Origin of the sequence: Flavobacterium silvaticum, from assembly GCF_012911565.1 — a bacterium.
GTDB classification, from domain to species: domain Bacteria; phylum Bacteroidota; class Bacteroidia; order Flavobacteriales; family Flavobacteriaceae; genus Flavobacterium; species Flavobacterium silvaticum.
On sequence record NZ_JAAMPU010000099.1, the window covers coordinates 1 to 57671 of the forward strand.

Genomic DNA, 57671 nt, shown 5'->3' on the forward strand with positions numbered 1-57671 from the left:
AACTTGAGCAAGCCGTTTCCGTGATTGTTTCGGAAGTCGGTTGGTTGATGGTCAGATTCAGTGTCGTCGTGTGGACACAACCCGCAGCGTTAGTAGATGTCTGTGTATATGTTCCGCTTGCCGTATATGTCTGTCCGCCGTAAGTATAACTTGAACAGGCCGTTTGGGTGATGGTTTCGGAAGTCGGTTGGTTGATCGTCAGGTTCAGCGTCGTCGTGTGGACACAACCCGCAGCGTTCGTCGAGGTCTGTGTGTACGTTCCGCTTGCCGTATATGTCTGTCCGCCGTAAGTATAACTTGAACAGGCCGTTTGGGTGATGGTTTCGGAAGTCGGTTGGTTTACCGTTATCGTCATTGTAGCCGTCGTTGCATTTTGTCCCGCAGCCGGTGTAAATGTATACGTTGTGGTAGCCGTATTGTTGATTGCAGGCGACCATGTTCCGGTAATATTGTTTCCGGATGTGGTAGGAAGTGCGGCCAATGTTTCTCCTGAGCAAATGGCAGCAACCTGAGTGAAAGTCGGCGTTGTAGCCGGAAGCATCGAATTGTTGCTGTATTTGAGGATGATTGAATTCTCCAGGTTTTTACCTGTGATATAAATCGAACTGAAATCCGGTGAAACGATCAAACCGGTCAGGACGTTGTTGTTGGCTGCTGTCGTCGGGTGATCTATATCGTGAAGTATATATCCGTTGTTACCGAAAGTGGTATCCAATTCTCCGGTCGCAAGATAACGGGCCAGGATCAGGTCCGGATAGCTGTTTGCCATTCCGTTGGTACACGTCATTCCGGCAAGTATGATTTTTCCGTCCGGCTGGACTGCGATTCTGTGGAAACTCGCTTTTTTTCCACCAAGGTCAAGCGTAATATATTTAGTGGCGTTCGACGGTGCAAACGTCAGGTCAAAATAGGCATTCGGCATATAGCGCGTCACCGTATTGACCGGGCTTGAAGATTCAGGGAACGTGTCATAGTCGCTTCCGGAAAGCAAATAAATTTTATCAGCTGGCCCAACAGAAGATTGCGCCTTGACGTCGCGGTAATAATTGGTATATGGGCTCACGGCCGTGAAAGCACCATTGTTCGGAGTGGCTTTGGCAATCACAATACCCGCCTTGTGGTCGTGTGTCGTGCTTCCGGTAAAGTTGGAATAGCTGGTAATTACTACATTGCCATTTGCCATCAGGTCTACGTCGTTATCATAATCATCCGAGCTTTCACCGCTGTAATTCAACTGGTTTATGCCATAGCTGCTCAAGGAGTAATTCCATGACGGATCTTCGACTCCGTCAAACGAAAATTTCTGCAGCAGGATGTTGTTCTTTGATCCATAAGCCGTGTCGCTGTTTCCGGCTATGAACAAAAAGTCGCCGTTGTGCGAAAGCGACGGTAGTATTCCCCGTTCTATGTCTTCAAGGTTCAGCCCGAGATAGCCAAGTCCGTTGGTTCCCATTGTAGTATCCGGCGTTCCGTCTGCATTATATCTGCCGAAGTAGTACACCTCGAACATATCATATTTGGTAAAAGCCATGATCTTGTTCTGGGACTCGATATCGACAAGGCCCTGATGGACTCCGGGTTGTGTTATGGTAATTTGTCCGCCTGCGCCAAAAGACGTATCGGCAATCCCGTTTGAAGTCAGGTGACGGATGACGTTGAGGTCGCGGTACAGGATACTGCCGTCCGAGCGGAGTTTGTTGTGAAAGGAAACGGTCGGGGTGTTGATCAGGACGCTCCCGTTTGTCCCGAATGTCGCATCGCTGACACCATCCTGGGCAGAAGCAAAACTGGCAATAAGGGCAAAAAATGCAATCGTAATTTTGTTCATTTGTTTGATTTTGATTTTATGGTATTTTAAGGTGAAGCCTGCTTTAAGATTTGCAGGAATTATCGCGCGCAAACCTAACGGAATACTTCTTTCTTTCCAATCGATTTTATTGAAATCAAGATTGTTTTTTTGTAAAGTTTGTTGTAATGACGGGAACGTCGGCGCGATAGGAAATCGGCGACATGATTCGTGAAAAGGCTTAAAAAATCTTTCATTGGGATACGGCTTTTTACAGATACGGAAATGTGGTATCTGAAGCGCGAATCTAAATCAAACAATTGAGTGTGTTCCTGCCGATGAATGTACGTGGGTTTTCAAGCTACTAACGAGCGGTTTGGAAGGATTTCCGTCTTGAAAAAACAAGTAGTGCAAATGGGTACGGTCGCAAAGTGATCGCCCTTACTGATAGGCCCGACGCTCCAATCCGGCCTTATCGCAAATCCGTATCTTTTTTCCCTCAAGCGCAACCAGCCTTTCGTTCTTGAACTCAGACAGTAAACGGATACAGCTTTCAAGCACAGTCCCAATCATCCCAGCCATTTCTTCGCGTGACAATTGAAGCGAGATGTAGCCGTCCGCATCTGTGCCAAAAGTCTTTTCAAGATTAAGAAGCACTTCTGCGAGGCGTTGTTTTGCTGTTTTTTGGGCCATCCCGACGAGTATATTGTCAGCATCTTTTAGGTCTTTGCTCAGCGTCTGCATCATCGATCTTGAGAATTGCGGATTTTGGTCGAGGAAAGCCGTGATGTCTTTTGAAGGAATAAAACACACTTCCATATCTTCCAAAGCAACGGCGCTGAGGTTTGCCGGTTCGCCACTTATAACCGAGCGCTGGCCGAGCAATTCGCCTTTCTTTGCGAGTTTCACAATCTGGCTGTTTCCGTTGGCGCTGAGTTTTGTGAGTTTGCACGCGCCGTCTTTGATACAGAAAATACCGTCAATGTGGTCGCCTTCTTCAAACAGGTTTTCCCCTTTGCGGACGGTGCTAGAGGTTTTGCAATCGGCCATACGCAGCAACTCTTCTTTGCCGAGAGCTTTGATTGCACTTAATTGCCGGACGATGCACTGTTCGCACTTTGACATGGATGCCACTTTGGTTCGTGCAAATTTACAACTTTGGGCACAAGCGCCAACCGTATTACACAAACCGCACGAAATTGACGATTCCCAAAACAATGCAGGTCAATTGACCGAGTAAAAGCAAATTAAAAACAGTCTTTGGCGGTTGGACGGAAATGATGGCGCCATTGACGGCAAGTGAAGAAGTGACAACCAAAAAAAGCTGTATCATCTGCGGCAATGAATTTCCATTGTGGAGTACGGCCATCGCGCTGATCCCACCTACGCAACTCTGGAGTAAGACGGTAAGCGCACAGCTTCCTAAAAATCCTTTTTCAAACTGACGGTAAACAATTTCATACATACTCATGATTCCTGGTCTTTTAGAATGATGAGGTAAAATTACCGCCCGGATTTTGGCAGAAATATGACAAATGTCATGGTTTGGAAATTCATTTTAATTCCGGATATCTTAAACGTGTATCTTTAATTCATGCAAAAAAGTAGTGCGTCCGATATTTTCAAAGGGATTGATTTTTCTCCGGGTCAATTGATTGCAGCCGAATCGAAATTCGATGAGATCGTAGTTAAAAAAGGTGATATGATTTTGAGCGCCGGCCAGCTCGTTCCGTACCAATATTACGTTGGCAGCGGTTGCCTCAGAACCTATTTCATTACCGAAGCCGGAAAAGACATCACGCTGCAATTCGCCATCTGCGATTGGTGGATCAGCGATTATACGGCTTTTTTCACCGGAGGCACTTCGATATTGAATATAGAATGTGTGCAGGATGCGGTCATCTATCGCATATCAAAGGAAAGCATGGAGCAGTTGTATGTAGAAATTCCTGCCATCGAGAGTTTCTTCAGGATTAAGATGGAGCGTTTTTTTGCGAGTTTCCAAAGGCGTATCTTGTCAGATCTGGCGATGTCTGCAAAAGATAAATACAAGACGTTTCTCAAGACCTATCCGAATATCGAATCGAGCATCAAGAATTATCACCTGGCTTCTTATTTAGGCATCACTCCGGAAAGTCTGAGCAGGGTCAGGGCAGAGCTCGCACACGAATAAATCACAATTGTTTTTTGGCAGATTATTGCTCCGACGAATGCATCGGAACGAATTTGTCATGTCTTTAAATCAGCTGTCGAAATTACCATACATCAATTTTTAAGAGTGAAATCCGACGGAGATTTGTCATGTACTAATCATCGAAATAAATACAACGAATCATGGAAAAAGAACTCATCGTAAAATGGAAAATCAAAGAATCTGGAACAGCCCGCGTCCTGGAACTGTTGCAGCAAATGGCAACCGAAACCAAAAAAGAAAAAGGAAATATCTTCTACAACATATATCAGTCGGAAGACAACCCGAACGAACTATTCCTTCACGAACGCTACACCAATCCGCAAGCGCTCGAAGACCATAAAAATTCAACCCATTACAACAAAATCGTGGCGGAACAAATCATCCCGCTTCTTGAAACCCGTGAAGTGGTCATGGTCAAACAATTATTCTAATTAACAATACTATTTAATACCCGGAAATCATGTCTAAAAAAATTCTAATCATCGTTTCAAACGCCAACACCATTGGCCCTAACAACAGAAGAACGGGAACATTCCTTCCTGAAGTAGCGCATCCGTATCACGAGTTTGCACAAGCGAATTACCAGATAGATTTTGCTAGCCTTAGCGGAGATACGCCATATCTCGATGCATTGAATCTGGCCGACGATCCGGCAAACCTGTCTTTCCTTACCGGAAAAGGCTGGGCCGACATGCAGAAAGCCGCGAAATTATCAACCGTCGACGTAAGCGGTTACGATGCCATTTTTGTTCCCGGCGGATTGGCCCCAATGGTCGATATGCCCGAAAATCCGGAACTAAAACAAGTGATCCGGGAAACCTATGAACGCAACGCCGTTGTGGGTGCTGTGTGTCATGGTCCGGTGTCTTTGCTCAATGTGAAACTGAGTGATGGAAGCTACATCGTCAATCAAAAAAACATCGCATCGTTCACGAATGAAGAAGAAGACCATTATGCAAAAGCCGATGTTCCTTTCGAGCTTGAAACCGCTCTGACCCAACAAGGAGCGATATTCCACGCAGCCGCACCGTGGATCGCCAACAGTATCGCAGACGGGAATCTCGTCACCGGACAGAATCCTGCATCGGCCAAAGGAGTTGCTAAAAAAATGATCGGGCTACTTGAAGCATAAATCTAAAAGACGGTAACAAAAGCCTCTGTGTTTGCAGGGGCTTTTTTATTTCAGAATTTCGTCAGTGCTTCCAAGACACCGCGTCGCTTCACGATGTTTTTATAATCCCATTGTATATCGCGTGCTTTTTTGATCCATCGTACAAGGTCGTCCGTATTGATTTGATCAGCAGTTGTATATCGGGCTTCGGCGGCTTTGAACTTGCCTTCGTTTTGCAGGTTTTCTTCATGGAAAGACTGTCCGCTCCAAAACAACAACCGCACGCAGTTTTTTAATTTTCCGTATCCGACTACAGGATTTCCATCGAGGAACCAAACCGGGCTTGCATGCCATATCTTGCTTTCGGCTTCAGGCAAATTTGCATCGATGATTCCAGAAAGCAAGTTGCAGATTTCCGAATCCGGATTCATCTGGGAATCGTTGTATAATTGAATGTCATTGTTCATTTTGCATGGTGTTTTTCATGTTCCCATTTCAGGAGCGAATAACATTGGGAGTCTTCGTTCTTCCCATCCACGACATAATCTTCGCGCATGGTTCCTTCAAAAGTAAAATTAAAATGGCCGAGTGTTCGTAAGGACGGAATATTCCAGTGAGCCGTAAGTGCTTCTATACGATGCAATCCCAATTGGTTGAAACCAAAATCGAGAATCGGTTTGAGTGCTTCTGTCATAAATCCGTTGCGTTTGTCCGAATCCTGTCGAAGGCTGTAGAATAATTCGGCCCGATGGTGTGATTTGTTCAAAGTGTGAAAGCCGCATTCGCCAATAATCCTGTCGGTATTTTTTTCATGCAACAAAAAATAGAACAGGGATAGCCGATGGGTTTCCATGCCTTTTTCATACATATTTTTCAAATGGTCGAATCCGTTTTGATCGACACCGAAAAAAGCTTTGATTTCATCCTGTGAATTATTTTCAAAACAGGTCGTGATGATTGAGGGCGTGACACTTTTTAGCAGCAGGCGAGGGGTTTGTATTTCTATTCTGTCAGACATTGGTTGAGCAATTTATCAAGGTATCTCACACTTTTCTCAGGTCATTTGCCTTTTGATTTCAGATATAAAGTGGTTAACGTTCTTGCCCAATATCGGGGTACATTATATTCCGATTGCAACAGCGAAACGGAGTCATTCGATTTTTTTTCGGCGGCATTGAATTCATCGAGAATTGTTATCCAGTGTGAGATAGCATTTCCTGTTTTTTCAATGACCTGAACATCATCGACATCCCAATATTCTTTTTTCATAGCTCGAATATTTAAAGCATTGAATCATTTCAGAAAACGCAATGTCTGGAATCAATTGCTGTATTTCTCCTGAATTTGCCTAAAGGAATTGCTGATCATTTGTGACAACACATCCAAATCTACATCGCTTAATTTCTTGATGTAGACACAAGCTTTTGCCGCCTTATGTTTCCCGAGTTTTGCCATAAGCTCGTCGCGGTTTTCATAGTCCCAGGAAAGGTATAGGGAAAAGGAATCGGCGCGTGGCGAAAAACCGGCCAGTGGTGCGTCGCCTTCATGTCCGCTGTCATATTTATAATGATAGGATCCAAACCCGACGATGCTCGGGCCCCACATTTTGGGTTCAAAACCCGTTTGTTTCTTGAATAATTCGACAAGGGCAAAACTGTCTTCGCGTTTCTGTCCCTGTGTTTTGGATTCGATGAATTCCGTCACCGATGCCGAGGTTTCAGCTGTTTTGTTCTGTGCCATAATTGTTATTTTGACGGAATGATGGAGTTGGTCCGAAGATCATATATGATTTCCTCCTGTTTATGTTCCGGAGCGAATTTACTGCCTTTAAAAGAAATCAGTACCAAGCGGCCAGTTACGTTATTGACAATCAGGTCTCTTCCGACTTCAGCGTCCAAAATGATGTTTTTTTCAAGCGTTCCATTTACCGAATAAACGCTTAACTGGCTTTGTCTTGTCCCTTTCACGATCACCGATTTGCCTTCGTTCTGGATGATGACGACGATTTTGTCAATGCCGAGCGATTCGATTTTCACGTGTTCGAGTCGGGCGACGTGATTGTCCTTTGGCAGTATGGCTTGCTTGATTTCTCCGGTTGCGGTATTTATGAACTTAATGCCGGATTCCGAATCGCCGGTTTTTTCCGTATCAAAATAGGGTATTGCAACGAATTCAGTTCCGGAGATTTCCACGGGTTCCAAACGCTGGGCATTAAGTAGAAGACCGTTGCATAAGATCAGCGATAAAATTATGTTTTTCATGGTTTCGTCCTTGATTTATTTGCGGCACATTTTCCCGTTCGGTACTTCGAAACCTTCCGGATGGAGCGAATTGAAAACCGTAAGTGAAAAGGTATAACACGAATCGTCGGTTTCCAGGATGGTCGCAACCATTTTGTCGCCAAGCTGAAACGGTGAATCATCTTTTAATCGCTTGGTACACACGAGTTCGTATTTACAATCGCTGAGCCATTTGACATTCCAGACCGCTTCGAGTTTGCCATCGTTGTAACTTTCCTGGGTCGTTTCTTTTCGCAGGCTTACTTTATTGGCGTTGTTCGGATATACGAATTCGCCGGTCTTGTAATCGGAGCAGCTTACTGTCTGGGCTGCTGAGAGCAATGGCAAAAGTGCCAGCAAAAAGAGCATGTTTTTCATAGCGTCCGGATATGATGAATAATCATAAAGAAATTACGGTTGTGGCTTAGGAAAAGAGCATCAGTTTTTCGAACCTTTTATCCATCTGTCAATCTTCGCCTCAAGCAAATTCAATGGCATCAATCCACTTTCGAGAATTTGTTTATGGAATTCCCTGATGTCGAATTTAGCTCCCATTTCCGTTTCGGCTTTATGGCGTAATTCGAGTATTTTCAATTGCCCGATTTTGTAAGATAATGCCTGGCCCGGAATAGCCATGTAGCGTTCGGTTTCCATCACAATACCATCGGCAGGTTCGGCCTCGTTGGCCATTTTGTATTCGATGACCTGTTCGCGCGTCCAGCCTTTCCAATGCAATCCGGTATCTACCACAAGTCTTGTAGCACGTAACATTTCACCGCTGAGCATTCCAAAATACTGATACGGATCTGTGTATAGCCCGAGTTCTTTTCCGAGGCTTTCGGTATACAATGCCCAACCTTCACCTTCGGCACCAAGCCAGTTGAACTTGCGGAAATCCGGCAATTCCTTGTTTTCCTGCTGGAGCGAAATCTGGAAATGATGGCCCGGGATCGCTTCGTGAAGGAACAAATCTTCGTCCGCGTAACAATTGTATTTTTTTACATCCGGAATAGGGACGTAGAAAATTCCCGGCCGTGTTCCGTCAGCGGAACCTTGCACGTATTCAGCGGATGCCGACGCTTCACGGAATGCTTCGGTACGACGGATTTCAAAAGGTGTCTTAGGTTGAAGCGAGAACAATTTATCGACGTTCGGCTTTATCGTAGCATGGATTTTCTTGAAATTGGCGATGACTTCTTCGGGTTTTTTAAACGGCTTGAGTTCCGGCTTATCACGGACATAATCACAGAAAGATTTGATGTCGCCTTTATAGCCAACCTGATCCATGACTTTTTGCATTTCGGCCCTCAGACGCGCGACTTCTTTAAGGCCGAGTTCGTGGATTTCGTCCGGAGTCATGTCGGTCGTTGTCCATTGTTTGACATAAGTCTCGTAGGCTTCTTTCCCAAAAGACAAAGCTCCGTAACCGCTTGTGGAACGTGAAGCCTTCAGGTAATCGCCCTTTAAGAATGCGATCATTTCGCGGAATTTTGGAACCAGTTTTTCAGCTATGGTCTTTGCATAACCATCTGCAAGTTCTTTCTTGTCTTTTTCCGGAAAATCCGCAGGCATTTTTTTGATTACAGTGTAAAAGAAATTATCCTGTGGTTTGTCTGAAATCCAGGCTTCGAACTGAGGCGTAATTTTTACCGTCAATGCCTTTGGCAGCGTGGCTTTTTGTTCAATCCCTTTCTTCATGTAAACCATAGCCGAATCGACCCAGGCCGAAAATTTATCCATGCGGGCCAGGAAATCCCGATAATCTTTTACCGTTTTGAATGGCTGTGCACTTTCACCGCTTGCGAATTGGCCAATTATTAAATGAGTGCTCGAAAACTGGTTGATCGGGATTAGATTGTTGGGGGATTTGAGCATCAAAAGGCCGGTTTTGGTTTCCCAGTTGATGATGCCGTACGAGATTTTTTCTTCTGCCGATAAAGCGGTAGTATCTATGTTTTTTAATTGCGATTGGTATTTGTCATAAAAGATACGCTGGGCCTTTCTGTGTGTATCGGTCATTTCAAAAGCCAGTTGGTCGTTATAGCCTTCCTGCCCATTGTATGTGGCATCAAGTGGGTTCAGCTTGTTCTTGTCGTCAAAATAAGCTTTTGTGATTTTGGCGAATTCGGCAGGCATGTCAATTGTTTTTTGTTCCGATTTTTTACACTGGACCAGTACCAGTGAAACGGCAGCGATTCCGGCTGCGAGAATTGATTTTTTCATATTGATTTATCCGTGATACACACGTGATGCTGTGATTTTTCCATTTTCCACTTCGAGGACTTCGGCGACGAGCAAATCGTCATCGCCTTCAAGTTCGCGCACATATTCCATGAACACACGATTTTCATTTGCCGTAAGCGATATGACTTTGTAGAACAAGGTCGGCATATTGTCGAACGCGCCCTGCCACCAGTTCCTCATGGCGGTTTTTCCTATGATGAGACCGTTGGTTTGCGGTTCTCGGACTTTGAGTTTTGGGCTGTAATGTTGTGCGTTATCGTCATATAAAGACAGCAATGCCTCGATGTCTTTCGCGTTGAAAGCTTCCATCCAGGCAATGGCGACAGGTTCTGTGGACATGGATTTGTTTTCCGATAAAAATAGCGAAAAATGTTGCTTCCACAGATGGATTTGTCATTGTTTCATCAACTCGTACACAATGCAGATTCGAAAATGGCATCGGTCACATCATTCATTTCACGCAAGTCCGGATTGCAGTTCATGATGTGCTGCCATTTCCATTTGCGGCGGCCGCGTCTGAATTGTTGCATGCGGAGTCGGGCCGAATCTGCATCACGCAACATTTCGAGATAGATAAGATGGTTGTGTTTTTTTGGAATTTTAGATGTCATTGCAGAATCGAGTTTATGCAAAGACGAACTCAAATCGGAAGTAAAACCAACATAGATTGAAGAGCGCAACGGATTGCTGAGAATGTAGACGAAAACGGACATGGCGTATAATTTATGCCCGAAAGTTACGTACGCTTATCGTTTGTCAGTTACAGAAAAAATGTAAAAAATGTTAAAAAAAAATCAGGAGTTTTTGAGGTTGATGATTTCCTGTTCGGTCAGGAAGCGGTAATTGCCGCGTGGCAGGTTCTTTTTGGTTAGACCGGCAAAAGAAACACGGTCGATTTTAGCCACGTCATATCCGAATTTCTCAAAAATCGCACGTACCACTTTTACGTTCGCTGTGCGTAATTTAAGCCCGACTTCAGATTTTGCCTCACCTTCTATGTAAGAGATTTCATCAACATACAAACGGTGTTCATCTAACGTTACTCCATTTGAAATAGATTCCAGATCTTCGAATTTGAAGTTTTTCCCGAGTGATACCTGATAGATTTTTGCCGATTTCTGGTTCGGTTGGGCAAACTTCCGGATCATGTCCGTATCGTTCGTGAACAACAACAATCCGGTAGTGTTTTTATCCATTCGGCCTATGGGTTTCAAATCTGCTTTGGAAGCACCGCGTACCAATTCAAGTACGTTACGCATATCGTTTTCTCCTTCGCCCGAAGTGGTGAAATTCTTCGGTTTATTGAGTAAAACATATTCCTTTTTCTCAGGAGTAATTACACTTCCGTCAAAATTGACTACATCGCCCGGCTTCACCTTGTAACCCATTTCGGTCACGACTTCGCCATTTACTTTCACGTTGCCCGATTGGATGTAGATATCGGCATCACGGCGAGAAACGATCCCCGAATTGCCAATATATTTGTTCAGACGGATTTCATCTGGATTTGCCGTTTTTGGAGCCGCTGTTTTTTTAGGCCGTGTCGCACGTTTGTCGAATGCAGGTTTTTCAGTGGTGGCTTCCGGTTTTGCCTTTGGTTTTTGCGAACGTTTCGGCAAAGCGGGTTTGGAGCTTCCATCGCTTTTAGGCTTTCCGGGACGTGAAAAATTTACTCTTCCGTCTTTTCCGGATTTCTTCTCAAAACGATTGTTCGGCTTGTCCATATTGAATTTTTTTGCAAAGATAGGTAATTTGGTTTTGTGGATTTTTTGGACAGCAAACACTATCGTTTCCAACTGAACCCACATCTAAACGAAATACAATTGCCATAGGTGTTATAAATACATTTATTAGTTAACTTTATCTGAAATAACATCGGTTTACAAACCAACGCAATATGAAGAAATATAGTTCGCTAATTTACTGCCTCATCCTGATTGTGTTTAACGGCGCAAAAAGCTTTGCCCAGAATAAAATCCCGCAAAGCTTCAATCAAAACCCGGATGTAAAATCCCTTGGCATCGATCCAAAAAAAATAGCAAGCGTCGATTCTGTGCTCCAATCTTTTGTGAAAGATAAAAAACTGAATTGTGTGGAAGCTTTCATTGCCAAACGAGGCAATGTCATTTACAAAAAAGCATTCGGGTTAAAAGATCCGGAGCATAATATTCCCGCTACGACCGATGATTATTACGAGCTTTTTTCCCAAACGAAAGCCATCACTACAGTAGCTTTCATGACATTGGTAGACAAAGGCCTTGTTTCCATAAACGATCCGGTGTCAAAGTATTTCCCGGAAATCCCGAACCGTGTTGTCACAAAGGTCAATCCGGATGGAACGTACGAAACACGTCCGGTAAAAACACCAATGACGTTTGTTCATCTCATGTCCCATACTTCGGGATTAAATGCAGGACTCGTAAAGCAAATCCGAATGGCAAAGGGAGAAAAAGATTTAGGTCCGCCCGGATATGGTGGCCCGATTCCTGAAAAAGTACCGAATGGACAATATACCTACGGCTTGAATCTGGACGCGAAATACATGAGTGAACAAATGACCGATCTGGTCAAATATCCGCTTGGATTCGATCCTGGTTCCGACTGGAATTACCATCCGAGTTCCAATATGCTGGCGTACCTGATCGAACGTATTTCAGGCAAGCCATTGAGACAATATGTAAAAGAAGCCGTTTTTGAGCCGCTGGGAATAAAAAATACGGACTGGTATTTTCCGGCCGATTCCAGGTCGCGTTTTGTCAAGCCATATACGTATATAGATGGCAAGCTACAGCCAGGGCCAACCCTGTATCTCGACGGCGCATTGAGCAGCAGCCAAACGTATGCGGAAGGCGGAATGGGCTTGAACGGAACCATTGAAGATTATGCTAAATTCTGCCAGATGTTGCTCAACAAAGGTGAGTTCAACGGGCATAGGATACTGAAACCCGAAACGGTGGAACTCATGACAACCATCAACAGGTTGCCGGCGGTAAATTCAGCCGAAAAAGGCTTTCAATTCGGGTTGGGCTTTGAGCTCTTCAATCCGCAGAAAAAAACAGTGCCGGCGGTGTCTGATTCAGCTTATGCGTGGGGCGGGATGTTGGGAACGGAATATATAATCGATCCCAAAAATGACCTGATCGTACTGTTTTACATGAATATGTTTCAGCGCGAACGCCTTTATCCCGAGTTTTTGACGAAGGCTTATGAACTGGCAACTGGTTTAAGAAAGTAAGACTCGCTTTCCATGGACCAACACGCTAGGATCGATCAGGATGATGCAGAAAATTCCGGCTACGATGACGAATTTCAAAGCGTTGTGCAGCCAAAGGAATTGCGTCCGGTTTTCTGACCGCCACAGGAACATGACAAAGAACATGAGGAAACCGAGGCAGAAATAAAAATACAAATCCATATAGCCCACATCGTACAATTCAATAAGGATGTACACCGGAACAATGGTCAGAACGGCACAAATAGATATGGCTATCTTGGACACATTTTCCCCGTAGCGGACCGCGATTGTCTGGTAATTATTGGCTAAATCGCCGCGAAGGTTTTCAAGATCCTTTGTCATTTCCCGAATCAGCAAAAGCAGGAAAAGAAAGCTTGCATGCGAAAAAATAATCTCCAATTGCATAGGTCTGAAAATGGTGTATTTATCCATTTTGGCGAAATACAGCAGGATTCCGAAAAAGGGGGCGACAGCCAATAAGCAAGCTGAGATATTCCCCACAATCGGATATTTTTTGAGTTTGTGCGAATAGAACCAAATCACAAAAATATACAGTGCATAAAATAACGCGACACGCCACGAAACCAGCCATCCCAAACCGACGGCGATAAAATTCAGGGTGAAATACACATACAGTTTCGTCTTTTGGCTTACGAGCCGGTCGAGCATGGATTTGCGCGGACGATTGATCAGGTCTTTTTCGCTGTCGTAAAAATTGTTGATGATATAGCCTGAGGCGATGGCAACAGACGATGCCAAAACGAGCAGAAAAACATTGACATCGAGGATCACATCCAGTGCAGGCATTTCCTGTGGTGCCAGGATGAAAATGGCCGAAAGATATTGGGCAAGCGCAATTACAGGAATATTGTATCCGCGGATGACCGAGAACAAACTCAGGATTTTCTTAAGGAAAAGCTTGTTCTTTCTGGATAGCATTTGGTTTGGAGAATGGGGCGCGTTAGGGATGCAAACGGAAATCCTTTTTCAAAACCTTGCAAAGTTTTGAAAAAGATTGCAGTGGGACAGCCCGGGCTGAAAGCAACGCCATAAAATTAAAACTTGTAAACGACTTCCAATTTGTGACCTGACAACGCTTTTTGTGCTTTCTCGAAATCTTCCGTGAAGCCTAAAATGTATCCGCCGCCGCCGGATCCGCAGAGCTTAAGATAGTAATCATTAGTATCGAGGCCGTGTTGCCAGATGCCATGGAATTGCTCCGGAATCATCGGTTGGAAATTATTCAGCACCACTTTGGACAGTTTTTTAGTGTTCGCGAACAATGATTTGATGTCACCTCCGAGGAAATTCTCGACGCACGCATCGGTGTATTTCACGAACTGATTCTTGAGCATCGCACGAAAACCTTTGTCCTTTAGATTTTCCATGAAAATATTGACCATTGGAGCTGTCTCGCCAACGATTCCCGAGTCGAGCAAAAACACCGCACCTTTACCTGTAGCGGCCTGTGCAGGAATTCCGGTAGCTTCTATATTGTCTTTGGAATTGATGAGGATTGGAATGCTGAGGTAGGAATTGAGCGGATCGAGTCCGGAACTTTTTCCGTGGAAAAACGATTCCATGTGCCCGAAAATAGTCTTGAGCTGAACCAATTTCTCACGTGTCAGGTTCTCCAAAACGGTAATTTTATTCTTGGCGTATTTGTCGTAGATGGCTGCAACCAAGGCACCGCTGCTTCCGACTCCGTAACCTTGCGGGATGCTCGAGTCGAAATACATGCCTTCGGCTATATCGTGATGCATTTTTTCAAGGTCGAACTGAACCAGATCCGGATGATCCTGTTGCATCGTTTCCAGATAATACACATAGCGGCTCAGGCTGGCGTTGGATTTAACCGCTTCCTCGTCAGGATTATCCGAAACCTTAAGTGCGCCTTTGTAAAAATTATAAGGGATGGAAAGTCCTTTGGAATCTTTGATGATACCGTATTCCCCGAAGAGGAGGATTTTGGAATAGAAAAGAGGTCCTTTCATATTGTGGGTTAACAGTTAACGGTTAACAGATAACGGGTTGCTTTTGAGAGTGGAATTTACAATCCGAATTAGAATCTTCAAAAGCAGTTTAATATTATTTTGTTGCCGAATATAGGTTTCTGGATCAATAAATTTAGATTCGGAAAGTAAATCCAGCCAGTATTCAGTTTCATTGGCTTCTTTTAAAGCAATTCTGATTTTATGAACAAAATCGGCTCGGCTTTCGGCATACTGCGCTTCACGAATATTCGCGCCAATCGATGTTCCTGATTTAAGTAATTGTCTTGATAATACAAATTCTTTTTGTTCAATAGATATTTATAAATCTCAATAATTTCAAGAGCGAACAGGAAAGACTTTTCCCGTATTAAACTTGGAGGTTTATTCATGATGGATGGCGTTGATGATGCAAAAGTAGTCAAATACATTCAACAGGCCTAACTGTTATCCGTTAACTGTTAACCGTTAACAATTCAGAACCATTTCCAATTTTATCTTCAATATATTTTCCACCTTCACAAAACAGGGATAATACTCCATCTATAAATGTCTTGATTACTCCTTTGTATTCATCTGGATATAACACATGCACATTCGCTCCCGCATCAAGCGTAAAACAAATCGGCACATTAGTATCACTGCGGAATTTCCGGATTTTTTCAATGATAGCCAAGGTATTCGGTTTCATCAATATGTAATACGGATTCGAGGTCAGCATCACGGCATGTAATGATAAAGCTTCCGATTCGACAAGAGCGACAAAAGACTTCAGGTCGCCGTCGATCAAAATCTGTTTTAAACGGGTAAGGTTCGTCCGTGCCTGTGCAAAACGCGCTTCGGAAAACGGGTTGCCGTTCATTAAATCATGGCCGACGGTACTCGATACGGATTTCTGTCCTTCTTCCACAATCAGGATCGTATCACGATAGTTTTGAAATACCTCGTGTGCCTCGAATGGAAATTCAACCCCGAACAAATCCGAACTTTGCGGAATGTCTTCATGTTCGCCCCAAACCACCAGATTTCCTTTGATGCTGCGGCAGGCGCTTCCGGAACCGAGACGTGCCAAAAAAGATGCCTTCTGATAAAAGAAATCGTCGGTCATTTCTGGATTTAAAAGTCTTTCCACACTCATCAAAGTCATGGAAAGTGCCGCCATTCCGGATGCAGATGAAGCAATGCCGGAAGAATGCGGAAACGTATTCCTCGTGTCGATCGTAAAATGGAAATCGGTCAAAAAAGGCAGGTAACTTTCAATGCGCTCAAAAAATTTGAGGATTTTCGGTTTGAACGATTCCTTGGGTTGGCCTTCGAACAGTAAATCGAATGAAAAACCGCCGTGTCGTTTGCGCTCAAAAGACAAGGTCGTAATGGTCTTGCATTTGTTCAGCGTAAAACTGATGGACGGATTTGCAGGTATTTGCGGTTCGCGTTTTCCCCAGTATTTGACAAGGGCGATGTTGCTCGGTGCACTCCAGGTAAAGTTGCCGGAATCAACGGAATTCGTATATGGTGTTGGAATGAATTGGTTCGGGTTGTTCATGGGGCAAAGGTAACGGTTAACGGTTAATGGTTGACAGTTGGGCGATGGAAAGTATCGGGCGATCTAAGCCTTTGTTTGCCATAAACCCTGTAATCCAATACTGTCTTCCTATCTTCGCAAAACAGTTATCCGTTAGCCCAAATGAACAAATACATAAAAATCCTGATAATGCTCGCCACCTGCCTGGGTGTTGGTTATATTTCCAGTGTCGCTACCCAAACCAGCGTCCATACGTGGTTTCCGACTTTAATAAAGCCATCGTTCAATCCACCGAATTACCTGTTTATGCCGGTATGGACAACACTTTATGTTTTTATGGGAGTTGCGGCCGGTTTGGTCTGGGCACGAATCGATTTCCAACGCGAAGATGTCAAAAAAGCACTGTTGTATTTCTTTATCCAGCTCGCCTTGAATGCGGGTTGGTCGTTGCTTTTCTTCGGTCTCAAAAATCCGTTTCTGGCACTCGTGGAAATCGTCCTGTTGTGGCTCATGATCTATGAAACCTTCTACAAATTTGTCCGGATCAGTAAATATGCGGGTTGGTTGTTTGTACCTTACATTTTATGGGTCAGTTTTGCCTTGATACTCAATGCGTCACTTTGGTATCTGAATACATAATACCATAAACACTGATAATTTCGACGATTGCCTTTGGAAAACACATATTACCTAAAACAAAAAATCCGCTCCGGAATTACCAGAACGGATTTTTTATTTGAAGATCGTTCAAATTACTGTACAATCAGTTTCTTAATTGTTTTCAGGTTCATGTCTGCCGATATTTCCATCAGATAAACTCCTTTTGAAAGTTTCGAAATGTCGAGGTTCAGTTGTGAAGAGCCATTTCCGTCAGATGACATTACAGATTTTCCAACCATATCGATGATGTTCAACTTCCGGATTATGGTATTGTTCGATGTCTTGACTGATACATATTGAGAAGCCGGATTCGGATATAACAAAACATTTTCGGAATTCAAATCCGCAGTGCTTAATTGCTCCACGAATTCCGTTTCAAAGGTATTGGTCACGATCTCCGGGTTCGTGTCGAAGTAAATTTCGGCTACATTCGGGATGATGTCACCCACTGTAAAACCCGGATTCAGTTTGACTTTATACGTTACAAAACCGTGGCTTAACGGATCGTTCTGGCTTTCATAGGGCAAATTGATGTGGTCGAACCGGAATGTCAGCTGATTCCCGATTCGCTCCGCCTGATAGTCATGGCTTGCCGAAACAACACGTAAACTTTCGGGATCAATCTGTGCGTCGAGCGTATTCTCAAGACGAACATCCATAGCCTGTGCATTTCCGGTATTCTGGAAGCGGATGGTATAATACAGGTAATCGTCTGCAGTGAAATCATCGATGTCTATCTGAGGCCCGTGCGCTTCGGCAATATCGTTCGGGTCATAAGACGCAACGATCGACTGGGTTACGGAATACACATTGTCGTTTGGCATGTCATCAGATGATGCAAGAGAAACACTGTACTGTACAGGCTGCCCGATAGAAACGGTCGGAATAGAAGGCACATTCAGGTAAACATCCACATCATGCTGCTGGAACGGATCCAAATCATAGTCGATGCTGAAACCTCCGCCGGGCAACGGATAAGGAGGAACCGTATAAGTCACGTTCAAGGCGGGATCTGAAGTAAAATGTAGCGTACCGCTCATTTGCGTATTCCCTGTGTTGGCATAATGTACGATAATACGTTTGCTTGTTCCGGCATTCGGATAGGCTCCGGCGTAAATCGATACTTCCATGTTGGAAAGCGGGTTGGCGGCAACAATAGGAAAATAAACCGGAGTGACACCTGTTATGGCAATATTGGTCTGTGTAGACGGAGCGGTGAAATTCGGAGCGAATTCGGGATCTATGGTAAATGAAACGTTGTAGGTTTCAAACGGATTTGCCGCAGTTACCGCATAGCCGTTACCGGAATAAAAAGGAAAAACCTCGTTACCGCTGGCCGAAGTGATTTCGTAGGTTCCTTTGGTGAAGAATTCTTCAGAAGCATCCTTCGTGCCGTTGGCGTTGGCATCAAAATAGGCGAACAGCTCCAGTGAATTCAATGGCGGTCCACAAGTTACATTAGCAATCCAGCCTGAAGCGGTAGTATTTGAAAAGTCGCTGCGGAACCTGAAGGTAAGGCAGCCATCTATAGAACTTGATGAGAATGGCCCCGGAATTACGTTACCCCAAAATCCGCCTGAAAGTCCGCCAGGAACATTGCCTGCCACGTTATCACTGGCAATCTGTGGGGCAGAAACCGTGTTGCCGTCGAATACATAAAGTGCATCGAAATACGTTTCCACATTAAATTCATTGAACGTTACGGTAACAACATCTCCGGGAGATTCAGGACAAATAGTTATGGTCTCGTCTGAATTTGGCGCATAGTTTCCCATAGGCCCGCCAGAGTCAGCATATGTCCCGCCGCAACCCGCGTAAGATAAGGTACAAGCTGAACCACATGAAACCCAGGGAGTAGATTCTGAGCCACAAATTCCTTTGACATAAAAATCGTAACAGGTATTCCAGTTGAGATCTGCAATAGTAAAGACTGTTGTGGTGCTGAAATAACCCGGAACGGTAGCTTCATCTGGCGAAGGAGATCCAGCCAGAACAACATAGATGCCCCATTGGTCAGACGCGCCTTCAGAAGCCCAAGACAGTGTCGCAGTGAATTGGGTATAATTGACGACAGATCCTGCGGTAGGCGGCAAGCACTGCGAATATCCCAGAATTGAAAATAGCGATATAAGTAACAATAATTTCTTCTTCATAGCATGTTTTTACTGGATAATCAGTTTTTGTGAAGATATTTTTTTGCCTTGATTTGATAATTCAATCATATATAATCCGACGGATAATTTAGAAACATCTATGGTGAAATTATCCGAAGCGGAATTTTGGAGTTGCAAGACCTTTTTTCCGACAATATCGTAAATGGAAACTTCATCAATCTGGTTATTTCCGATGTTGACGTTGACTACTGATTTTGCCGGGTTCGGATAGATTTTCACGGTTGAATTTTGAGAGTCGGCCACAGATAAATCGACCGTGAATTCCGTGTTCCAGGTGTTCGTGTCAATTGCCGCATTCGTGTCAAAATAAATGGCAGCATTAGCCGGAATGATGTCATTTGCTTCGATTCCGGGTTTTGTCCGGATACGATACGTGACATAACCCTTGCTCGCATCTTCACTTTCGAATACGCCCGGCAAATAAATAGGGTTAAAAATAAAGGTCAGTGAAGCACCGTTCCGGATCAGTTCGAAATTGTGGCTTGAGCCGATAAGTTCTATGGACGATGAATCCAATTTTCCATCAAGAATAGATTCTACACGAACTTTATTCGCATGTGCCGTTCCGAGGTTCTGGAAATGGATTGTGTAATACAGATAGCTTTCCTGCACAAAACCGGCAATCGGGATTTCCGGTCCATGCGTTTCTTCGATTGAGTTCGGGTCGAAGGAATTCACGACCACATCATTTCCGGTGAATGTGTCGTTGGCCAAAGTATTGTCGCCAGAAACACTTATCGAAGCCGTTGCTGACAGGACATCGCCCATATCTACCGCAGGTACATCGGCAACCAATAAACCTACCGGAATTTGTATCGATGCCAAAGGCGCCAGATCAGATACCGTATAGGTGAAACCTGTTGCGGTTTGGGTTCCGAAAGGCAAATCTGTTAGGGTAGTCAATGCATCTTTTGTAAAAGTGACTGTTCCCGATGCCGTGGTTTGCCCGAAATTGGTCACCGTAATCAGTTTGGTATATTCCAAAGCAGGTTTAGCCGGAGAAAACGGACTAGTCATGAAAATACCAAAATCGGTAACGTTCGATACCGGAGTGATCGGATAAAGCAATGTTGTGGTTCCGCTGCCGGAAACAATATTTACGTCGTTAAAAAGTACCGGAGTTGCAGTGTAATAACCGGCGACAGATGGATTCATGACATACCCAAAATCATAGGTATTGGAAGGATTACTTTCATAGAGCGTATACGTTCCTGTCGGAGCATAGACCTGGTCAACAATTCCGCTATTATTTTGTTCTACCGAAAAAGAACCCTGGTTGAAATACGGTTCGTCTTCTTCTTTTGATCCATTGCTGTTGGTGTCAACAAAAGCCTGTATTTTGATACGGTCGTTGCATTCGGGCAAACCGGACTGGAAACTTCCTTCTTCTATGAACACAGCCGAATCCATGATAGTGTCGCCATAATCCGCAATAGCCAGCTTAATGCGATATACATGTCCCGGAATTACCGAAGATGAAGCCGTCATTTTGGTTGTCAATCCGTTGAAATTAGTAGCTGACAATTGACCCTCAGGAGAGGCATTAGCCGTGTACGATCCAAAGAAATCAGGGTTTGAACTGGGGCAGCCCGGGTTGTTATCGGAATTCCTGATAGTAAGTACAGATACCGGAGTCATCGTTCCCGGAACTACCGCCAGGTTAACCGTAGGATCTGCGGTGGTAAGGTCTTTCAGGAAAAAACCGAAAATGTCTCCATAATTACATTGGTATGTTCCATATTCTTCCGAAGCAAAAATGAAATTGAATGAAAACGAATCGGATTGGCTCACGAAATCAAAGCTGAGTGTCGCCGCATCATGTAGTGATTGCATAGCGCCGGAATTGCTTGCAAGTTCATCCAGATCCGGATCAGATCCCAAGCCAGAAGAATTCCATTGCTCTGTAGTATTAGGTCCAGTTGCCGTCGTGACTTTTCCGGTGCTTATGATAATTCCGGAAGTCATGTCGAAATTACTGCCCGCATTCGTGAAATATCCTATACTCGAATTCGCATTTGGAGAGAATCCATTCGCTGTTACGTTGCTGGTCACGAAACACGGATTGTTGATCAGTATGTCGCTTACCAATTGCTGGGGCGTAAAAGTGGTGGTATTGGTACTGATGAAATTGGATGATGGTGTAGCCGGAGTATTGAAGGTTACCGGGGCCGACCAGTCGCTTTCCTCGGCGGGCATACAAACAGATTTGACACGAACAGATACATTGCTGTTCGGAGCAACATTACTTACCGTAAAGTCGGTCTGGGTTGAGGAATACGTCGAGATATTTGTATTTCCCAATGCATCGGTCACAATTACTTCAATATACCATTGGGTCGCCGACCCGTTCTCCTGCCAGCTTATCTGGGCGTTCGTGCCATCCGGAAGGAGTAAAGCCGATACATTAGTCGGTTCCGGGCAAAGCAGTGTGAGGGCAAAATGAGTGTCTTCCTTGGAATTTGCTGCAATTACAGCCAGTGTCTGAAAAGCCGTTAGGACCAGCAACAACGTAATTTTTTTCATCGGTACGGATTTGTATTGGAGTTAGGTGCCTGAAACTCAAATATACATAAATCCTGTTTCCAAAAGAAATGTTAAATCGACAGGGATTTGGCCGCGATGAATCCGCCAGTCCACGCATTCTGGAAGTTGAATCCGCCCGTAATCGCATCGATATCAAGTATTTCACCGGCAAAGAAAATCCCGGGAAGCAGCTTGCTTTCCATCGTCTTGAAATTGACTTCCTTTAGATCGATTCCGCCTGCGGTCACAAATTCTTCCTTGAACGTACTTTTGCCATTTACGCTGAATTTGGCCGATGTCAATGCCGTTGCAAGTGCCTGCAATTGTGCTTTATTCATATCGGCCCATTTCAATTCAGATGAGATCTGTGCCGATTTCACGATGCTTTCCCACAACCGGTTCGGAAACCCAAACGGAGATTTTGAACCTACCGATTTTTTGGGCTGATCTGATTTTATCGACTTCAAAATCGTTTCGGCTTCTTCTGAATCCGCATGGTCTAACCAGTTGACGGTAATCCCGAACTGATAGTTTTTATCGGCCAGTATCCGCGCACCCCAAGCCGATAATTTCAATATCGCCGGGCCGCTCATTCCCCAATGTGTAATCAGCAATGGGCCGCTCGCTTCGAGTTTTGTTCCGTTCACCATAACTGATGCCTGGGCAGAAACGCCGGGTAAATCCTTGATTCGAGTATCGTTTATGTTGAATGTAAAAAGAGATGGAACGGCAGGCACAATCGTGTGTCCGAGTTCGTGCAGCATGTCCCAGATTTTTGGGTTGCTTCCGGCTGCGATAAGGATTTTGGATGCTTTGAACTGGTCTTGCGGGGTTTCGATTTTCCATCCGTCAGTAGCATGAAAAAGGGATTGCACGCTTTGTCCGGTCAACACTTCGATACCGTATTTTTGGGTTTCAGTTATAAAGCAATCTATTATGGTTTGGGATGAATCGGTGACCGGAAACATACGTCCATCTTCTTCGATTTTCAGGTTGACGCCCCGTTTTTCGAACCACTCGATCGTATCGCCTGAGCAAAAAGTGTGGAACGGGCCGCGCAGTTCTTTTTCGCCTCTTGGGTAGAATTTGACAAGTTCGTTCGGTTCAAAACAGGCATGGGTCACATTACAGCGTCCGCCGCCAGAAATACGCACTTTGGTCAGTACTTCCCTTCCGCGTTCAAAGATTGCGATTTTGAGTTTTGGGTTGATTTGAGCCGTGTTTATCGCCGTGAAAAAACCCGCAGCGCCGCCCCCGATTATGATGACATCGTACTGTTTCATAATCTGTCGGGAAAATCGGTTATGATGCCATCGACTCCAAAAGATTTCATTCGTTCCAAATCCTCAAATTCATTGACGGTCCACGTGTAAACCTTGAAGCCGAGTTGTTGCATATTGGTGACATTCTCTCTTGTAAGCAGATGAAAATACGGATGGATTGCAGTCGCTTTTATGGTTTTGGCAAAGCCGATGGCGAGATCCAGGTCGGTTTCCGTAAGCACGCCGAGCGGAATCTGTGGCATTTTATCGTGAATGTACTGAAGTGCGCTCCAATCGAAACAGGAAACCAGGTATTGATTGTAATCGGCTCCGTTTGAAACCAGATCTGTCAGTAATTCAATGACAGGTACGACTGTTTTTTCGGTCTTCAATTCAATGTTTATAAAACAGTTGGTTCCGATGAAATCGAGTGCCTCCCGAAGCGTCGGAATAGGATGGAGGCCGTCTACATTCAATGCTGCAATCGCTTTGGAATCGAAACTTTCGATGTGTCCGGATTGTCCTGTGAGCCTGTCGGTCGTTTCGTCGTGGAATACAATCAGTTCGCCATCTGACGATAAATGGACGTCCAGTTCGATGCCATCGGAACCCATATCGATAGCCATTCCAAACGCCGCGATTGTGTTTTCAGAAGTGTGGCCTTTTGCGCCGCGATGTGCGATTTTTTTCACATCGGCAAAGATAATCGTTAATTATTTGAGTTCGAGAAGTACGAAGTTGAATTCAGAATCGATGGTCGCATACCCATATTTCACAGTAGATTGTTTCCCTGAATAGGCATCGCGCAAAACAGTCCCATCTTTGAAAACAGAGGAAACCTTGAGTTTTTTGACACCCATTGGCATGTCCAATCCCATTACGACCCGATCTTTTACCTTGCCATTGTCAAAGCCACGGCTGAAAACATAAGGAGCATCGGCGATTTTGTGATGCACGCCCGCTCCGATAGCAACGTGTTTTTTTCTGAAATTCCCTAGTTTTTGCCAATGTGCCAGGACTTCGGCTTTTTTAGGATCGGCTTTGATTTCGTCCCAATTCATGTTGGAACGCAATGTCGCGTCTCCAATCGTTCTTTCTACGACCAGGCTTCTGTCGGTTTCATCACCGTAATAAATCTGGGAAATCCCGGGGCTTAACAATAACTTGGTTCCGGCTTCAATACCCTTTTCGCGTTTGGCATCGAACGGTTCACCATCATCATGTGAAGAAATATAGTTGAGCACGCTTTTGCCTTCGAGTTCGTTGTTGAGCTTGTCCGAGTATTTTGCAAAAATGGTTTCGTAGTCGTTCTTAGCATCCCATTTGAACTGGAAATTGATGAGATTGTTGAAGCCGTTCTCGAAATAATTGACCTTCCTGTCTCCAAAATCATAAAATTTTCCGCCATCGATCCCGTAGCCATAAACTTCTCCTATGGTGTAGAAATCATTGTCGTCGAGTACTTTTTCAGGATTTCTTTTTTTCCAATCGGCGAATGCGATATTGCATTGTGTCTTGAATTCGGCCCACACGCTTTCGCCAATGTGCTTGGCTGTATCACAACGATAGCCATCGATTCCATATTTGCGGATGTAATCCGTAAGCCATTTGATGAGGTAATACCTCGGGGCACGCGGATAACCTGTCATTTTGAAAAAGTCATCAAGCTCTTTCATTTGCTGGTCATACCGGCCTTCTTTTTTCCATTTTTCGATAAGGAAATCCGGCAGTTTGACTTCGTTATTACTTTCGGTCAATACATCAGGCAAGTTGGTTACGAGTGTACATGCTGTAGTATTATCGTAGGTCTTGTAATCGCAATTTGGTCCTGTCCGAACCCAATCATCCGGCCACACGGTATCTGTCGGAGTGACCGGGCCGGTATGGTTCATGACGCCGTCGAGCAAAACCCGTATGCCGTGTGCGTGTGCCATTTCAATCATTTCGACGAGGTCTTTTTCCGTGCCGAAATTCGGGTCGAGTTGTGACCAGTCGCGTGTCCAGTATCCGTGGAAACCATAGGTAAATCCGGAACCTTCGTCGACTCCGTCATGTATCTGCTCCACAATCGGGCTCAGCCAAATGGCATTGATGCCGAGTTTGTCAAAATAGCCTTCGTGTATTTTCGCTGTGATTCCTTTAATGTCGCCACCTTCAAAACCACGCAGTTTTCCGGTAGGTTTGTTTCGGTCGAAATGGACATCGTTGGATAGATTTCCGTTGTTGAATCTGTCAGTAAGTAAAAAATAGAGATTGGCTCCTTCCCAGATAAACGCTGATTTTTCAGGTTTTGGTTGTGCCTTGGTTTGTGCGATCGTTGCGGTGCTCATGGTAAGTAAAGCGGCAAATGCGGCGATATGTCTTTTCATTGATTCAAAAAAATTTACGCCGTCTGTCGGAAGCGAAAGGTACGAAATTTCGGTCGTTTGATTTTTAACCGACACATTTCATTTTGTACGATTTCCATCAGGTACGGCCTCCGAAAATAAGGATTTTTGTCCTATTTCAATTCTAGGATCAAAGCTGTTTTTGGAGCGATGGTTATGTTTTGGTTCAGTTCGATGCTTTTTCCAGTGATGATATTGGTTCCGGTTTTGGACGATTTGATGCTTTCGGCGAACCGCTCTGTCTTGGTGGTTTGTTCCGATGCACTGTTGTTGATGATGACCATTATAGTATCGAAATCGTCGTATCTGAAATACACATACACATTGTTTTCCGGAATGTAATGTTTGGTCTTTCCGGAATGGATTACTGATTTTGCTTTCCTCCAGTTGAATAATTTCGACGTGTAATCGAAGAATTCCTTTTGTGTGGCATCGCGTCCGGAATCTGAAAAAGCATTTTGGGAGTCGCCAATCCATCCGCCCGGAAAATCCCGTCGGATATCGCCGTCGCCTTTTTTGTCCTTATCGCCCGCCATGCCAATTTCACTTCCGTAATACAGTTGTGGAATGCCTCGGACTGTTGCAATTAGTGCCATCGCCATTTTATAATTGGCAAGATTATTTTTGTAAATGTGGTTGAACCGTTGGGTGTCGTGGTTTTCGGCAAATACCAAAATCGAATTGATGTCGGGATATAAAAAGTCATTCGTGAAATTCTCGTAAATCCGGATCATGCCTTTGTCCCAGCTCGGATTGTCTTCTGAAAAAGCCTGGGAAATGGCATCGTGCAGCGTAAAGTCCATCAAGGTCGGCAAATGGGAATTGTAATTTTCTATCGCCCCGATTTTACTGTCGCGCTGCCAGTACGCCATTTGCGCCTGGTCGTGCATCCAGACTTCGCCGGCGATGTTGAAGTACGGATACTCGTCGAGTATCGCCTTAGTCCATTTCGATATGCCTTCTTTGTCGTTGTAGGAATAAGTGTCGACGCGAAATCCATCTAAATCTGCATATTCGATCCACCAGATGGCGTTTTGTATGAGATAATTCAGAACTAATGGATTCGATTGATTCAAATCAGGCATTGACTTTACGAACCAACCGTCGACGCAATATTTCGTGTCGATGTCAGATGCATTCGTATCGAATTGGGTCGTCATGCGATAGTTGCTTTGGGCATATCCCGGAAACTGATGGATCCAGTCGTATGAAGGCAAATCCTTGATCATCCAATGCTCGGCGCCCCAATGGTTCGTGACGTAATCGAGCACCAGTTTCATTTTTCGCTTATGTAGTTCCGATGAAAGTTTGAGATAATCCTCATTCGTCCCATAGCGGGGATCGATCTTATATAAATCAGATTGTGCATAGCCGTGATAGGAACCGCGCGGGTCATTGTCTTCGCAAAGCGGCGTATTCCAGACTGTAGTTATGCCCAGTGATTCCAAGTAATCGAGATGGTTGATGATTCCCTGGATGTCGCCTCCGTGACGGCCGTGATCATTGGTTCGGTTTGATTTCTCAGATGTATCAGATGTGTTGTCGTTTGCCGGATTTCCGTTTGAGAAACGGTCGGGCATGATAAGGTAAAGTGCATCGGATGAATCATATCCTTTTCGCAACGCGGAATCTTTGCGGCGGGCCTTGAGTTCGTATTTTTGGGTGAATCCTGTCTTCTTACCGTCGATGAAAGAAAATATCAGCTGTGATGGCGGGACATTTTTGGTGTCGATAGTGACGAAAATATAATTTGGATTTTCTGTCTTTGCTATTGATGTGATTGGGATGTTGTTCGAAACCGTGACGTTGTATTTGGAAATGTTTGGCCCGTAGAACATGATTTGGAGTTCGGGGTTATGCATTTGGGAGAACCAGAATGGGGGTTCGGTTTTGAGGGGTTGGGCGGAGGATGAGTTGAGAAAGGTGAGACAAATGAATAGTGTTAAAAACCTTCCAGGATTAATAATCGCGGCAGGTTTTATAATTCTGGAAGGTTTATTAAACCTGGAAGGTCTATGGTAATGAAAAAAACGTTTCATGGATGTTAAATTTTGACAGGCGCAATTATTTTTTTCTCGACAATTTTTTCTTGCTCATTTTTGCTGAATAAATTTTTTCCACTTCAATTTCCAATTGTTCAGAGGTCCATATAGTCCTTCTTTCAAAATTTTTCACAAAAAGACTTCCTGATCTGCCGGTATATTTATTTAATGCTTTGGTATAAGCATTAAAAAGATTAGAGATTGGTTGATGAATTCTTTTTCGATACTGTTCAGGGATTTCACTCTCAGGTTTGATCCTTATGATTAGTCTGACTCTGTTCGATTTTAAATCGTAATGTAAAATATTCCCGATTTTCTGAATATGATATTCCATCAACCTGATAAAATAGCTTTCATTTTCCGTCTTTGGAAAAATCAATTCCTCGTTATTTCCACTTTGGGAAATAAAATATATTTTCTCAGCTCCTAAAGTATTCCGTTTCTCCATGAAACAAAAAAAGTGTAAAACGTTCTATGGCTTTTACACTTTTTCTGCCGAAAATGTTAAATTACAACCACCCCATCAGGTTCAACAGTAACAGCATTTCCATTCATGAAAACGGTTATCTGTTCCGAATTATCGCCGCTTTCGAGTGCAAAACTCGTCTGGTTTTTGGCTACGGAAACCTTCAGTATCTGTCCGCGGAAATTAATCTTAAAGCTATAGCCGTCCCATTCCCCCGGAATTCTCGGAGTGAAGTGAAGCTGGCCATCCTTGACACGCATTCCGCCGAAACCTTCCACAATACTCATCCACGTTCCGGCCATCGAAGTGATGTGACAGCCTTCTTTAACCTCTTTGTTATAATCGTCAAGATCGAGTCGGGAAGTACGTAAATAAAACGTGTAAGCCATATCCATTTTGCCTAAAACTGCGGCTTGAATGCTGTGTACACAAGGCGATAACGAACTTTCATGGACCGTGAAAGGCTCATAAAAATCAAAGTGACGTTCGAGTTCTTCGGTTGAAAAATGGTCTTCGAAGAAATAAAATCCCTGTAATGTATCGGCCTGTTTGATGTAGGGTGAACGAAGGATTCTGTCCCACGACCATTTCTGGTTTATCGGGCGCTGGCTTTTGTCGAGATCGTGAACCTTAATCAGTTCCTTGTCGAGAAAACCATCTTGCTGCAGATACACATTGTGCTCTTCCGAAAACGGAAAATACATCTTATCGGCGACCTGTTTCCACTTAGCAATTTCAACCTCGTCGAGATTTACTTTGGAAAGGATCCGATTGTGGTCAGATGCAAATTCGTCCTTCACTTTCTCAAGTTGTTCTACACAATAATCGATGCACCATTTGGCCAGATAGTTCGTGTAGAAGTTATTGTTGACGTTGTTCTCGTATTCGTTCGGGCCGGTCACGCCAAGGATTACATATTGATTCCTCGCAGTCGACCACGTAGCCCGCTGATGCCAGAAACGCGCAATCCCAATCAAAACCTCAAGCCCTTTTTCCGGAACATAACTGTAATCGCCGGTGTATCGTACGTAATTGAAAATGGCAAAAGCAATCGCGCCGTTACGGTGGATTTCCTCGAACGTGATTTCCCATTCGTTGTGGCATTCTTCACCGTTCATGGTTACCATCGGATACAAAGCCGCACCATTGTTGAATCCAAGCTTTGCCGCATTTTCTATCGCTTTGTCGAGCTGATTGTAACGATAAGTCAGCAGGTTTCTTGCCACTTGCTGATCCTTTGTCGCCATGTAAAACGGAATGCAATAAGCCTCCGTATCCCAATAGGTCGAGCCGCCGTATTTTTCTCCGGTAAATCCTTTAGGCCCGATGTTAAGACGTGAATCTTTTCCTGAATACGTCTGGTTGAGCTGGAAGATATTGAATCGGATGCCTTGCTGGGCTTTCACGTCACCATCAATGGTAATGTCGCTCATTTCCCAGATTTTTGCCCATGCATTTTTCTGGTCAGACAACAATCCGTTAAAGCCTTTTGCATTCGCAGATTTGACTACTTCAGCTGCAGCAGTTACCGTATCGGAATGATTCATGGACGAGGTGTATCCGCCGATTTTTTCGATGGATGCCGATTGTCCTTTAGTCACATCGACCGTATACGTAAACTGTATTTTATCTCCGGATTTCTGGATGTCGGACGGAACCATTTGCTGTAAATTCCCGTCAACGAAAACCGCATTCTGCATGAACGTCGTCGCCGTAAAATGTGTCTTGAAAGTACGCGCGGTCACAAAAGCGGAATTGGCATCTGAAGCAACCGAGATCGGCTCCCAGAATTTCTCTTCCCAATTCGCATCCATATTTTGTACGCCGGCATCTACATAAGGCCTGAAGGTGATCTGGGCGTTACCATTCACAGGTATGATATCGAATTTGATCGCTCCGGCTTCGTCAAGATCCATACTTAAGAAACGAAGTACGTTAACCGATACTTCGAGTCCGTTTTGGAGCGTGGCAGAAAAGCTTCGGTTGTACCAGCCTTCTTTCATATTCAGTTCACGTCGAAAATTGCGGACGTCCCTGACCGAATTCAAATCAAGGCTTTCCCCGTTTATCTCAACGTCGATCCCAATCCAGTTCGGGGCGTTCAATACCTTGGCGAAATATTCCGGATATCCGTTTTTCCACCAGCCCACTTTGGTTTTGTCCGGGTAATAAACACCGCCAATGTAGCTTCCCTGAAACGTGTGGCCGCTGTATTTTTCTTCGAAATTAGCGCGTTGGCCCATAGCTCCGTTTCCTATGCTGAACAAGCTTTCGCTGGACTCGACCCGGTCGCGGTCAAACCCTTCTTCTATGATGGACCAGTTATCTGGTTTTATATAATCCTGATGCATTGTCTTAAAATTTTTTTCAAAGGTCAGATGCCGGGCGAGAGGTGGCGCTGCATCTTACTTTTTGAGGTTACAGATGATTTTGATTGATGATGATTTCGTTTCGGTTTCCCGAAGGACTTTAGTTTAGTATTACAGTTACAGAGTCACTGACGGATTATTTTTTAATCAGCATATCGATAAAGCTTAAATCGATATGGACAAAATCGGGGAAAATATACTGTGCCTTATTCAGTATCTTTTCATCGCCGATTCCAATACTCGTCATTCCGCCAATGTTCGCGGCTTCGATTCCCGCAACTGAATCTTCGAACACGATGGAATCGGCCGGATCGATAGTCAGATTTTTTGCTGCCAATAGAAAAACTTCCGGATCCGGTTTGGCGTTCGTCACATCGTTTCCATCGATAATCACATCGAAATACGATAAGATTCCGGTCTTTTCAAGAATCGGGCGTGCATTCTTGCTCGCTGAACCCAATGCAATTGGTTGATTCTGTTCTTTCAGATGCTTCAGGACATGCATGACTCCCGGAAGTATCTCATTGCGGTCCATGTTTTCTATGTACGACAGATAATCGTCATTCTTTTCTTTAAGCCATCTGTCTTTGTCCGCCTGTGAAGCCGTGGCATGGCCTAATTCAAGGATGATATCAAGCGAACGGACTCGGCTTACACCTTTAAGCAACTCGTTGTGTTCCGGTGTAAAAGCAATCCCGAGTTCATCTGCAATTTTCTGCCACGCCAGGAAATGATACTTGGCCGTGTCTACGATGACTCCGTCGAGATCGAAAATAAATGCTTTCTTTTTCATCAAACAGTTTTTTTGTTATCGCCATCATCTTTTACAATCAGTGTGAGTGCGGCGGCAAGAATCATCGAGCAGCCACCCAAGACAATTGTCAATAAGGTATCGGCGTTGAAAATGTGGATTGTGAAATAGCCAAGTATACTGGCAGCCACAATTTGAGGTATTACGATAAAGAAATTAAATACGCCCATGTAATAACCCATTTTATTTGCCGGAAGTGCGTTGGATAACATGGCATAAGGCATTGACAAAATACTGGCCCATGCCACACCAACCATTCCCATTGATACTACAATAAGTGTCGGATTGGTTATGAAATAAATCGACAGCAGTCCTAAACCTCCTATAACAAGGCAAATAGCATGAGTGATCTTGCGGTTGGTACGGAATGCTATAAGTGGAATAATGAATGCGAATAAAGCTGCCACACCGTTACGTACCGAAGAACACACATTAAGCCAGTCCGCTCCATCGTTATATTCTTGTTGGACACGTTTGAATTCGGCCTTGCTTTGTGTAAATTCCTTAAAATTCCCGTCGGCAAAATAATTTGCGATGTTTACTGAAATCACCGGATTGCTAAGGTTCCCGAATTTTCGGATTTCCTCAAAATCTTTTTGAAGCGATTTTAATTGCTTGCTGTCTTTTATGTTGTCGGCTTTTTTCTCTTTAGCAAAAGATTCGGCCTTGGCGAACAGCTCCGGACTGATGTGCATATTATATTTGGTAGATGTAACCGCATTGGTAGCATATATCCACATGGAGAAAAGTGCAAACCAGGTAAAAAACTGCACAAAAGCAAGCTGTTTCATGGTCTTTGGCATTTTGAAGATGCCGCCGAAGGTTTCTTTAAGCGCTTGGGAAAATGTGGTTTCCTTGCGTTCCTTTCTCAATGCTTCAATACTTTCAGGAGGGAATTCCTTAGTGGTGAAAACAGTATACATTACTGCGGACAGAAATGCAAAACCGCCAACATAGAAGGACCATTTTACCGATTCCGGGATTTCACCTGCGGGCGCTGTATTACTGAAATGGAGCCAATTTGTGAAGACCCACGGAAGGATTGCCGCAATTACAGATCCTATTCCAATGAAAAAACTTTGCATTGCAAACCCTGATGTCCGTTGCTCCGGCGGTAATTTGTCACCTACGAACGCACGAAAAGGTTCCATTGAAATATTGATGGACGCATCCAAAATCCAGAGCATTCCGCCAGCTATCCACAGCGTTGGTGAATTCGGGACTATAAATAATGCGATGCTTGCCAAAACAGCCCCCATAAAGAAAAACGGACGCCGACGACCCCAGTAATGGTGCCATGTTCTATCGCTAAGATAGCCAATGATTGGTTGTACAACAAGACCTGTAAAAGGAGCTGCAATCCACAGGATAGGGATTTCGTCTTTATTTGCGCCAAGCGTCTCGAAGATGCGGCTGATGTTTGAATTCTGTAATTCGAACCCAAACTGGATTCCCAAAAAACCGAAACTCATGTTCCAGATTTCCCAGAAACTTAATCTACGCTTTTCCATTATCGTAAGTTAAAGGATACGATAAGCGCTGTGCTTATCAAAACTCGTCTGGTTTTCGAAGTCAGGAACTTGCCTTGATAATTGGGGCAAATGTAGTATTTTTTATTTTCATTATTATTTTTTATTCAATTCGGCCTGATAATAATAGCACTTGAGGCATAGCCGAACTGTATGAAGCGCAGCGAATAAATAAAAACAAATAATCCACTATTTCGTGGAATCTCGTTTTATGAGATGCGTCTCAATGACTTCCGTGCGATAGTGCTCTTCGTGTTCTTCATGTTCTTCCTCGGCTTCTTCTTTTTGGAGGCGGTCAATAAGCATGGCTGCGGCTTTGCGCCCCATCTTGATTCCGTCCTGGCTGACGGTCGTAATGGTAGGAGTTGAGAATTGGGAGATGATGCCGTCTGTAAATGCAACGACAGATAAGTCTTCCGGTACATTAAGCCCCATTTTGTGGGCCGCTTTTATGGCGATGACGGCAAAGAGTTCGTTGACGGCGAAAACAGCATCGATGGCCCGGTCCAGCAATAATTTTTCAATCGCTTCCCCGCAATGATCCATGTCTTCCACTTTAATAATGAGATTCTTGTTAAACGGAATGTCATTGTCCAAAAGTGCCTTTTCATAGCCGTCTGTACGCAACTTGCCCACGCTCACATAATCTACGGTCGAGACAAGGGCGATTTTCTTCATGCCTTTGTCTATAAGATCCTGAACGGCATCGTAAGCGGCTTTTTTGTCGTCGATGATGACTTTGTCACACAGGATGTCGTTGGTAACACGGTCGAACATCACCACGGGCATTCCTTGATTGATGGCTTCGGTAATGTGATGATAATCGGCCTTTAACTGGGTTTCCTTTGAAAGTGACATGATAAAGCCGTCGATGCTTCCGTTTGCCAGCATTTCCATGTTGATGACTTCCTTGTCGAAAGATTCGTCTGAAAGACAAATGATTACATTGTATCCGTTTTCATTCGCGACCTGTTCGATTCCGCTGATGACTGTTGCGAAAAAATGGTGAACAATCTCAGGGATGATGATTCCAATAGTCTTTGTCTTACGGTTTTTAAGGCTTAAAGCAATATTGTTCGGCTTGTAGTTATACATGCGTGCGAAAGCCTGGATTTTAAGCTTGGTGTCTTCGCTGATTTCCGGACTGTCCTTGAGTGATTTGGAAACTGTGGAAATGGAAACATCAAGTTCTTTAGCGATTTGTTTTAAAGTGATTTTTCTCTTCATTAAATAAGGAAAATTGACAGATAGATAATTTAGGTAAGAAATATTGGGAAAATGCTAATTTAACTATGTGGTAACGTGTAAATACTGGAAAGTTTTCAACACGAAAACGTTTGCGCGACCCTTGTAGAAAGCCGTTTAAGAAATCGTTTGAAATTTTAATTAGTTTTAACACTTCGAAGTCAGGAATACGCTAACTAATCCAAGTTTCTAATCTAAACAAAATGTATGAAAACAATTTACAAAAAGTTGTTATTTATTTTACTGCTGATGCCTTTTGCGGCACTCGCGCAGGGAACTTTATCCGGTACCGTACTGGAAAAAGGTTCCAATCTGCCGCTGCCAGGGGTTAATGTAGTTGTCAAAGGTACCACCAACGGTACTTCTACCGATATAGACGGAAAATTCCAATTACGCGGCCTCACGAATGGCAACGTTTTGGTCTTCAGTTATATCGGATTTGCCGATCAGGATATTACCTATACTGGTCAAACTACGCTTTCCGTGACCATGTCAGAAGGCTCCAACCAACTTCAGGAAGTCGTGGTCCAGGTCGGTTACGGCGGTGTTCGTAAAAAGGACATTACCGGAGCTGTTTCCAAGGTATCTGCTGAGAATTTGAATCAGGGGACGCTGACAGATCCGATCCAGGCTTTGCAGGGAAAGGCTGCAGGTGTAACCATCACTAAACAAGGAGGTAATCCGAATGACGGATTTAATGTTCGGATTCGTGGAGCAGCGGGGTTTGCGGCAAATGGAGGGCCATTATTTGTTGTTGATGGTGTTCGCGGGGTTGACCCGACGACAATCGCTCCTGAAGATATCTTGTCTTACGATGTTCTTAAGGATGCCGCATCTACCGCAATCTATGGTGCCGATGGGGCTAACGGTGTTATTTTTATAACAACCAAAAAAGGAAAGGCTGGTAAAACTACTATAGAGTACAATACATACCTTGCGGTTGATAAAGTCGCCAATCGGCTGAAATTGGCTTCATCTGACCAATACCGGAATTTTGCTACCGATCACGGAATCGCTTTTACCGATAACGGTGGTAATACGAACTGGCAGGATGAGTTATACAGAACAGGAACAAGCAACAATCATAACTTAAGCATTTCCGGAGGAACAGAAAACACTAATTATCGTGCTTCCGTTTCCCATATGGATTTGGAAGGTGTCATTCGCGGTTCCCAAAAGGGGCGTACAATAGGAAGGATGAATGTTACTCAGAAAAGCTTTGATAACAGATTAACTATAGATATGGGTTTATCTGCTACTGTTGAGCATAACAACTATGTAAACTATGGTTCGAATAATGCCACAGACGTTCTGTTTCAATCGTTCCAGCGACTTCCAACCGATCCTGTATATAATGAAGACGGAACTTTTTTTGAAACCAATAGTACCTTCAACTATTACAATCCGGTAGCATCACGTTCACAAGTAGAGAATACGCGAGATGCAAAGCGATTCAACGGTAATTTGAACGTTGATTATGAATTGTTTAAAGGGCTAAATGCTAAAGTGGCGCTAAGTTACATACGAAACGATAGCGAATCAACGTATTTCGAGCCGAGATATTCTAACTTTTATGGCCAAGACGAAGCTTTAATCCGTCGTGGTTACGGACGGCGTAACTATGATAACTATGAGCAAAAGCTTATTGAAACCACACTTACATACAAAAAAACTTTTGGTGAAAATCATAATCTGACCGCTTTAATCGGACATTCTTATCGCGCAAGTATGTCAGACGGATTCCGGGCGCAAGGCAATGATCCCGTATCAAATAGTTTAGGCGCTGACAACCTTCAGAATTTCGAGACACTTTTATTGGGAGACATTACATCTTATAAGAATGAAAGAAAAGACGTAGGCTATTTTGCAAGAATCATGTATGATTACGCATCTAAATATTATATTACGGGAATGATCCGTAGAGATGGTTCTTCAGTATTCGGAGCTAATAACCGTTATGGAAACTTCCCTTCTGTTCAGGTTGCATGGAACGTAGCCAACGAAAACTTCGTAAAAAACAATATTCCGGCATTAAACCTGTTTAAGCTTCGTGCAAGTTGGGGCTTATCGGGTAATAGTAATGTCGAAGCTAATCGTTCGATATATAGAATCGGGCCTAGTGGAACGTTAATAGATCCAGATACGCAAGCACCAATAGTCAATTTGGCTTATCAAAGCGAGCTAAATCCAGATTTTCAATGGGATGAAAATGAGGAAATAAACCTTGGGGCTGATTTTGGCCTGTTCGACAATCGGATTACTGGGTCGTTCGAATACTATCGTAAAGACTTGAAAGACTTGCTTTCGGTTTATCCGACACCATCGAATGGTACTTATCTTTCTCCGATTATTTATGTTAATGGTGGACGCATAAAAAATGAAGGTATAGAAGCAACTTTAAATGCGGAAATCGTAAAAGGAGGTAATTTTTCATGGAATACTACTGTTACGTATTCTTCAAATAAGCAAAAAGTTGAAACGCTTGACAGTTCGGGAGGATTCAATTTGACTGAAGGTATTCGCACAGGATATATCAGTGGACCTGGCTTGGTAGGGGTAAGTACTCAATTATTAAAAGCAGGTTATGAACTTGGTACATTTTACGGATATGAATATGCGGGAGTGTCTGATGGGCGTTGGCTTGTGAGAGGTGCTGATAATCAATTACACTTCTTCGATGAAGTAAACCAAGATTTGAGCCAACGTAAAGTTATTGGAAATGCACTTCCTGATTTTGAAATGGGGTGGAGTAATTACTTCAAATATAAAAATTGGGATTTGAGTATGGCTTTTCGTGCGGTTGTAGGCCACGATATATATAATGCTACAAATCAGGTCTTCGGAAATCCAGATAACATCGGATCTCGTAATGTTAATGATGAAGCTTTTATCCTTTCAGGTAATGTCAACGGAGCGTATCAGGCGTTGTCATATTATATTGAAGATGGCAGTTTTATAAAAATGGATAATGTGAATCTTGGTTATAATTTTAAAAATCCTTCTTTTTCTAAATATATAAGCAATCTGCGGGTTTATGCTTCAATGAATAATGTCTTCACGCTTACGAATTATGGAGGAATTGATCCCGAGGTAAACTTTTCAGGTGGAAACGGAACTAATGAGATATATTTTGGAATAGATCAGTATAACATTTATCCAAAAACACGGACCGTGACATTTGGATTGAACGTTACATTTTAAAAAAAAAGTTATGAAATTTAAAAAGACATTTTTAACATTAGGCCTTGCTTTATCAGCATTCGCATGCTCTGATATAAACACAGAGGCCTATGACTTCATTTCGAGTGACCAGTATCCCGAAAATGAAGTTCAGGCGATTCGCGTGGCAAATCCTGCTCTTGCAAGGGTACAAGGTTTGGCCGATTGGGGCGGATGGTGGTTTCTTCAGGAAATCACGACAGATGAAGCAGCTGCGCCAACACGAGGTGGAGACTGGGATGATGGCGGTAAGTGGCGCGTCCTTCACCAACATTCTTGGGGTAATGGTACCGAAGCAGTCGAACAGTTATGGCGACTGATTTTTGAAGAAAAAGGGTTGCCGGCTGCTAATCTCGCAATTGACCAGTTGACACCTGGCGCCGAGGGTTCACCCGAAGTAGCAACTGTACTCGCTCAGGTTAAGGTTTTACGTGCTTATTGGTTCTATTTGGGCATCGATAATTTTGGTGATATTCCTTTTCCGAGATCTTATATAAATAATCCTGATCGTACTCCGTCGCGTACTCCAAAAGCCGAAGTTTTCGCGACAATTGTTCAGGATATTCAGGAAAGTATTGAATTTCTTCCTGATCCGGTTCCAGGTTCTAAGGCGTCTTCTATAAATAAAGCTACGGCATATGCGCTGTTAGCAAAATTGTATCTGAATGCCCAGGTATATACAGGTACTGCAATGTGGAGCGAAGCTAATCAGGCTTGTGACAATGTTTTACAATATGGTTATGTACTTGAATCTGATCCAAGTCTTCCTTTCAAGGCTAATAACACGGCTTCTAAAGAGCTTATTTGGACTGTTCCTTACGATAAGGATAATTTTACGGGATTCAATTTGCATATGCGTACGCTGAATTATCTCAATCAGCTTACTTTTGGTATGGACGTGCAGCCTTGGAACGGATTTGCAATGGTAGAAGATCATTTTAACACATTTGCTGCTAATGACTTACGTCAATATGCATTGTTGAAAGGGCAACAATATACCTTGGATGGAAATCCAATATTGGATGCAGATGCCAATGGCGCCCCACTTGTACTTACGCCTCATATTCCAGCATTGTTTATGGACGCGGCAAGCTATACGAAAGAGCAAATTCGGATGTCAGGAGTTCGTGTTGTTAAATGGGAGATACCACAGGGAATTAAAGAAAACCTCAGTACCGACTATCCTATTTTTCGTCTTGCAGATATTATTCTGATGAAGGCTGAAGTAATGGTGCGTCTAAATGGTGCGGGTAGTGGAGATTCTTATGTCAATCAAATTAAAGCTCGTGCAGGTATTCCGCAATTGGGAGGATACACACTTGATGACATTTTGGCCGAAAGAGGTCGAGAAATGACATGGGAAGGTCACAGAAGACAAGATCTGATTCGCTTTGGAAAATTCCAGAATACATGGTGGGAAAAAACCAATACAGATCCTAACCGCAAATTATTTCCAATCCCGCAATTTGCAATCAACGCAAATCCAAACCTAACTCAAAACCCTGGTTACTAATAAAATAAACATTCGATAAAATGAAAAAATTATCTTTCTTATTAATGGGATTGTTGGTCTTCGGACTTAACTCGTGTAGCGATGATGATCCCGCGATCAATATTTATGGTGATGAACAAATTGACGTGGCTCCCGTACTTGAGGTTCCGACACCAACAGATTATGTGGTAGTTGAAGATACCAATGAAGCCGAACAGGCCGGTACATTCAACTGGAGTGCTGCAGAATTGACTTATAATGGAGCCGTTTCTTATTATGTTCAGTTGGCTCCAGCAGGTTCTGATTTTGTCAATGCAACGCTTTTGTCTACATCTGCAGTTACAGATCTAACCAAATCGTTCACTTTTCTGGATCTGAATGTCGCTTTGAATAACATCAATTCTAATATTGTGGCTGCTGGTGGCGATCCTATCGATTTTACCATGCCATATTCAGTAGATGTTCGTGTTATGGCCATTAGTGGCGCATCTGAGGCTACGGCTTACTCTAACCTGGAAACAATTACTATTGCAGGATACGAAGATGTATTTGTACCGACGCCACAACTTTTCCTTGTAGGTGCAGTTCAGTCTTATTATGGTCTTGGCGGTTGGGACAACACTACTGCAATGCCAATGCGCTACATAGGAGACGGAACCACACAGGTTTTCGAAGCGTATGTGAAAGTTGCTGCGGGAGACGGATTTAAATTCATCGGTCAGCAAGGTTCTTGGGATAACGGAAACTACGGTACAATCGGCGGAGCTCAGGACGGAAATCTTGAAAATTCAGGTGGAAGTGGCGATATCAAAGTTGCTGCTACAGATGGTGATGGATTCTACTATGTACAGGTTGACATCGATAACCTTACTTACAAAGCTGTAAAAATGAATTGGGGCATCATTGGAGCCGCAACTGCAGGTGGTTGGACAGATGAAACAGCGATGAATTATGACTTCGCTTCCAATACATACAGCCTGACAGCTACGGTTACAGATGGAGAAATGAAACTGCGTTCTAAAAATACAGGACAATACATTTATTCGGATGATTGGAAATTCAACGTCGGAAACAGTGATCCTATGGTGACATATAATCCAGCTGCACCTAACTTCACCGTGACCGGTGGCTCACACGATTTTACACTTTCATTAGATATCCAAGGTACTGCTACCGTTGGTGGTATGTAAGAAAATATAATTATCCAAAGGGGCTGAATCAACAGCCCCTTTTTCCATTTAATACCACATGAGAAAAATCTTATTATTATTCATCGGCCTTTGTCTCGGATTCACATCTGCAGCCCAGGTAACGCCCGTGCCGAACCCTTTCGAGGCGACACAATCTGTTACGCTGAACTTCAACAAGGCCGGAACTCCGTTGGCATCTTATTCGGGAACCATCTACGCCCATATTGGGGTTACGGTTAATGGCAATACCTGGCAAAATGTCATCGGCCAATGGGGACAGACGAACCAGCCTGCCCTTACATTGGTTTCAGGAACGACTTATAAACTGGATATCACGCCGGATTTATTCACCTATTTTGGTGTGGCTGCAGGAAGCAACATCACCCAGATTTGTGTGGTCTTCCGCAACGCTGCGGGAAGTTCACAGACAAGCGATATTTTCATCAATGTCGGGTCATTCCAGGCAAGCCTGAGCGCTCCTGTACTCAACAGTACAACCTTGGTGAATTCGGGTGGAAGTCTTTTCATAGCAGGTTCGAATACAGGCGGAACGGCTAACTACAATCTCTTGGCGAACGGGACATCGATTACTACATCTAGCGGAACATCGTTTTCATATACCGATACCAATATTACGGTAAACAAGAATTACGAATTGCAGATTTCTCAGGGAACAGTGACGTTTTCCAGAAGATTTGCCGTGCTTGTAAATCCAGGTACAGTAACGGAAAGTGTCCCTGCCGGAATGGTCGACGGAATCAATTATAATTCGGCAGATACATCAAAAGCGACACTTGTCCTTACGGCGCCTGGAAAAGAATATGTATACGTTGCCGGAAGCTTCAATAATTACACTCCTACGGCGGCATATGCCATGAAAAAGGATGGGGACAAATTCTGGATCGAGCTTACAGGTCTTACGCCGAATGTTGATTATAACTACCAATATTGGGTTGTTGATACGACTCCGTCTTCGGGTTCTCCGGCTTTGGTCAAAACAGCCGATCCATATTCTACTTTGGTGCTTTCACCATACGACGATCCATACATTCCCGCGGGCAACTATCCGAACCTTCCGGCTTACCCGATTGAGCAAAGCCGTGAAGTTACCGTGTTGAAAACAGGTGTAGCTCCTTACAACTGGCAGGTTACGAATTTTGAAAAGCCGGCAAAGGAAAAGCTTGTAGTTTATGAAGCTCTTGTTCGTGATTTCGATTCAAACCGCAGTTTCCAGAACCTGATCGACAAAATCGATTATTTCAGGAATCTTCATGTAAACGCCATTGAACTGATGCCGGTCATGGAATTCGAAGGAACGGAATCCTGGGGTTACAATACTTCATTCCACATGGCTTTGGATAAGGCGTACGGAACCGAAGATAAATTGCGTGAATTCATCGACCTGTGTCACCAAAATGGAATCGCTGTCATTCTCGACGTTGCCCTGAACCATGCTTTCGGGCGCAACCCAATGGTGCGTATGTGGATGAAGGATCCTGACGGTGACGGATGGGGAGATGCGGCTGCAGACAATCCGTATTTCAATGAATTCGCAAAACACGCTTACAGTGTAGGAAACGATTTCAACCATACATCTGCATATACAAAAGTCTATGTGAAACGCGTCATCAAACATTGGATCGAAGATTTCCATATCGATGGTTTCCGTTGGGATCTGACCAAAGGCTTTACACAGGCTTGTTCGGCTTCGAACGAAACCTGTACCAATCAATATCAGCAGGACCGTGTCGACATTCTTAAGGAATATGCAGGCTATTCATGGGATCTGGATCCGACTCATTACACGATCTTCGAACACCTCGGAACCGATAACGAAGAAAAGGAATGGGCTAACTTCCGTCTCAATGAAACACCTTCAAAAGGGGTCATGATGTGGGGTAAGGTTACAGATCCGTACAACCAACTTTCGATGGGTTATAACAGCAGTAATGATATTTCCGATATCGGTCATGAAGGTCATGCCGGTTTCAATGGTAAACGCGTCATGGGATATGCCGAAAGCCACGATGAAGAGCGCCTGATGTATAAAAACCTGACGTATGGAAACAGTGCCAATTCAGCCCACGATGTAAAAACATTGCCGGTCGCGTTGTCACGCATGTCTGCCATCGGAGCCATTTCAATCCTGGTTCCGGGTCCAAAAATGATTTGGCATTTTGGCGAACTCGGATGGGAATATTCCATCTACACCTGTAATAATGGAACCGTGAATACGCCATCTGATGCTACTTCCGGCGATTGTAAACTCGATACCAAGCCACAGCCGCAATGGACCAACAACTGGCTTGGGCAAACCAATCGTTCCACTATTTACAACGACTGGTCGCGTATGATCCAGATGAAAGAAACACTTCCTGTTTTCAGCGGGGATTATGATTTGAATTCCGGAACGACACTGCAACCTAAATTGTATGTTTACGACACGAGTTTGCCCGACAGCCAGCTAAAGAATGTGGTTGTCCTGACAAATTTCGATGTGACGGCACAAGCTGTAGTTGCCAATTTCCCATACACCGGAAACTGGTATAACCTTATGGACGATTCTCCTGTGAGTGTTTCAAATACAGCGATGAGCTTTACGATCCAGCCGGGACAATTCTTAATCTTCGGGAACCAGCAAGCCAATTTGAGTACAGATGCATTTGATACCTTGTATGATGTCGCTCTTGCTCCGAACCCGAGCCGCGATCAGTTCATGGTCAACCATGCGCTGAAGCAACTCGAGATTTTCTCGCTCAACGGACAAAAAGTGAAAAGCTTCAAAGGAGATTTCAATGAGTCTTTCAGTTATGGAATAGGCGATTTGCCAACTGGATTGTATCTGGTCAAAGTAACCGATGCCAACAACAGGGAAAAAACCCTGAAGCTGGTAAAACATTAAAGTTTGAGTTAGTTTTTATTTGGAACGCCTTTCGGGATCATCCGGGAGGCGTTCTTTTTTTGTGTCGTCAGAAGTCTTATTCTCTTCGTATTTCCTGATGTCTTCCTGCGCTTTCCGGCCATATTTGCGTGCATATCCGGCTCCGATTGCAATCACGATCATAAATAAAATGTACTGATACGTCATATGATCAACAGCGTTTTTTTAAGTCCGTCCTGCATGCATTTCCAAAACATATTGTAGAACGATTTGTCCTTTTCGCGAACCACCGAAACATCGGCGTGTTTTAATTGCTCCTTCGAATCGTTTTTGACTAACAGGTTGGCGACGGCAGTCAGCACTTTGTTTTTCTTTTTGGGATCATCTTTTTTGAAAGCCTTGAACTTGAGATCGTCATATTCCACAGCGAATTTTCCGTGTGCGCCGTCATCATTGCCTGAATAATCAAAAATGACTTTATCCAGATCGCCGCTTCCTTCAAAATTAAGGTAAGGCTTCATGAATTGTTGCAATCTTTCTACAGGGAATTTCGTAATACTGCCACGGATACGGAAACCATCGGTTTTGTCAAGCGTATTGAACGACCACGCGACAACAAGAGGGGAAACGTCCATGAATTTAGCATTGATGGAAATATTGACTGCTGGCAGTTTGCTTTGTCCGAAACCGCTGCGTAGGTTCGTCGCACGCAAATTGAATGGACTGAACCTGAGTTTTCCCGGGCCGCGTTCCGAAATTTTTTCTTCGTATTCCAAAGTCGAATTGACTAGCCTGAGTTCTTTGAGGTCCAAATCGAATTTGAGTTCGCGCAACAATTGGCTGTATAATTTCTTTTTACGCAAATCGTCGGTAATGGTTTTGTTGCGGTAGATATTGGCGTTGGCACGATCAATAACCAAAGATTTTCCAATGACGGACAATCTTTCGTTTTTCCCGAATTTCCAATCAAGCCCATTCAGCGTCACTCTTTTTGCCTTGATGTTGTACAGGTCACGCTCGGTTTTGAGGTTGTGGTCAAATGTGGTTCTGTCCGCATCGCATAAAAATTCAAAATCATCGGCCATGAAATTTTCGTTCGTGCAGGCGATGGTGCCTGTGGAAATATTATAAAATCCTTTGGTTTTGTAGTATAGTTTGCCAATCGTGATTGCGTAATCTTCGAACTTGAATGGAATTTTTTTCTTCATCTGGACAGAATCGACAATAATTCCGTCAATGGAAACAGAAACATCCTCGGCTTTCAAAACCGTTTTATCATTTCTGAGGTCAATCATTTTTATATTGGCATTTTTGACGATCAGTTCAGATACTGCCACGACTTTGTCAAACGGCTTCACGACATCGTCACTTAGATTCCGTGGTTTTTTGGGTTGACTTTTCTGGCCCTTGTATAATGTAACTTCAGGTTTGATTACGGTGAGGCTTCCGGCTTTTATGCGGTCGCGGAACAAAACATCTGTAATGCTGAAATTGTCCAGTGAGACCGATTGGATTTTTGCAAAAACACCGGCCGTGTTTTCTTTATCGGTCAATGCTTCTTTTGGGATAAGGATGATATCCTTGATGCCGATGCTTCGTCTCCAAACCGATAAATCCAGCTTCTTGTAGGTAATGGAATAGCCGGATTTATTCTTTTCGCTAATCAGTTGCGGAAGTTTTTCATTGAGCCACCAATTCGTCAATAGCTGGATTACACCAACAATAACTAGGGTGATTATAACAACATACAATGCAATTTTTACTTTACGGGACATTAGATGCTTTTTTCTAAAGATAAGTATAGTTTTCAAAATTAATTGTAAGATTTTATCATCATTATTTGCTTAAAAAGTGCATTTTGTCGATAAAAAAATATATTTCATCTATTATGTTAAATAACAAAATAAATTCATTACTTATTAATTAAAAACCTACTGATTATGAAACAAATTTATGCCCCTACTTTTGTTTTGGTAATGCTTTGGTTTTCTGCTGCTGTGTGTCAGCGTGGAGACAGAGTATTGATTTGTCATGTGCCTCCGGGAAATCCATCTGGTGCCTATACAACTTCTTTAACCCCTTTTCAGCTTACCCTTCATACCGGAGTGCTGCATCACGATTTCCCGGGTGATTGTTGGCAAGGGTGTACGGCGTCTGAGGTCGTATCGTTTACACAGGGCTTGCAGAGTAACGGGACGCCCGTGGCTGTAAGCAGGTCGAATCCTGACAAGGCACTCGGTTCGCCAGATAGTGTAAATGAGGTCGGCGGATTCTACTCCTTAGGCTTCGGTGGATCGATCATATTGAAAATGGACGGCGGCATTTTGAACAGGCCTGGCAATGACCTTCTTATTTCGGAAACGTCATACCATCAGCCGTCATGTGAATCCTATCCGGAAAAGGCGGAAGTTTTTGTTTCGGAAGATAATGTTTCATGGACTTCATTAGGTGTAATCTGTCAGGATGCCGAAGTTGATATTGCCCCGCTTGACTGGATTTTGTATGTAAAAATTGTAGATGTTTCCGATGCGTCATCGTTTTCCGGAGTGGTCGATGGTTTTGATGTAGATGGCATACAATGTTTGAATGCGCCGCAACAAAGACAAATGGCAATTGAAGAAAATCCGCAGTTCAGTCTGTTTCCCAATCCTGCAAAGGAAATGCTGAATATACGTTATTCGGGTTTTATGGATGATGATGTAATCCAGATTGAAGTGCTTGACCTTAACGGGCGCAGTGAATTAAAGACCGAAGCCAAAGTCCATGATAAAGAAGGAGTCGTCCAGGTTTCAGCTTCAGCAATAAAGCCCGGTTCTCATATTCTCAGCATTATTGCAAGCAGCGGAAAGCAAGTGATACGGTTTGAAAAAAGATGATGAGAAACAGACATAAAAATAAAAGCCCCAATCATTGATTGGGGCTTTTTTGTGGTATCTCCAGGAATCGAACCAGGGACACATGGATTTTCAGTCCATTGCTCTACCAACTGAGCTAAGATACCGTTGCTGATGCGGGTGCAAATATAGAATGATTTTTAATGTATGCAAAACAAAAGCGCAAAAAATATGGACGTATTTTAGCGGGCAAATTTGACGATATGTTACTGGTAATCGATATTGGAAATACGCGTATCAAAGCGGCTGTTTTTGAGGATGATAGACTTATTGAAAATTTTGTCTCGTCAGCTGATTCAATCGTCGGATTGATAAAAAAATGGCTGGAAATATATCCGGAGATTAAAAAAATCATCACGGCATCTGTCGGAAATCCGGAATTGGAAGGTCAGATTGCATTTGCAAATATTTCTTTATATCGTTTTGGCCCCGATTCGAATTATCCAATCAAAAATGCCTACTCAACACCAAAGACAGTTGGGATTGACCGGCTGATCCTGGCTTCTGGCAGTGTTTTGTCTCATCCCAAAAAAAACAGGCTTGTCATTGATGCCGGAACCTGTATTACCTATGATTTTGTAGATGAGTCCGATGTGTATCACGGAGGCGCCATTTCTCCCGGAATCGGGTTGCGGTATAGATCTTTGAATCAGTATACGGCGAGGCTTCCGTTGCTCGAAAAAGAAATGCCTGTTGATTTTATCGGTGATTCCACGTCGGCTTCGATTCATTCCGGCGTGGTTCAGGGAGTGCTCAATGAGATTGACGGTTTCATTGATCTGTACCGCGCCCGCTATTCAAACTTTATCATAATTTTAACTGGGGGCGACACCTTATTTTTGGCTAACCGATTAAAAAATACCATATTTGCCAATCCAAATTTTCTGCTTGAAAGTTTGAACCAAACATATCAATTCGTGCTTAATGATGAATAAATTCCTGGCAGGCGTTTGCTTGCTTATCTCTGCATTTGCGATGGCACAGCAAAGCAGCTATTCCCCATACTCTTATTACGGTTTAGGTGAACAGCGGTTTAAAGGTACGGCCGAATACCGCGCCATGGGAGGCATTTCCTTTTTTGCCGACAGTATCCACGTAAATCTTCAGAATCCCGCAGCTTTTTCGGCATTGAAACTTACGACTTTCTCTGTTGGCGGAACTACATCCTTTGCCGATTTGTCTACAGAAGATATGTCGCAAAAAGCCAAGCGTACAACACTTGATTATCTTGCTGTAGGATTGCCGTTCAAGAAAGGTGGGGCCGTTTTCGGACTGATGCCATATGCTTCTACCGGATATAACCTGGTGAATTACTCCGCGATGCCTTCCGGAGATTCTACCAGGACTTATTATGAAGGAAAAGGTGGCATCAATAGAGTATTTGCAGGTGCTGGATATGAAATAACAAAAAATTTCCGGTTTGGGTTGAGTTTCAACTATAATTTCGGTACGGTAGATACAGAGTCGCGTGAATATATTTACGGTGTACAATACGGGACAAGGGAAAGTACCAGTTCAAGATTGAGCGGCTTCAGTATGGATGCGGGAATTACATACGAAGGGAAAATTGGCAAAAAACTGCGTGTCTACGGCGGTTTGACATATACGCCGGAAACAAAAATGACCGTAAAGAATCAAAGATACATCTCGCTCATCGAAGAATCGAACGGAGGTTATTCCACTATTCAGATCGATACGGCCAACGTTGCGAACATAAAGGTCAAAATGCCATCGGCTTTCAGTGTCGGCGGAGGTATAGGCAAGCCGAGGAAATGGCTGGTCGGAGCCGAGGTGACGTTCCGGAATACAGCCGGACAGCAAAGCCGTTTTGGAAGTTACGGAAACGTGCAATTTGAAAATGCAATAAAGTACGGAATCGGGGGTTATTATATCCCGAACTACAATTCGTTCACAAGCTACCTGAGCCGCATCACGTACCGCGCAGGTGCCAAGTATGAAAAAACAGGTCTTATGCTGAATTCAAAATCAATTGAAGATGCAAGCGGAACAGTTGGCTTAGGGTTTCCTGTTCCCGGACTGTTCTCAAACATCAACCTTGGCGTGGAATACGGAAAAAGAGGAACGGTTTACAGTGGACTTGTCCAGGAACAGTATGTGAACGTTTCCATCGGATTGTCTTTCAACGACCGTTGGTTCCTGAGACGCAAATACGAATAATTAACTTTTTATACTATGCCGCTACCCGTGAAAAAACAGTTTTCCTTATTACTACTGATGCTTCTTACGGGAGCAATCTACGCTCAAAAATCAGTCGATCCGTGCCAGAAAAAAGTTGTGGCGCTCGATAGTATTTTTCGTCTGTCGGAATACGAAACAGCGCTGTCGCTATTCGACGATTTACGCAAAAACTGCAACTCCCAACGCGAGTCTTTCCAATATCAGGGAGTCGATTTGCTCAAATATAGGATCAGTACCCAAAAGGAACCTGCTGCTCGCGAAAAAAGCATCCGGGATTTACTGGCTTATTACGACGAATATGCAAAAGTAGTTCCTTCAAAAGCCAAATCCGTAGGCGTTAAAAAGGCTATGGTTCTTAGTGACTATGAAATCGGCACTCCGGATGAAATCTATGCAATGCTTGACAAATCGTTCATAACGGACCGCGATTCTTTTGATGATCCAAAAGCTATCATGCAGTATTTCAAGCTGTATTACGACAAATTTAAAAAAGGGGACAAAGACATAACGGTTGTTTCATTATTTTCAAAACAGGACGATATAGATCAGCTTATTGCATCCAAAATTTCAAAACTGAACGATAAAGAAGCGCGTCCGTTTAACCAGGTCTCAAAATCCATAGGAAATCTCGTAAAGAAAGAGGCCGATTGCAAAAGCCTTTCCTCTTATTACAATACGTCATTTGAGCAAAAAAAGACCGATACCTTGTGGTTGCAGGTTGCTTCAGAACGATTGCTTGCAAGTTCCTGCACGGCAGATCCCGTATTCCTTTCAATCGCCCAGCAATCTTTTAAATTAAAGCCGACTTCAAAAACCGCTTTCGGATTGGGAATCGCCTATCAGCGTCAGGGAAAGATTGATGAATCTGCCAGGTATTTTGAACAATCTGCCGAACTTGAATCCAAACCGCTCGAAAAAGCCAACCGATATTTCATCCTCGCTTCTTCCATATACAGAAATAGGGACAATGCAAAAGCCAAGGCATCGGCATTGAAAGCGTTGCAATTTGATCCGGCCATGGGCAAAGCGTGGCTGCTCCTTGCCCAAATGTATGCAAGTGGGAGTAAAGGCTGTACGAATTCCGGATTCGAGAAAAGAGCGCTCAATCTGCTGGCATCAGAAACGGCTTTGAAGGCGGGTGTCGCCAATCCTAAAATGAAGAATACGGCAGAGGATGCTTCTAAAAAATATCTTGCAGATGCTCCGACTTCACAGGAAATCAAAGAGGCAGGAATGGCAGGAAAAACCATTACTTTTGGATGTTGGATCAATGAAAAAGTCAACATTCCAAAATGATAACCCAATGTCAGGAATGATAAAGACCGTATTTACCATAACCTCGGTATTTTTACTCATGGTTTTGTCCATGTCCTGCGAAAGCAATTTCAAGGAGGTACAGCGTTTGGGTTTCTCAGAATTCACTCCGAGTTTCCAGGCCGAGGATTTTGATTTGAAGTATACAGATTCGGGTCGCATAACCTCGATACTCAAAAGTCCGCAGATGCTGGATTTTTCTTCAGTCAAATATCCGTTCATAGAATTTCCAAAAGGAGTCAATGTCACTTTTTTTGACAAAGCAGGAAAAAAGACCTATGTCAAATCTGATTACGGTGTACAATATAAAGGTACAAGCATCATAGATTTACAGGGCAATGTACGTATCTGGACAGATGCCGGTCAGCTTCTCGAAACCGAACAGCTATACTTTGACCAGAAAAACAACTGGTTCTTTACCGAGAAAAAATTTAAATTTACAGACCCGAAAGGCGTTTCGTTTGGAGAAGGCATAGATTTCTCGCGCGATTTCAAGATCGTGAATTCCCAGCGAATCAATGGCGAGGTCGACAAATCGGGTGAAATGTAATCCCGAAATCATTTGTTATGAACTATCTTAAATATACCCAATACGTTTACCTGATTGCCTGTCTGTTCTTTATCTACGAGGGAATTACAAAATTTCAGGAAAGAAGTGAAGATTACTGGCTTTGGCTTACCATAGCGGCTTTGTGTTTCTTTATGTTCCTTTTCCGCAGGCGCTTTGGTAAAAAATTCGAAAAACACGGCGATAAAAAGAAAGAATAGGCTTTCATTTTTATAGATTTCAAAGGGCATTTCGACGCCCTTTTTTTTGTATCCTCAATTTTAGGCGAAATTATTTACTGCGGCTATGGTTATTACACAGATAATTGTATTTTCGCAGACTGAATTAAAAACCAACAATATAAAATGGCAGTTTTATCTAAGATTCGGCAGCGTTCCTTGCTGTTGATACTTGTAATCGGATTCTGTTTGCTGGCGTTCGTCATTCAAGACCTTGTTACGGGCAAGAATGGTATAACGACTTCAAAAGACGTAGGAAGCATTAATGGAAAAGATATCACCTTTGAAGATTTTCGTCTAAAGGTCGGTAACATGGAAAAAAGCGGGCAGGGAATGACCTCGACCCAGGCTTCAAATCGTGTTTGGGAACAAGAAGTGGCTGTAACGCTGCTTGGCGACGAATTCGAGAAACTAGGTTTGCGTGTTGGTGAGCAGAATATTCTTGAATCTTTCAAAAACGACCAGAATTTCGCACAGAACCCCATGTTCAAAAACGAAAAAGGTGAATTCGACATGGAAAAAGTGCGCGAGTTTGCCAAGACAGGTGCCGAACAAAAGCAATTCATAGAAGAAAAGGAAAAAGATGCTGCGCTGAATGCAAAGTATGTTGTCTATAACTCACTTATCCGCGGTGGTCTGTATGCTACGGATCTCGAAGGTAAATTCAAATACGAAGCAGAAACTACAAAAGCTACTTTCGATTATGTTCCGGTGCTTTTCTCATCGATTAAAGACAGTGATGTCAAGGTTACAGATGCCGAATTGACCGAATACATGAAAAAGAACGAGAAGAAATATAAAGCAGACGAGAACCGCGAGCTTGAATACATTCTTGTCCCTGAAAAACCGTCTGCTGCAGACGAAGCGGAGGTTAAAAAGAAAGTAAACGACCTTTTGAACGGAGGTGTCGTTTACAATGAGGAGACGAAGCTCAGCGATACGCTACCTTCTTTTCGTACTATTTCAGCATCACAGATTGGTGATTTCGTAAACCGCAACTCAGATCAGCCTTATGATTCGACCTTTGTCGCTAAAAAAGACTTGCCAACCCAATATGCAGATGCATTGTTCAATTTGCCTGTGGGTGCTATTTACGGACCTTATGTTTTGGGCGATTATTACTGTGTAAGCCGTGGAATGGGGCGTGAAGCCGGTGCGAATGCCAAAGCGAGCCACATCCTTATTTCTTACGAAGGCACACAGGTTCCGAATAAACGTGAAAAGCGTACCAAAGAACAAGCAAAGGCCAAAGCGGAAGAATTGCTTGCCCAGGCTAAAGCGAATCCACAGAGTTTTATGATGCTTGCCCTTACGAATTCAGATGATTCATCTGCTCAGCAAGGTGGCGATTTGGGTTATTTCTCAAAAGGAAGAATGGTGAAGCCATTCAACGATTTTGTTTTCAACAATCCAATCGGAACAATTGGTCTTGTTGAGACAGATTTTGGATACCACATCATCAATGTAACTGATAAGCAGGATGCCGTTAAATTGGCAACCATCGCTCAAAAAATCGAGCCTTCAGAAGCTACTTCCGACGCTATTTACCAACAATCGGTAAAAGTGGAAATGGAAGCTAACGAGAAAGATTTCGCTTCTGTCGCCAAATCTGAAAAACTTGCCGTTGTTCCGGCCAAAGTAAAAGGAACCGATGAACTGATCGGAGCTTTGGGCAACCAACGCCAGATAGTACTTTGGGCGTTTAATAAAGACACTGAGGTTGGAGACGTGAAACGTTTCGAAGTATCGAAAATCGGAAACGTAGTAGTCCGCTTGAAAAAAGTAAATCCGGAAGGGTTGCTTTCACTTGACGAAGCCCGTATTGCCGTTGAGCCAATCCTGAAGAACAAAAAGAAAGCAGACATGATCAAGGCTAAAATGACTGGTGCTTCTCTGGCTGCAATCGCCCAGGCAAACAAAGCTACGGTTCAAACGGCTACAGATTTGACCATTGAATCGTCAATGATCCCGAACGCAGGCCCGGAACCTGCAGTCGTTGCGGCTGCCGAAGTTACCGCAATAGGAAAAATTTCAAAACCTGTAGTTGGTAAATCAGGTGTTTACGTAGTCCAGCCAAAAGTTGTGACAAAAGCTCCGGCTTTGAAAATGCATACGGATTATGTGACTAAGCTTAAGCAGATGAACGGCCAACAAAGTTCAAGAGTGCTTCCGGCGCTTAAAAGCGAAGCAAAAATTGAAGACAACAGACTTAAGTTCAATATGTAATTGAACTTCATGATAGAGAATTAAATCCCGGCATTGTCCGGGATTTTTCTTTTTGAAGCGTATCTTCGGGAAAATACTTTTTATGACCGAAGCCGAATTACGCGAAATGGCCCGTCAGCTATCAAATCCTGTTGGTGAAAACGGAAAAAAGGTTGCCGCAATGATGAATGATGGCAACCATGAAATGATCCTCAAGGGAATCGAAGCGCTTGAAATTCGAAATCGCGAAAGAATACTCGAACCGGGTCATGCAGGCGGCGGTCATTTGAAGGCGCTCCTCGATTCGGCAGATGATATCCATTATACTGGTCTTGAAATATCGAAAGATATGAGACAGATGGCGGAACAAACGTATAAAGATTTACGGCATAAAAATCCGGCCGATTTTTTAGTGTTCGATGGATTAACCATTCCACTTCCGGATACAATCTATGATAAAATCCTGACTGTAAATACCATCTATTTTTGGACTGAACCTCAAAATTTCGCCTCTGAATTATTAAGAGTTCTCAGATCCGGAGGCAGTTTGGTTCTTGTTTTTGCCCCGAAGCATTTTATGGAGAGGCTTCCTTTTACGTCACATATATTCAAATTGTATGAGCCGGATGAAGTTGTCAGATTACTTAAATCTTCAGGTTTTGAAAACATAGATATCAGTAGCCATATTGATTGGCCCATTTCAAAATCCGGCGATAAAGTAGAACGACCCTTTCAAATAATAAGGGCGTTCAAACCAATTTAAAGAATCATGTCGTCAAACGGAATGACCGTATCGAAGCCTTTTGCTGAAAAATAGTCTACAGGATTTTCTTTTGAAACCGCGAGTACAAAATCACCGCCCCAACCGCCAAGACTTTTTACGACTCCATTGAAATCCGGGAACAAAGCTTCTTTCACCGTATGCATTTCGAGCAGCCCGCTTACGAGGCTTTCGTGTTTTTCGAGTTGGTAGGCAAAACTTTTTAAATCGGGTGCCAGAAGAACCGCTTCAGTAATTTTGTTGATTTGCTGGATGACGCGTTCCGGATTGAAAATACGGTTTTTGTAGTACGATGCGATTGCGGCTTTACTGCTCTGTTTTTTATTCAGGTAGACAAAATACAGGTGGTTTTTGAAGTCCGGCCGGAAAGCAACTTCTGTGACCACGGGTTTCTCATCGACAAGTTGATAGGTGATTGGCGAATCGTGTTGGGCGCACGCAATATCATAGCCGCTACCGCCAAAACTGTCACGCAACAGTTGGAATGCATCTATCTGTAGCCATGCCGCAATATTACTTATTAAAGTAGACGATGTTCCGAGGCCCCAATGCCGGTCGAAAGTGAGGTGTGTCTCAACCGATAATCCCGGTGCAGCAAGGAAACCGGGATTTTTGAGATAGCCTTCGTGCAGGATTTCAAGAAGCCTTTGACGAACATTGTCTTCTTTCTCGACATAGTCCGGGGTGCAGATTTCGTCGAATGTAAAGCGGTCTTCGAACCAGATAGTCCCATCGTGCTCAAAACTGCGCCAACGGATTTCTTTTCCGGTTCCGGAAGAAACGGTGAGGTGTTGTCCTTTTTTGGTAGGAAATGCGAGGGCTTTTGCTCCGTCGAGCACTACATATTCGGCGGTAATGAGCAGTTTCCCGTTGGCATAAAAATGTTGTTCCATAAATGTTTGGGGAAAGCCGTACCCGAGCGAAGCGAACTGGCACAGCAATCGGCTCCTGAAATTTATTTTCGTAATTCTTCTATATAGCTTACCGCCGCGGCGTGCGATATGGCATGTTTTTTAAAATGGCGACGTACTTTTTCGCGCTCTTCATCGGTGGCATTGTATTGGTTCAGGATGTTGTTCAGGTGCATTTTCATATGGCCTTCCTGGATTCCGGTTGTGGTCAACGATCTTAATGCGGCGAAATTCTGGGCCAATCCGGCGGCGGCGACAATCTGCATGAGTTCCTGTGCCGATGGTTTCCCGAGCAGCTCCAACGCAAATTTTACAAGCGGATGTAAAGATGTCAAACCACCGACCGTACCCAAAGCCAAAGGAACTTCGAGCCAGAAATACAGTTTTCCATCGCGGATAGCTGCCCTTGAAAGGCTTCGGTATTTTCCGTCGCGTGCAGCATAAGCGTGAACCGCAGCTTCTATGGCGCGGAAATCATTGCCTGTCGCAAGCACCACGGCGTCGATTCCATTCATGATGCCTTTGTTGTGGGTTACGGCGCGGAAGGTTTCGGCATGTGCGATTTCGGTAGCGAGGACAAATTTTTCGGCGAAGGCTCTTGGATCGGGAATGTTTTTTTCGGCCAAATCTTCTATAAGGCATGAGACTTCGGCACGTACGATACAATCCGGGACATAATTGGAAAGAATGCTCATAACGACTTTTATGTCGCGCTCTTTCTCGTTGAAATCCAGCCATGTTTCGGCTTCACCTATTAGTGTTTTGGCGAATTGCTCCAAACAGGAATTGATGAAATTCGCGCCCATTGAATCGGCTGTTTCAAATGTGGCGTGAAGTTGGAAATAATGAGGGATTTCAGCCGTTTTGTCGCGGAGTTCGATGGTTCTGATTCCGCCACCGCGTTTCTCCATATTCTGGGTCAGGAAAGCTGAATTCTCACGGAATTTTTGTTGAATGTCAGAGACGAATCGTATCAGTTTTGTAGTATCGCCTTCAAACAGGAAATGCACCTGTCCGATTTTTTCGGTATCGATGACTTCGGTTGCAAAACCACCTCGGCTTGCCCAGAATTTGGCTGCCTTGGAAGCGGCGGCTACAACCGAACTTTCTTCAATGACCATAGGAACCGAATAGGTGCGCCCGTTGATGACGAAATTCGGGGCGATTCCCATTGGCAAATAGAAATTCGTGATGGTGTTTTCTATGAAATCGTCGTGGAGCTGCTGGAGTTTTTCATCGGAATTCCAGTAACTGCGCAATAGACTTTCAGCTGCATCGGCATTGGCAAAATAGGTGGAAGCGATCCATTTGATTTTTTCGATTTTGCTCAGTTTGGAGAATCCGGAAATGGCTTGGTTCATCGAGTCAATTTTCTTGATACAAAGATACTTTTTGACTGTATGGAAATTATTGGAAAATGTCCTAAAATTTAACTCGGAAAATTTCCGTGTCGATAATTGGATTTTTAACTTGCAGCATTATGAAGGAGCAGAGTGACGATTACATCAGAGGCCGGGGCGCGCAGAAAAATGTTCACAACAGGTTTTTTGCGGAGTCGTATCATATGGAAGATGAATTCCTCAATTATTGCCATTCCGAAGGCGATAATCCAGATGATAACAAGACACAGTTCCTCGAAGTCTATCCAAAAACCATCGTCAATAAAGTAGAAAGCCCCGATGTTGGGATGGCGCATTCGATGAATTCCTACCAAGGTTGCGAACATGGCTGTATCTATTGCTACGCCCGCAACAGCCATGAATATTGGGGTTATAGTGCCGGATTGGATTTCGAACGCAAGATTCTTGTCAAGAAGAATGCTCCCGAATTGTTAACTGAAAAATTGCAGAACAAGAATTGGAAAGCACAAACGATTGTCATGTCCGGAAACACGGATTGCTACCAGCCGGCCGAGAAAAAGTTCGGGATTACAAGGAAATGCCTGGAGGTTTTTCTCAGGTACAAACATCCGGTAGGCATTATTACAAAGAATGCATTAATCATGCGGGATGCCGATTTGCTTCAGGAATTAGCGAAGGATAATTTGGTTGGTGTCAATGTTTCTATTACTTCCCTGTCTGAAAAAACAAGGGCGCTTGTCGAGCCTCGGACAGCAACCATAAAAAAGAGGCTGGAAACCGTGAAGGCTTTATCGGAAAAAGGAATTCCGGTGAATGTGATGCTCGCCCCGATTATTCCGGGAATCAACAGCCATGAGATTTTACCTTTGGCGAAGGCGGCTTCGGATGCAGGCGCGTTGTCGATCGCACACACCATTGTCCGCTTAAATGGCGCCATTGCAGAAATCTTCACCGACTGGATCCATAAAGCAATGCCTGACAGAGCCGAAAAAGTCCTCAATCACATCAAAGCCTGCCATGACGGGAAACTCAATGATTCGCGATGGGGGCAACGGATGAGAGGTGAAGGTGAATTCGCGGAACAGGTTTCGGCCCAGATGCGGCTGGCACGCAGGAAATTTTTTGAAGGCAAGTCTTTTCCGGGGATGAATTATGATTTGTATGAAGAGATGCGGGACGGGCAGTATCGGTTGTTTTGAAACGATTTCATTTGTTGGAAAGGTGGGTTGCAACATCCGTTTTCAATTGAACCGTTTTTGTGTGAAATGGCCTTTGAAAAATCGTTTCACACGTTTATTGTGTTAAACCTATTTTGAAAATCTGTTTCACACACTTTTTGTGTTAATTCGCGATTATCGATCGTTTTAACACAAAAGCCAATCGGATACTATAATAAAAAAGTAAATTTTTAGCGGGGACAAACACTGTCTCATCGCTTTTTTTTCGTGCCCAAAAGTGGCATTGTTTCCGATTTTTTCACTAAACTTGACGGTTTTTAGACAAAACTTTAAATGGGGAAATTTTTAAAGACCGGCTTGCTGTTCCTGCTGATCGGTTTATCCAGTGTTGCACAAAAAAAGATTACGGTAGACGAGATTTACCGCGGCCAGTTCCGCACCAAAGGCATGGATGAACTCAATGCCATGAAAAATACAGATCAATACACCGTATTGAACTTTGACAAACCATCTGAAAGTGCACGGATCGATCTTTTTGATTTTGCGACTTTAAAGAAAACAGCTACACTTTTTGACGGGAAGGATTTTTCGGAACTCAAAACTTTTGACAGTTATTCTTTCGATCCATCCGAAAAGAAAATCCTCATAGCCGTTAACTCAAACCAGATTTATCGCCATTCTTTTACTGCGGACTATTTCCTCTACGAAATCGGAACCAAAAAACTCGAAAAATTATTTACCGGTGTCCAGGAACCGACATTTTCTCCGGATGGGAATAAGATTGCCTATGCGTCCGGGAACAATCTTTTTGTTTACGATATAGCTTCAAAAAAGACAACCCAAATCACGTCTGACGGAAAGAAGAACAGCATCATCAACGGAATTTCAGATTGGGTCTATGAAGAGGAATTCGCCGTGGTCCGCATGTTCGACTGGAGTGCCGATTCAAAGAAATTGGCTTATGTACGCTTCGACGAAACGGAAGTTCCGGAATTTTCGATGACCGTTTTTGAAAAAGAATTGTATCCGAAAACCGAAACGTTCAAGTATCCGAAAGCAGGAGAAAAAAATGCATTGGTGTCGCTCCATTTGTTCGATGTGTCAAGCGCTAAGGACCAATCGGTCAATCTGTCAAAATACAATGACTTCTATATCCCGCGTCTCAAATGGACGAATGATGCCAATGTACTGAGTGCGCAAATCATCAACCGCCATCAGGATAATCTGGATATTTTATTCATCGATGGGAATTCCGCTGCCTCGAAAGTCATCCTCAATGAAAAGGATGCGGCTTACGTCGATATCACGGATAACCTGACTTTCCTCAAAGACAACAGTTTTATCTGGACGAGTGAAAAAGACGGTTTCAACCACATTTACTATTACGACAAGACCGGGAAATTGCAGAACCAGGTCACGAAAGGAAA

The 57671-nt window shown here is 43.6% G+C and carries 50 protein-coding genes, 1 tRNA gene and 1 pseudogene (1 of these 52 running past the window's edge); 19 read left to right on the forward strand and 33 right to left on the reverse strand.

The genetic code is table 11. From position 1 onward, the window contains the following. The 3 genes and pseudogenes from G6047_RS03705 to G6047_RS03715 form a co-directional block, all read right to left on the reverse strand. Positions 1-1828 (reverse strand): annotated as a pseudogene (locus tag G6047_RS03705) (hypothetical protein); the annotation flags it as partial. A gap of 399 nt (positions 1829-2227) precedes the next feature. Then, complete coding sequence (locus G6047_RS03710; protein ID WP_169526136.1) at positions 2228-2911, reverse strand: Crp/Fnr family transcriptional regulator; 684 nt, start codon at positions 2909-2911, stop codon at positions 2228-2230. Positions 2912-2966: 55 nt separating this feature from the next. After that, positions 2967-3251 carry a hypothetical protein gene (locus G6047_RS03715; protein WP_169526137.1) on the reverse strand — a complete coding sequence of 95 codons (285 nt, stop codon included), beginning with the start codon at positions 3249-3251 and terminating at the stop codon, positions 2967-2969. A 129-nt stretch (positions 3252-3380) separates the two neighbouring features. Between G6047_RS03715 and G6047_RS03720 the strand changes: the two genes are divergently transcribed. From G6047_RS03720 to G6047_RS03730, 3 genes are all read left to right on the forward strand, one after another. Further along, positions 3381-3959 (forward strand): Crp/Fnr family transcriptional regulator, encoded by a 579-nt coding sequence (locus G6047_RS03720; RefSeq protein ID WP_169526138.1) that lies wholly within the window; start codon positions 3381-3383, stop codon positions 3957-3959. A gap of 161 nt (positions 3960-4120) precedes the next feature. Next, complete coding sequence (locus tag G6047_RS03725; RefSeq protein WP_169526139.1) at positions 4121-4411, forward strand: putative quinol monooxygenase; 291 nt, start codon at positions 4121-4123, stop codon at positions 4409-4411. Positions 4412-4440: 29 nt separating this feature from the next. Beyond that, complete coding sequence (locus G6047_RS03730; RefSeq protein WP_169526140.1) at positions 4441-5112, forward strand: type 1 glutamine amidotransferase domain-containing protein; 672 nt, start codon at positions 4441-4443, stop codon at positions 5110-5112. 50 nt (positions 5113-5162) lie between these two features. Here the strand turns inward: G6047_RS03730 and G6047_RS03735 are convergent, their stop codons facing one another. The 10 genes from G6047_RS03735 to G6047_RS03780 all read right to left on the reverse strand — a co-directional run bounded on the left by G6047_RS03735 (position 5163) and on the right by G6047_RS03780 (position 11338). Then, positions 5163-5558 carry a DUF1801 domain-containing protein gene (locus G6047_RS03735; RefSeq protein ID WP_169526141.1) on the reverse strand — a complete coding sequence of 132 codons (396 nt, stop codon included), beginning with the start codon at positions 5556-5558 and terminating at the stop codon, positions 5163-5165. Beyond that, on the reverse strand, positions 5555-6109 hold the full coding sequence (locus G6047_RS03740; RefSeq protein ID WP_169526142.1) for a GNAT family N-acetyltransferase: 555 nt from the start codon (positions 6107-6109) through the stop codon (positions 5555-5557). The genes G6047_RS03735 and G6047_RS03740 overlap by 4 nt, the downstream gene beginning before the upstream one ends. Before the next feature lie 41 nt (positions 6110-6150). Beyond that, on the reverse strand, positions 6151-6360 hold the full coding sequence (locus tag G6047_RS03745) for a DUF4287 domain-containing protein (RefSeq protein ID WP_169526143.1): 210 nt from the start codon (positions 6358-6360) through the stop codon (positions 6151-6153). A gap of 51 nt (positions 6361-6411) precedes the next feature. Continuing rightward, on the reverse strand, positions 6412-6831 hold the full coding sequence (locus G6047_RS03750) for a DUF1801 domain-containing protein (protein WP_169526144.1): 420 nt from the start codon (positions 6829-6831) through the stop codon (positions 6412-6414). Positions 6832-6836: 5 nt separating this feature from the next. Further along, positions 6837-7352 (reverse strand): hypothetical protein, encoded by a 516-nt coding sequence (locus G6047_RS03755; RefSeq protein WP_169526145.1) that lies wholly within the window; start codon positions 7350-7352, stop codon positions 6837-6839. Positions 7353-7367: 15 nt separating this feature from the next. Further along, positions 7368-7748 carry a hypothetical protein gene (locus tag G6047_RS03760; protein ID WP_169526146.1) on the reverse strand — a complete coding sequence of 127 codons (381 nt, stop codon included), beginning with the start codon at positions 7746-7748 and terminating at the stop codon, positions 7368-7370. A 60-nt stretch (positions 7749-7808) separates the two neighbouring features. Then, positions 7809-9593 (reverse strand): DUF885 domain-containing protein, encoded by a 1785-nt coding sequence (locus G6047_RS03765; protein WP_169526147.1) that lies wholly within the window; start codon positions 9591-9593, stop codon positions 7809-7811. Between the two features lie 6 nt (positions 9594-9599). Beyond that, entirely contained in the window at positions 9600-9953 is a 354-nt protein-coding gene (locus G6047_RS03770) for a nuclear transport factor 2 family protein (protein WP_169526148.1), read from the reverse strand. Between the two features lie 65 nt (positions 9954-10018). Continuing rightward, entirely contained in the window at positions 10019-10327 is a 309-nt protein-coding gene (locus G6047_RS03775) for a GIY-YIG nuclease family protein (RefSeq protein WP_169526149.1), read from the reverse strand. Between the two features lie 81 nt (positions 10328-10408). Next, entirely contained in the window at positions 10409-11338 is a 930-nt protein-coding gene (locus G6047_RS03780; RefSeq protein WP_169526150.1) for a pseudouridine synthase, read from the reverse strand. A gap of 173 nt (positions 11339-11511) precedes the next feature. Here G6047_RS03780 and G6047_RS03785 point away from each other — a divergent pair, with 173 nt between their 5' ends. Next, the gene (locus tag G6047_RS03785) at positions 11512-12849 is read left to right on the forward strand and encodes a serine hydrolase domain-containing protein (protein WP_169526151.1); all 1338 of its coding nucleotides are present in this window, start codon (positions 11512-11514) and stop codon (positions 12847-12849) included. Here the strand turns inward: G6047_RS03785 and G6047_RS03790 are convergent. The 4 genes from G6047_RS03790 to G6047_RS03805 all read right to left on the reverse strand — a co-directional run bounded on the left by G6047_RS03790 (position 12838) and on the right by G6047_RS03805 (position 16386). Next, positions 12838-13788 (reverse strand): geranylgeranylglycerol-phosphate geranylgeranyltransferase, encoded by a 951-nt coding sequence (locus G6047_RS03790; RefSeq protein WP_169526152.1) that lies wholly within the window; start codon positions 13786-13788, stop codon positions 12838-12840. The two genes, G6047_RS03785 and G6047_RS03790, sit on opposite strands and share 12 nt — an antisense overlap. 116 nt (positions 13789-13904) lie before the next feature. Further along, positions 13905-14843 (reverse strand): mevalonate kinase family protein, encoded by a 939-nt coding sequence (locus tag G6047_RS03795; RefSeq protein ID WP_169526153.1) that lies wholly within the window; start codon positions 14841-14843, stop codon positions 13905-13907. Positions 14844-14858: 15 nt separating this feature from the next. Continuing rightward, positions 14859-15161 (reverse strand): four helix bundle protein, encoded by a 303-nt coding sequence (locus tag G6047_RS16745; protein ID WP_317168269.1) that lies wholly within the window; start codon positions 15159-15161, stop codon positions 14859-14861. Positions 15162-15294: 133 nt separating this feature from the next. Further along, positions 15295-16386: a diphosphomevalonate/mevalonate 3,5-bisphosphate decarboxylase family protein gene (locus G6047_RS03805; RefSeq protein ID WP_169526154.1), complete on the reverse strand. Its 1092-nt coding sequence runs from the start codon at positions 16384-16386 to the stop codon at positions 15295-15297. A gap of 141 nt (positions 16387-16527) precedes the next feature. On the opposite strand from G6047_RS03805, the gene G6047_RS03810 reads away from it, so the two are divergent. After that, positions 16528-17004, forward strand: coding sequence for a TspO/MBR family protein (locus tag G6047_RS03810; RefSeq protein ID WP_169526155.1), 477 nt, complete (start codon positions 16528-16530; stop codon positions 17002-17004). Positions 17005-17117: 113 nt separating this feature from the next. Here the strand turns inward: G6047_RS03810 and G6047_RS03815 are convergent, their stop codons facing one another. The 11 genes from G6047_RS03815 to G6047_RS03865 form a co-directional block, all read right to left on the reverse strand. Continuing rightward, entirely contained in the window at positions 17118-19178 is a 2061-nt protein-coding gene (locus G6047_RS03815) for a DUF7619 domain-containing protein (protein WP_169526156.1), read from the reverse strand. A 9-nt stretch (positions 19179-19187) separates the two neighbouring features. Further along, entirely contained in the window at positions 19188-21722 is a 2535-nt protein-coding gene (locus G6047_RS03820) for a choice-of-anchor L domain-containing protein (RefSeq protein ID WP_169526157.1), read from the reverse strand. A 71-nt stretch (positions 21723-21793) separates the two neighbouring features. Continuing rightward, positions 21794-23005 carry a BaiN/RdsA family NAD(P)/FAD-dependent oxidoreductase gene (locus G6047_RS03825; RefSeq protein WP_211165374.1) on the reverse strand — a complete coding sequence of 404 codons (1212 nt, stop codon included), beginning with the start codon at positions 23003-23005 and terminating at the stop codon, positions 21794-21796. Continuing rightward, positions 23002-23676: a glycerophosphodiester phosphodiesterase gene (locus G6047_RS03830; RefSeq protein WP_169526158.1), complete on the reverse strand. Its 675-nt coding sequence runs from the start codon at positions 23674-23676 to the stop codon at positions 23002-23004. Before G6047_RS03830 ends, G6047_RS03825 begins: the two co-directional genes overlap by 4 nt. A 21-nt stretch (positions 23677-23697) precedes the next feature. Beyond that, positions 23698-25353, reverse strand: coding sequence for an alpha-amylase family glycosyl hydrolase (locus G6047_RS03835; RefSeq protein ID WP_169526159.1), 1656 nt, complete (start codon positions 25351-25353; stop codon positions 23698-23700). Positions 25354-25484: 131 nt separating this feature from the next. Continuing rightward, on the reverse strand, positions 25485-27410 hold the full coding sequence (locus tag G6047_RS03840) for a glycoside hydrolase family 13 protein (RefSeq protein ID WP_169526160.1): 1926 nt from the start codon (positions 27408-27410) through the stop codon (positions 25485-25487). 25 nt (positions 27411-27435) lie between these two features. Then, positions 27436-27861, reverse strand: a complete 426-nt coding sequence (locus tag G6047_RS03845; RefSeq protein ID WP_169526161.1) for a hypothetical protein — start codon at positions 27859-27861, stop codon at positions 27436-27438. Between the two features lie 56 nt (positions 27862-27917). After that, entirely contained in the window at positions 27918-30230 is a 2313-nt protein-coding gene (locus G6047_RS03850) for a glycoside hydrolase family 65 protein (protein ID WP_169526162.1), read from the reverse strand. A 154-nt stretch (positions 30231-30384) separates the two neighbouring features. Then, positions 30385-31041: a beta-phosphoglucomutase gene (gene pgmB, locus G6047_RS03855; protein ID WP_169526163.1), complete on the reverse strand. Its 657-nt coding sequence runs from the start codon at positions 31039-31041 to the stop codon at positions 30385-30387. Beyond that, positions 31041-32570 carry an MFS transporter gene (locus G6047_RS03860; RefSeq protein ID WP_169526164.1) on the reverse strand — a complete coding sequence of 510 codons (1530 nt, stop codon included), beginning with the start codon at positions 32568-32570 and terminating at the stop codon, positions 31041-31043. The genes pgmB and G6047_RS03860 overlap by 1 nt, the downstream gene beginning before the upstream one ends. A gap of 207 nt (positions 32571-32777) precedes the next feature. Continuing rightward, positions 32778-33815 carry a LacI family DNA-binding transcriptional regulator gene (locus G6047_RS03865; protein ID WP_169526165.1) on the reverse strand — a complete coding sequence of 346 codons (1038 nt, stop codon included), beginning with the start codon at positions 33813-33815 and terminating at the stop codon, positions 32778-32780. A gap of 225 nt (positions 33816-34040) precedes the next feature. Between G6047_RS03865 and G6047_RS03870 the strand changes: the two genes are divergently transcribed. From G6047_RS03870 to G6047_RS03885, 4 genes are read left to right on the forward strand one after another with little or no spacing between them, the layout of a single operon-like run. Beyond that, a complete protein-coding gene (locus tag G6047_RS03870; RefSeq protein WP_169526166.1) occupies positions 34041-37034 on the forward strand; it encodes a SusC/RagA family TonB-linked outer membrane protein in 2994 nt (997 codons plus the stop codon). A gap of 10 nt (positions 37035-37044) precedes the next feature. Then, entirely contained in the window at positions 37045-38565 is a 1521-nt protein-coding gene (locus tag G6047_RS03875; protein WP_169526167.1) for a RagB/SusD family nutrient uptake outer membrane protein, read from the forward strand. 20 nt (positions 38566-38585) lie between these two features. After that, positions 38586-39734, forward strand: a complete 1149-nt coding sequence (locus tag G6047_RS03880) for a SusE domain-containing protein (protein ID WP_169526168.1) — start codon at positions 38586-38588, stop codon at positions 39732-39734. A 58-nt stretch (positions 39735-39792) separates the two neighbouring features. Continuing rightward, positions 39793-42636: an alpha-amylase family glycosyl hydrolase gene (locus G6047_RS03885; RefSeq protein ID WP_169526169.1), complete on the forward strand. Its 2844-nt coding sequence runs from the start codon at positions 39793-39795 to the stop codon at positions 42634-42636. 15 nt (positions 42637-42651) lie between these two features. On the opposite strand, the gene G6047_RS03890 is transcribed toward G6047_RS03885, so the two are convergent. Further along, entirely contained in the window at positions 42652-42822 is a 171-nt protein-coding gene (locus tag G6047_RS03890) for a hypothetical protein (protein WP_169526170.1), read from the reverse strand. Next, positions 42819-44390, reverse strand: coding sequence for an AsmA family protein (locus G6047_RS03895; RefSeq protein WP_169526171.1), 1572 nt, complete (start codon positions 44388-44390; stop codon positions 42819-42821). The genes G6047_RS03890 and G6047_RS03895 overlap by 4 nt, the downstream gene beginning before the upstream one ends. Before the next feature lie 165 nt (positions 44391-44555). On the opposite strand from G6047_RS03895, the gene G6047_RS03900 reads away from it, so the two are divergent. Then, complete coding sequence (locus tag G6047_RS03900) at positions 44556-45491, forward strand: T9SS type A sorting domain-containing protein (protein WP_169526172.1); 936 nt, start codon at positions 44556-44558, stop codon at positions 45489-45491. 52 nt (positions 45492-45543) lie between these two features. Here G6047_RS03900 and G6047_RS03905 read toward each other — a convergent pair. After that, a tRNA-Phe gene (locus G6047_RS03905) sits at positions 45544-45616 on the reverse strand. A 96-nt stretch (positions 45617-45712) separates the two neighbouring features. On the opposite strand from G6047_RS03905, the gene G6047_RS03910 reads away from it, so the two are divergent. From G6047_RS03910 to G6047_RS03940, 7 genes are all read left to right on the forward strand, one after another. Next, positions 45713-46444, forward strand: coding sequence for a type III pantothenate kinase (locus G6047_RS03910; protein ID WP_169526173.1), 732 nt, complete (start codon positions 45713-45715; stop codon positions 46442-46444). Next, the gene (locus G6047_RS03915; protein WP_169526174.1) at positions 46434-47687 is read left to right on the forward strand and encodes a hypothetical protein; all 1254 of its coding nucleotides are present in this window, start codon (positions 46434-46436) and stop codon (positions 47685-47687) included. Before G6047_RS03910 ends, G6047_RS03915 begins: the two co-directional genes overlap by 11 nt. Positions 47688-47714: 27 nt before the next feature. Then, on the forward strand, positions 47715-49004 hold the full coding sequence (locus tag G6047_RS03920) for a tetratricopeptide repeat protein (protein ID WP_169526175.1): 1290 nt from the start codon (positions 47715-47717) through the stop codon (positions 49002-49004). A gap of 7 nt (positions 49005-49011) precedes the next feature. Next, on the forward strand, positions 49012-49572 hold the full coding sequence (gene lptC, locus G6047_RS03925) for an LPS export ABC transporter periplasmic protein LptC (protein WP_169526176.1): 561 nt from the start codon (positions 49012-49014) through the stop codon (positions 49570-49572). 17 nt (positions 49573-49589) lie between these two features. After that, entirely contained in the window at positions 49590-49790 is a 201-nt protein-coding gene (locus tag G6047_RS03930) for a hypothetical protein (protein ID WP_169526177.1), read from the forward strand. A gap of 144 nt (positions 49791-49934) precedes the next feature. Next, the gene (locus G6047_RS03935) at positions 49935-52034 is read left to right on the forward strand and encodes a peptidylprolyl isomerase (protein ID WP_169526178.1); all 2100 of its coding nucleotides are present in this window, start codon (positions 49935-49937) and stop codon (positions 52032-52034) included. Between the two features lie 82 nt (positions 52035-52116). Then, on the forward strand, positions 52117-52776 hold the full coding sequence (locus tag G6047_RS03940; RefSeq protein ID WP_169526179.1) for a class I SAM-dependent methyltransferase: 660 nt from the start codon (positions 52117-52119) through the stop codon (positions 52774-52776). Here the strand turns inward: G6047_RS03940 and G6047_RS03945 are convergent. Together G6047_RS03945 and G6047_RS03950 are read right to left on the reverse strand one after the other, a co-directional pair. Continuing rightward, positions 52773-53687, reverse strand: a complete 915-nt coding sequence (locus tag G6047_RS03945; RefSeq protein ID WP_169526180.1) for a GYDIA family GHMP kinase — start codon at positions 53685-53687, stop codon at positions 52773-52775. The two genes, G6047_RS03940 and G6047_RS03945, sit on opposite strands and share 4 nt — an antisense overlap. A 62-nt stretch (positions 53688-53749) precedes the next feature. Next, on the reverse strand, positions 53750-55066 hold the full coding sequence (locus tag G6047_RS03950) for a hydroxymethylglutaryl-CoA reductase, degradative (RefSeq protein ID WP_169526181.1): 1317 nt from the start codon (positions 55064-55066) through the stop codon (positions 53750-53752). A 119-nt stretch (positions 55067-55185) separates the two neighbouring features. Here G6047_RS03950 and G6047_RS03955 point away from each other — a divergent pair, with 119 nt between their 5' ends. Together G6047_RS03955 and G6047_RS03960 are read left to right on the forward strand one after the other, a co-directional pair. Next, the gene (locus G6047_RS03955; RefSeq protein WP_169526182.1) at positions 55186-56265 is read left to right on the forward strand and encodes a PA0069 family radical SAM protein; all 1080 of its coding nucleotides are present in this window, start codon (positions 55186-55188) and stop codon (positions 56263-56265) included. Between the two features lie 312 nt (positions 56266-56577). Further along, a protein-coding gene (locus G6047_RS03960) for a S9 family peptidase (protein ID WP_169526183.1) crosses the window boundary here: on the forward strand, positions 56578-57671 show its 5' portion. Its footprint extends 1075 nt past the window's final position; 1094 of the gene's 2169 nt are visible here — the first part of the coding sequence; it begins with the start codon at positions 56578-56580; its stop codon lies off the right edge, out of view.

Bases quoted from the DNA above. Each gene is read 5' to 3' on its own strand.
- G6047_RS03710 (WP_169526136.1), bottom strand. From the start codon at position 2,911: ATGTCAAAGTGCGAACAGTGCATCGTCCGGCAATTAAGTGCAATCAAA.
- G6047_RS03715 (WP_169526137.1), bottom strand. From the start codon at position 3,251: ATGTATGAAATTGTTTACCGTCAGTTTGAAAAAGGATTTTTAGGAAGC.
- G6047_RS03720 (WP_169526138.1), top strand. From the start codon at position 3,381: ATGCAAAAAAGTAGTGCGTCCGATATTTTCAAAGGGATTGATTTTTCT.
- G6047_RS03725 (WP_169526139.1), top strand. From the start codon at position 4,121: ATGGAAAAAGAACTCATCGTAAAATGGAAAATCAAAGAATCTGGAACA.
- G6047_RS03730 (WP_169526140.1), top strand. From the start codon at position 4,441: ATGTCTAAAAAAATTCTAATCATCGTTTCAAACGCCAACACCATTGGC.
- G6047_RS03735 (WP_169526141.1), bottom strand. From the start codon at position 5,558: ATGAACAATGACATTCAATTATACAACGATTCCCAGATGAATCCGGAT.
- G6047_RS03740 (WP_169526142.1), bottom strand. From the start codon at position 6,109: ATGTCTGACAGAATAGAAATACAAACCCCTCGCCTGCTGCTAAAAAGT.
- G6047_RS03745 (WP_169526143.1), bottom strand. From the start codon at position 6,360: ATGAAAAAAGAATATTGGGATGTCGATGATGTTCAGGTCATTGAAAAA.
- G6047_RS03750 (WP_169526144.1), bottom strand. From the start codon at position 6,831: ATGGCACAGAACAAAACAGCTGAAACCTCGGCATCGGTGACGGAATTC.
- G6047_RS03755 (WP_169526145.1), bottom strand. From the start codon at position 7,352: ATGAAAAACATAATTTTATCGCTGATCTTATGCAACGGTCTTCTACTT.
- G6047_RS03760 (WP_169526146.1), bottom strand. From the start codon at position 7,748: ATGAAAAACATGCTCTTTTTGCTGGCACTTTTGCCATTGCTCTCAGCA.
- G6047_RS03765 (WP_169526147.1), bottom strand. From the start codon at position 9,593: ATGAAAAAATCAATTCTCGCAGCCGGAATCGCTGCCGTTTCACTGGTA.
- G6047_RS03770 (WP_169526148.1), bottom strand. From the start codon at position 9,953: ATGTCCACAGAACCTGTCGCCATTGCCTGGATGGAAGCTTTCAACGCG.
- G6047_RS03775 (WP_169526149.1), bottom strand. From the start codon at position 10,327: ATGTCCGTTTTCGTCTACATTCTCAGCAATCCGTTGCGCTCTTCAATC.
- G6047_RS03780 (WP_169526150.1), bottom strand. From the start codon at position 11,338: ATGGACAAGCCGAACAATCGTTTTGAGAAGAAATCCGGAAAAGACGGA.
- G6047_RS03785 (WP_169526151.1), top strand. From the start codon at position 11,512: ATGAAGAAATATAGTTCGCTAATTTACTGCCTCATCCTGATTGTGTTT.
- G6047_RS03790 (WP_169526152.1), bottom strand. From the start codon at position 13,788: ATGCTATCCAGAAAGAACAAGCTTTTCCTTAAGAAAATCCTGAGTTTG.
- G6047_RS03795 (WP_169526153.1), bottom strand. From the start codon at position 14,843: ATGAAAGGACCTCTTTTCTATTCCAAAATCCTCCTCTTCGGGGAATAC.
- G6047_RS03805 (WP_169526154.1), bottom strand. From the start codon at position 16,386: ATGAACAACCCGAACCAATTCATTCCAACACCATATACGAATTCCGTT.
- G6047_RS03810 (WP_169526155.1), top strand. From the start codon at position 16,528: ATGAACAAATACATAAAAATCCTGATAATGCTCGCCACCTGCCTGGGT.
- G6047_RS03815 (WP_169526156.1), bottom strand. From the start codon at position 19,178: ATGAAGAAGAAATTATTGTTACTTATATCGCTATTTTCAATTCTGGGA.
- G6047_RS03820 (WP_169526157.1), bottom strand. From the start codon at position 21,722: ATGAAAAAAATTACGTTGTTGCTGGTCCTAACGGCTTTTCAGACACTG.
- G6047_RS03825 (WP_211165374.1), bottom strand. From the start codon at position 23,005: ATGAAACAGTACGATGTCATCATAATCGGGGGCGGCGCTGCGGGTTTT.
- G6047_RS03835 (WP_169526159.1), bottom strand. From the start codon at position 25,353: ATGAAAAGACATATCGCCGCATTTGCCGCTTTACTTACCATGAGCACC.
- G6047_RS03840 (WP_169526160.1), bottom strand. From the start codon at position 27,410: ATGAAACGTTTTTTTCATTACCATAGACCTTCCAGGTTTAATAAACCT.
- G6047_RS03845 (WP_169526161.1), bottom strand. From the start codon at position 27,861: ATGGAGAAACGGAATACTTTAGGAGCTGAGAAAATATATTTTATTTCC.
- G6047_RS03850 (WP_169526162.1), bottom strand. From the start codon at position 30,230: ATGCATCAGGATTATATAAAACCAGATAACTGGTCCATCATAGAAGAA.
- pgmB (WP_169526163.1), bottom strand. From the start codon at position 31,041: ATGAAAAAGAAAGCATTTATTTTCGATCTCGACGGAGTCATCGTAGAC.
- G6047_RS03860 (WP_169526164.1), bottom strand. From the start codon at position 32,570: ATGGAAAAGCGTAGATTAAGTTTCTGGGAAATCTGGAACATGAGTTTC.
- G6047_RS03865 (WP_169526165.1), bottom strand. From the start codon at position 33,815: ATGAAGAGAAAAATCACTTTAAAACAAATCGCTAAAGAACTTGATGTT.
- G6047_RS03870 (WP_169526166.1), top strand. From the start codon at position 34,041: ATGAAAACAATTTACAAAAAGTTGTTATTTATTTTACTGCTGATGCCT.
- G6047_RS03875 (WP_169526167.1), top strand. From the start codon at position 37,045: ATGAAATTTAAAAAGACATTTTTAACATTAGGCCTTGCTTTATCAGCA.
- G6047_RS03880 (WP_169526168.1), top strand. From the start codon at position 38,586: ATGAAAAAATTATCTTTCTTATTAATGGGATTGTTGGTCTTCGGACTT.
- G6047_RS03885 (WP_169526169.1), top strand. From the start codon at position 39,793: ATGAGAAAAATCTTATTATTATTCATCGGCCTTTGTCTCGGATTCACA.
- G6047_RS03890 (WP_169526170.1), bottom strand. From the start codon at position 42,822: ATGACGTATCAGTACATTTTATTTATGATCGTGATTGCAATCGGAGCC.
- G6047_RS03895 (WP_169526171.1), bottom strand. From the start codon at position 44,390: ATGTCCCGTAAAGTAAAAATTGCATTGTATGTTGTTATAATCACCCTA.
- G6047_RS03900 (WP_169526172.1), top strand. From the start codon at position 44,556: ATGAAACAAATTTATGCCCCTACTTTTGTTTTGGTAATGCTTTGGTTT.
- G6047_RS03910 (WP_169526173.1), top strand. From the start codon at position 45,713: ATGTTACTGGTAATCGATATTGGAAATACGCGTATCAAAGCGGCTGTT.
- G6047_RS03915 (WP_169526174.1), top strand. From the start codon at position 46,434: ATGATGAATAAATTCCTGGCAGGCGTTTGCTTGCTTATCTCTGCATTT.
- lptC (WP_169526176.1), top strand. From the start codon at position 49,012: ATGTCAGGAATGATAAAGACCGTATTTACCATAACCTCGGTATTTTTA.
- G6047_RS03930 (WP_169526177.1), top strand. From the start codon at position 49,590: ATGAACTATCTTAAATATACCCAATACGTTTACCTGATTGCCTGTCTG.
- G6047_RS03935 (WP_169526178.1), top strand. From the start codon at position 49,935: ATGGCAGTTTTATCTAAGATTCGGCAGCGTTCCTTGCTGTTGATACTT.
- G6047_RS03940 (WP_169526179.1), top strand. From the start codon at position 52,117: ATGACCGAAGCCGAATTACGCGAAATGGCCCGTCAGCTATCAAATCCT.
- G6047_RS03945 (WP_169526180.1), bottom strand. From the start codon at position 53,687: ATGGAACAACATTTTTATGCCAACGGGAAACTGCTCATTACCGCCGAA.
- G6047_RS03950 (WP_169526181.1), bottom strand. From the start codon at position 55,066: ATGAACCAAGCCATTTCCGGATTCTCCAAACTGAGCAAAATCGAAAAA.
- G6047_RS03955 (WP_169526182.1), top strand. From the start codon at position 55,186: ATGAAGGAGCAGAGTGACGATTACATCAGAGGCCGGGGCGCGCAGAAA.